General features: G+C 65.8%; 48 protein-coding genes and 1 tRNA gene (2 of these 49 only partly in view). 19 read left to right on the top strand and 30 right to left on the bottom strand.

Translation table 11 applies throughout. The annotated features are described in order from the left end of the window. Positions 1-1095 carry the 3' portion of a hemolysin family protein gene (locus DLM85_RS12620; protein WP_111478581.1) on the top strand. 240 nt of this gene lie to the left of the window's left edge, so the window shows 1095 of its 1335 coding nt (coding positions 241-1335); the start codon falls outside the window, past its left edge; the stop codon is at positions 1093-1095. A gap of 221 nt (positions 1096-1316) precedes the next feature. Here the strand turns inward: DLM85_RS12620 and DLM85_RS25770 are convergent, their stop codons facing one another. The 11 genes from DLM85_RS25770 to DLM85_RS12565 form a co-directional block, all read right to left on the bottom strand. After that, on the bottom strand, positions 1317-1961 hold the full coding sequence (locus DLM85_RS25770) for a TM2 domain-containing protein (protein WP_207891020.1): 645 nt from the start codon (positions 1959-1961) through the stop codon (positions 1317-1319). Positions 1962-2029: 68 nt separating this feature from the next. Beyond that, positions 2030-2554 (bottom strand): gamma carbonic anhydrase family protein, encoded by a 525-nt coding sequence (locus tag DLM85_RS12610; RefSeq protein WP_111478456.1) that lies wholly within the window; start codon positions 2552-2554, stop codon positions 2030-2032. Positions 2555-2592: 38 nt separating this feature from the next. Continuing rightward, positions 2593-3300 carry a tetratricopeptide repeat protein gene (locus DLM85_RS12605; protein ID WP_111478455.1) on the bottom strand — a complete coding sequence of 236 codons (708 nt, stop codon included), beginning with the start codon at positions 3298-3300 and terminating at the stop codon, positions 2593-2595. Further along, complete coding sequence (locus DLM85_RS12600; RefSeq protein ID WP_111478454.1) at positions 3297-3989, bottom strand: hypothetical protein; 693 nt, start codon at positions 3987-3989, stop codon at positions 3297-3299. Before DLM85_RS12600 ends, DLM85_RS12605 begins: the two co-directional genes overlap by 4 nt. Before the next feature lie 446 nt (positions 3990-4435). Beyond that, positions 4436-5419 carry a radical SAM protein gene (locus DLM85_RS12595; RefSeq protein ID WP_111478453.1) on the bottom strand — a complete coding sequence of 328 codons (984 nt, stop codon included), beginning with the start codon at positions 5417-5419 and terminating at the stop codon, positions 4436-4438. A 178-nt stretch (positions 5420-5597) separates the two neighbouring features. Then, entirely contained in the window at positions 5598-6362 is a 765-nt protein-coding gene (locus DLM85_RS12590) for an endonuclease III domain-containing protein (protein WP_111478452.1), read from the bottom strand. Positions 6363-6503: 141 nt separating this feature from the next. Next, positions 6504-7220, bottom strand: a complete 717-nt coding sequence (locus DLM85_RS12585) for a YiaD family glycine zipper/OmpA-like lipoprotein (protein ID WP_111478451.1) — start codon at positions 7218-7220, stop codon at positions 6504-6506. A 403-nt stretch (positions 7221-7623) separates the two neighbouring features. Beyond that, on the bottom strand, positions 7624-7908 hold the full coding sequence (locus DLM85_RS12580) for a YMGG-like glycine zipper-containing protein (protein ID WP_111478450.1): 285 nt from the start codon (positions 7906-7908) through the stop codon (positions 7624-7626). A gap of 188 nt (positions 7909-8096) precedes the next feature. Then, complete coding sequence (locus DLM85_RS12575) at positions 8097-8837, bottom strand: YiaD family glycine zipper/OmpA-like lipoprotein (RefSeq protein WP_111478449.1); 741 nt, start codon at positions 8835-8837, stop codon at positions 8097-8099. Between the two features lie 201 nt (positions 8838-9038). Beyond that, positions 9039-9914: an acetyl-CoA carboxylase, carboxyltransferase subunit beta gene (accD, locus tag DLM85_RS12570; RefSeq protein WP_111478448.1), complete on the bottom strand. Its 876-nt coding sequence runs from the start codon at positions 9912-9914 to the stop codon at positions 9039-9041. Positions 9915-10225: 311 nt separating this feature from the next. Beyond that, the gene (locus DLM85_RS12565) at positions 10226-11275 is read right to left on the bottom strand and encodes a class I fructose-bisphosphate aldolase (RefSeq protein WP_111478447.1); all 1050 of its coding nucleotides are present in this window, start codon (positions 11273-11275) and stop codon (positions 10226-10228) included. Positions 11276-11498: 223 nt separating this feature from the next. Between DLM85_RS12565 and DLM85_RS12560 the strand changes: the two genes are divergently transcribed. After that, complete coding sequence (locus DLM85_RS12560) at positions 11499-12509, top strand: OmpA/MotB family protein (RefSeq protein ID WP_243635944.1); 1011 nt, start codon at positions 11499-11501, stop codon at positions 12507-12509. Between the two features lie 72 nt (positions 12510-12581). Here the strand turns inward: DLM85_RS12560 and DLM85_RS12555 are convergent, their stop codons facing one another. The 4 genes from DLM85_RS12555 to DLM85_RS12540 all read right to left on the bottom strand — a co-directional run bounded on the left by DLM85_RS12555 (position 12582) and on the right by DLM85_RS12540 (position 17102). Next, a complete protein-coding gene (locus tag DLM85_RS12555) occupies positions 12582-13859 on the bottom strand; it encodes a hypothetical protein (protein ID WP_111478445.1) in 1278 nt (425 codons plus the stop codon). Positions 13860-13868: 9 nt separating this feature from the next. After that, positions 13869-15143 (bottom strand): glycosyltransferase 87 family protein, encoded by a 1275-nt coding sequence (locus tag DLM85_RS12550; protein ID WP_111478444.1) that lies wholly within the window; start codon positions 15141-15143, stop codon positions 13869-13871. Between the two features lie 6 nt (positions 15144-15149). Further along, positions 15150-15872, bottom strand: coding sequence for an SIMPL domain-containing protein (locus DLM85_RS12545; RefSeq protein WP_165822124.1), 723 nt, complete (start codon positions 15870-15872; stop codon positions 15150-15152). Between the two features lie 90 nt (positions 15873-15962). Continuing rightward, positions 15963-17102, bottom strand: a complete 1140-nt coding sequence (locus DLM85_RS12540) for a cystathionine gamma-synthase (protein WP_111478442.1) — start codon at positions 17100-17102, stop codon at positions 15963-15965. 226 nt (positions 17103-17328) lie between these two features. Here DLM85_RS12540 and DLM85_RS12535 point away from each other — a divergent pair, with 226 nt between their 5' ends. From DLM85_RS12535 to DLM85_RS12525, 3 genes are all read left to right on the top strand, one after another. Then, entirely contained in the window at positions 17329-18027 is a 699-nt protein-coding gene (locus DLM85_RS12535; RefSeq protein WP_111478441.1) for a TVP38/TMEM64 family protein, read from the top strand. Between the two features lie 125 nt (positions 18028-18152). Further along, positions 18153-18226: transfer RNA gene (locus DLM85_RS12530), tRNA-Arg, on the top strand. A gap of 252 nt (positions 18227-18478) precedes the next feature. Further along, the gene (locus DLM85_RS12525; protein WP_111478440.1) at positions 18479-18859 is read left to right on the top strand and encodes a cupin domain-containing protein; all 381 of its coding nucleotides are present in this window, start codon (positions 18479-18481) and stop codon (positions 18857-18859) included. A 33-nt stretch (positions 18860-18892) separates the two neighbouring features. On the opposite strand, the gene DLM85_RS12520 is transcribed toward DLM85_RS12525, so the two are convergent. Continuing rightward, positions 18893-19189, bottom strand: coding sequence for a hypothetical protein (locus DLM85_RS12520; protein ID WP_111478439.1), 297 nt, complete (start codon positions 19187-19189; stop codon positions 18893-18895). A gap of 275 nt (positions 19190-19464) precedes the next feature. Between DLM85_RS12520 and DLM85_RS12515 the strand changes: the two genes are divergently transcribed. Beyond that, a complete protein-coding gene (locus tag DLM85_RS12515) occupies positions 19465-22281 on the top strand; it encodes a substrate-binding domain-containing protein (protein ID WP_111478438.1) in 2817 nt (938 codons plus the stop codon). A 17-nt stretch (positions 22282-22298) separates the two neighbouring features. Here DLM85_RS12515 and DLM85_RS12510 read toward each other — a convergent pair whose 3' ends face one another. Beyond that, the gene (locus DLM85_RS12510; RefSeq protein WP_111478437.1) at positions 22299-22616 is read right to left on the bottom strand and encodes a hypothetical protein; all 318 of its coding nucleotides are present in this window, start codon (positions 22614-22616) and stop codon (positions 22299-22301) included. Positions 22617-23095: 479 nt separating this feature from the next. On the opposite strand from DLM85_RS12510, the gene DLM85_RS12505 reads away from it, so the two are divergent. The 6 genes from DLM85_RS12505 to DLM85_RS12480 all read left to right on the top strand — a co-directional run bounded on the left by DLM85_RS12505 (position 23096) and on the right by DLM85_RS12480 (position 34427). Then, the gene (locus tag DLM85_RS12505; RefSeq protein WP_111478436.1) at positions 23096-26266 is read left to right on the top strand and encodes a SusC/RagA family TonB-linked outer membrane protein; all 3171 of its coding nucleotides are present in this window, start codon (positions 23096-23098) and stop codon (positions 26264-26266) included. 167 nt (positions 26267-26433) lie between these two features. Further along, positions 26434-28161, top strand: a complete 1728-nt coding sequence (locus tag DLM85_RS12500; protein WP_111478435.1) for a RagB/SusD family nutrient uptake outer membrane protein — start codon at positions 26434-26436, stop codon at positions 28159-28161. A gap of 357 nt (positions 28162-28518) precedes the next feature. Next, positions 28519-29853 carry a sugar porter family MFS transporter gene (locus DLM85_RS12495; protein WP_111478434.1) on the top strand — a complete coding sequence of 445 codons (1335 nt, stop codon included), beginning with the start codon at positions 28519-28521 and terminating at the stop codon, positions 29851-29853. Positions 29854-29966: 113 nt separating this feature from the next. Continuing rightward, positions 29967-30866: a carbohydrate kinase family protein gene (locus DLM85_RS12490; protein ID WP_165822123.1), complete on the top strand. Its 900-nt coding sequence runs from the start codon at positions 29967-29969 to the stop codon at positions 30864-30866. 163 nt (positions 30867-31029) lie between these two features. Further along, a complete protein-coding gene (locus DLM85_RS12485) occupies positions 31030-32562 on the top strand; it encodes a glycoside hydrolase family 32 protein (protein WP_111478433.1) in 1533 nt (510 codons plus the stop codon). 224 nt (positions 32563-32786) lie between these two features. Continuing rightward, on the top strand, positions 32787-34427 hold the full coding sequence (locus DLM85_RS12480) for a glycoside hydrolase family 32 protein (protein WP_111478432.1): 1641 nt from the start codon (positions 32787-32789) through the stop codon (positions 34425-34427). 245 nt (positions 34428-34672) lie between these two features. Here the strand turns inward: DLM85_RS12480 and DLM85_RS12475 are convergent, their stop codons facing one another. Together DLM85_RS12475 and DLM85_RS12470 are read right to left on the bottom strand one after the other, a co-directional pair. Next, positions 34673-35383, bottom strand: a complete 711-nt coding sequence (locus DLM85_RS12475) for an HAD family hydrolase (RefSeq protein ID WP_111478431.1) — start codon at positions 35381-35383, stop codon at positions 34673-34675. A 56-nt stretch (positions 35384-35439) separates the two neighbouring features. After that, complete coding sequence (locus DLM85_RS12470; protein ID WP_111478430.1) at positions 35440-35799, bottom strand: SemiSWEET family sugar transporter; 360 nt, start codon at positions 35797-35799, stop codon at positions 35440-35442. Positions 35800-36016: 217 nt separating this feature from the next. Here DLM85_RS12470 and DLM85_RS12465 point away from each other — a divergent pair, with 217 nt between their 5' ends. Beyond that, positions 36017-36874, top strand: a complete 858-nt coding sequence (locus tag DLM85_RS12465; RefSeq protein ID WP_111478429.1) for an AraC family transcriptional regulator — start codon at positions 36017-36019, stop codon at positions 36872-36874. 250 nt (positions 36875-37124) lie between these two features. Here DLM85_RS12465 and DLM85_RS12460 read toward each other — a convergent pair whose 3' ends face one another. Then, positions 37125-37460: a thioredoxin gene (locus DLM85_RS12460; protein WP_133257033.1), complete on the bottom strand. Its 336-nt coding sequence runs from the start codon at positions 37458-37460 to the stop codon at positions 37125-37127. Positions 37461-37618: 158 nt separating this feature from the next. Between DLM85_RS12460 and DLM85_RS12455 the strand changes: the two genes are divergently transcribed. Together DLM85_RS12455 and DLM85_RS12450 are read left to right on the top strand one after the other, a co-directional pair. Next, positions 37619-39235: a sensor histidine kinase gene (locus DLM85_RS12455; protein ID WP_111478427.1), complete on the top strand. Its 1617-nt coding sequence runs from the start codon at positions 37619-37621 to the stop codon at positions 39233-39235. After that, complete coding sequence (locus DLM85_RS12450) at positions 39213-40262, top strand: response regulator (RefSeq protein ID WP_111478426.1); 1050 nt, start codon at positions 39213-39215, stop codon at positions 40260-40262. The genes DLM85_RS12455 and DLM85_RS12450 overlap by 23 nt, the downstream gene beginning before the upstream one ends. A gap of 620 nt (positions 40263-40882) precedes the next feature. Here the strand turns inward: DLM85_RS12450 and DLM85_RS12445 are convergent. The 10 genes from DLM85_RS12445 to DLM85_RS12400 all read right to left on the bottom strand — a co-directional run bounded on the left by DLM85_RS12445 (position 40883) and on the right by DLM85_RS12400 (position 52155). After that, a complete protein-coding gene (locus DLM85_RS12445) occupies positions 40883-41770 on the bottom strand; it encodes a universal stress protein (RefSeq protein ID WP_111478425.1) in 888 nt (295 codons plus the stop codon). A gap of 120 nt (positions 41771-41890) precedes the next feature. Then, positions 41891-42619 carry a sulfite exporter TauE/SafE family protein gene (locus DLM85_RS12440; protein ID WP_111478424.1) on the bottom strand — a complete coding sequence of 243 codons (729 nt, stop codon included), beginning with the start codon at positions 42617-42619 and terminating at the stop codon, positions 41891-41893. 122 nt (positions 42620-42741) lie between these two features. Continuing rightward, positions 42742-43230 carry a FixH family protein gene (locus DLM85_RS12435; protein WP_111478423.1) on the bottom strand — a complete coding sequence of 163 codons (489 nt, stop codon included), beginning with the start codon at positions 43228-43230 and terminating at the stop codon, positions 42742-42744. A gap of 221 nt (positions 43231-43451) precedes the next feature. Further along, on the bottom strand, positions 43452-44864 hold the full coding sequence (gene ccoG, locus DLM85_RS12430) for a cytochrome c oxidase accessory protein CcoG (RefSeq protein ID WP_111478422.1): 1413 nt from the start codon (positions 44862-44864) through the stop codon (positions 43452-43454). 271 nt (positions 44865-45135) lie between these two features. Then, entirely contained in the window at positions 45136-46044 is a 909-nt protein-coding gene (locus DLM85_RS12425; protein ID WP_111478421.1) for a cbb3-type cytochrome c oxidase N-terminal domain-containing protein, read from the bottom strand. After that, the gene (locus tag DLM85_RS12420; protein ID WP_111478420.1) at positions 46038-46241 is read right to left on the bottom strand and encodes a hypothetical protein; all 204 of its coding nucleotides are present in this window, start codon (positions 46239-46241) and stop codon (positions 46038-46040) included. Before DLM85_RS12420 ends, DLM85_RS12425 begins: the two co-directional genes overlap by 7 nt. A 144-nt stretch (positions 46242-46385) precedes the next feature. After that, the gene (ccoN, locus tag DLM85_RS12415) at positions 46386-48578 is read right to left on the bottom strand and encodes a cytochrome-c oxidase, cbb3-type subunit I (protein WP_111478419.1); all 2193 of its coding nucleotides are present in this window, start codon (positions 48576-48578) and stop codon (positions 46386-46388) included. A 324-nt stretch (positions 48579-48902) separates the two neighbouring features. After that, entirely contained in the window at positions 48903-49337 is a 435-nt protein-coding gene (locus DLM85_RS12410) for a DoxX family protein (RefSeq protein ID WP_111478418.1), read from the bottom strand. 120 nt (positions 49338-49457) lie between these two features. Further along, positions 49458-49619 carry a cbb3-type cytochrome oxidase assembly protein CcoS gene (gene ccoS, locus DLM85_RS12405; protein ID WP_111478417.1) on the bottom strand — a complete coding sequence of 54 codons (162 nt, stop codon included), beginning with the start codon at positions 49617-49619 and terminating at the stop codon, positions 49458-49460. Between the two features lie 13 nt (positions 49620-49632). Then, positions 49633-52155, bottom strand: a complete 2523-nt coding sequence (locus tag DLM85_RS12400; RefSeq protein ID WP_111478416.1) for a heavy metal translocating P-type ATPase — start codon at positions 52153-52155, stop codon at positions 49633-49635. 201 nt (positions 52156-52356) lie between these two features. Here DLM85_RS12400 and DLM85_RS12395 point away from each other — a divergent pair, with 201 nt between their 5' ends. The 4 genes from DLM85_RS12395 to DLM85_RS12380 all read left to right on the top strand — a co-directional run. After that, positions 52357-52848, top strand: a complete 492-nt coding sequence (locus DLM85_RS12395; protein ID WP_207891018.1) for a hypothetical protein — start codon at positions 52357-52359, stop codon at positions 52846-52848. Positions 52849-52883: 35 nt separating this feature from the next. Then, positions 52884-53282, top strand: coding sequence for a group III truncated hemoglobin (locus tag DLM85_RS12390; RefSeq protein ID WP_111478415.1), 399 nt, complete (start codon positions 52884-52886; stop codon positions 53280-53282). A 429-nt stretch (positions 53283-53711) separates the two neighbouring features. Continuing rightward, positions 53712-55361 (top strand): glycoside hydrolase family 43 protein, encoded by a 1650-nt coding sequence (locus DLM85_RS12385; RefSeq protein WP_424321694.1) that lies wholly within the window; start codon positions 53712-53714, stop codon positions 55359-55361. Positions 55362-55454: 93 nt separating this feature from the next. Continuing rightward, positions 55455-56707: the 5' portion of a xylulokinase gene (locus DLM85_RS12380; protein ID WP_111478413.1), read on the top strand. It continues 256 nt past the right edge of the window; the window shows 1253 of its 1509 coding nt (coding positions 1-1253); it begins with the start codon at positions 55455-55457; its stop codon lies off the right edge, out of view.

Genomic DNA, 56707 nt, shown 5'->3' with positions numbered 1-56707 from the left:
GCCGACGTGGTACTGGCCATCATCGACAGCTTCGACATCAAGCTCTCGGACGTAGCCGTGCACCAGATTGCGCTGGCCACGTCCTTCTCGCTTATCACCGTGCTCCACATCGTGCTCGGCGAACAGGCGCCCAAAGTGCTGGCCATTCGCAAGCCCGAAAACGTGAGCATTGCCATTGCCATTCCGCTGCGGGCCTTTGCCTTCATCACCTTTCCCTTCATCTGGCTGCTCGATAAGCTCTCCAACCTGGTGCTGCGCGTGTTCGGCGTGGGCTCGGTGCACGAGCACGAGGTGCACACGGCCGAGGAACTGCGCCTGCTCATCGACCAGAGCAAGCAAAGCGGCGAGATTCAGGAGTCACAGCACGAGCTGATTGAGAACGTGTTTCAGTTCAACGACCGGATGGTGAAGCAGATCATGGTGCCCCGCACCCGGATTTCGGCCATCGACGTGAGCAGCACGGAAGAGGAAATCGTGGAAGCGGCCTTCAACGAGGGCTTCTCGCGCATCCCGGTCTACGAGGACAACATCGACAACATCGTGGGCATCCTCTACGTGAAGGACATGTTTGCCCTGATCCGGCGCGGCGAGGACATCAACCTGGCCCAGATCATGCGCCCGGCCTTCTTCGTGCCCGAAACCAAGAAAATCAACCGCCTGCTGCGCCAGTTTCAGCGCAAGCACCTGCACATGGCCATCGTGTCGGACGAGTTCGGCGGCGTGTCGGGCATCGTCACCATCGAGGACATCATGGAGGAGCTGGTGGGCGAAATCCAGGACGAGTACGACAACGAGGTGCCGGTGGTGGAAAAAGTGTCGGAGCTGGAATACCGCGTGGCCGCCTCCACCGCCATCAACGACGCCAACGAGTTCCTCCCCTTCTCCTTGCCCGAGGGCGACGACTACGAAACCGTGGGCGGGCTGGTCAACGTCATCTACGGCTCCATCCCCGAAATCGGCGACGTGGCCGTGTTCGAGAACTACGAGTTCCGCATCCTGAACCGCTCCCGCCGCGCCGTGGAGCTGGTGCAGCTGCGGGTGCTGGAGCCGGCCGAGCGCGAAGCCGCCGGCGAACTGCCCGACCTGGAGGAATAACCGGCCCGCCCAGAAACGAAAACGGCGCCTTCATCTGCGGATGAAGGCGCCGTTTTGCTTAGGCGGTGTGGACAGCAAGCAGCAAGAACGTCATGCCGAGCGCAGCAGCTCGCGTGCTAACGTCTGCCAATGACCGCCCGCGAGATGCTGCTGGGCGCTGCATGACCGTTCCACGGGCTAACAGCTTGCCCACGCTGTCCACCCAACCTAGCAGGTAGGCTTTACTCCTTGTCCTTCTTGTTTTTGCCCATATCCTCGAAGGTCTTGGCGTACTCGCCGTTCTTGGGCTTCAGGTCGCCGGTGATAATCAGCACCAGGTCGATGGTCGTCAGCACGGCCAGCACGAAGAAGGGAATGATCAGCCAGCTGGTCAGCAGCAGGGCGATGTAGAGGATGCCGCGGCCGGTGTAGCCCAGGTAGAAGCGGTGCACGCCCAGAAAGCCCAGAAACAGCTCCAGCAGCAGGGCCGTGAGCTGGCTTTTGCCCTCGGCGGCCGGCGCGGCCGTGTGGCGCTGCGCCTGCTTCACGGCCTGCCGCACGTCGCGGCGCAAGGCCTTGCGAGCGGCGGGCGTTATGGCCTTGGCAGCGGCCGGAGCGGCGGCTACCGGGCCCACCGGCTGGCTCACCGGGGCCGGGGCGGCGCGCCGCGGCGCGGCAGGCACGGCGGGCGCCGTCGAGGCCGTCAGGTCCGCAGCCGGGGTCGCGGGCGTGGCGGCAGCATCGGCTTCCGCGGCGGGCACGGGGGTGGTTGTCACGGCGTGGTAGGCCGATGCCGCGGGCGTAAAGGCGTACTGCGAACGGCTGCACGAGGCGAGGGCGGCTGCGGTCAGGAGCGCCGCGGCCGTACGGGCGAAGAAGTAGTTCATGTCAACAGGAGCAGCCGGGCCGCCAAAAGGTTGGTTGGCTGCGGGCAGCTCCGGCGGGGCAGCCGCGCCTACGCCGGGTTTTCGCGCAGCCAGCCGGCGTACATCAGGTAGTTGTCGGCGGTGCGGCCGATGGTCTGGCGCTGGGCTTCGGTCACGGGCTTGATCTTGCGGGCGGGTACGCCGGCGTAGAGGTAGCCCGGCTCGCAGACGGTGTTTTCGAGCACGATAGCCCCGGCCGCGATGATGCAGCCGCTGCCCACCACGGCGTGGTCCATCACGATGGCGCCCATGCCGATAAGCACGTCGTCGGCCACCGTGCAGCCGTGCACGATGGCCCGGTGCCCAATGCTCACCCGCGCCCCGATGCGGGTGGCGGCCCGCTCGTAGGTGCAGTGAATCACGGCCCCGTCCTGGATGTTGGTCTTCTCCCCGATCCGGACGCTGTTCACGTCGCCGCGCACCACGGCCGTAAACCACACGGTGCAGCCCGGGCCCAGCACCACGTCGCCGATGATGGTGGCGTTGTCGGCCAGGTAGCAGGTGGGGTCGATGTCCGGCGTTTTGCCCCGGACGGGCAGGGTGAGCGGTGGCATGGCGGGTAAGGGGAATGGGAAACGAAAGGCGACTCTGCTTATCTGATCGGGCGGGGCATGGCCTGCTGCAGCGCCGAGAGCAAACCCGGCGGCAGCGTGCGCGCGTCGATGGCTTCTGCCTTCTCGGCATATTCCCAGGCGCGGGCATACTCCTGCCGGCGGTAATAGGCCAAAGTCAGGTTGGTATAGGCCGCCGCTGCCTGCGGCGACTGAGGGCCGGCCGCCGCGGCGGCTTCCTCCAGGTAGCCAATGCTGCGCCTTAGATCGGCGGGAATGTGCAGCTGGTCGTAGCGGCGCAGCAGGGTGTTGCCCAGGTCGCCGAGCAGGGCGGCGTCCTGCACCCCACCCTGGCGGCTGCGCTCCAGAAAGTAGACCGACGCATCGTAGCGCTGCTGCACGCCGCACAACACCCCGAAGCCCCGGTACACGTTGGCATTCGTGCTGTCGAGCAGCCAGGCCTGGTTGAAGCGCTTCATGGCGGTGGCGTAGTCCTGCTGGTGCAGGTACCGCCAGCCAAACGCCAGCATGGCGCGGGCGGCGCTGTCGCGGCTGGGGTAGCGCTGGTCACAATCGGCCAGAAAGGCCTGGTCCAGCTTCAGCAGGGCTTTGGTTTTGCGCCCCCCGCCGTAGCGGGGCAGCTCGTTGATGAGCACGCCCGGGCCGCGCGTCTGCGCCAGGCCCGTGGTGGCAAGGGCCCACAGGCCGGCCAGCGCCAGCCGGCGCTTCCAGTGCCGGGCTCTGTTCATGGCTTTCGGGCGGTTTTATCGGCGCTTTGTTCCTCGCTCCCACCCCGGCGCACCACCTTCGCGGCGGCCTGAAAGCGCCCCCACAGGTCGGGGTCGTCGGCCCGGTAGAGGTCGAAGTACACCTTCAGCTCCTCCAGCAGCCGGGCCGATTCCTTGATGAGCCGTTCGAGGGCCTGGCGGCCGGTGCTGCCGCTGGCGTCGTTGAGGCGGCCCTCGGCGGTGGCGGCGTCGAACTCGGCGAGCAGCCGGCGGGCTTCCTGGTAGTGCCCGGCCGCGAAGCGGCGCTTCGCGAGACCCAGTTCGCGGCCGGGCACCAGGGCCAGCAGGCGGGTAGCTTCCTCGCGGAAGGTGCTTTCGTTGAGGTTCGGCAGCTCGCCCGGGCTGCCCAAGGCCGCCCGCAAGGGAGCATCCTTGCGACTGAGGGCCTCGGCGCGGGCCGCCAGCACGAGGCGCCGCAGCAGGGCCGTGAGCTGGTTGCGCACTCCTTTCTTGCGCTTGGCGTTGCCGTCGGCATCGGCGCTGAGCACCTGCTGGGCCAGGGCAGCGGCGCGCTCCAGCCCGGCCGCGAGCTGGGCCCGGAGCGGCGCTACGTCGTCCTCGATGTCGGCGTACTCGGCTTTGGCCTGGGCCAGAAAAGCAGCAGCGGTGGCGTCACGGCGCAGCCGCGCCTCAATCAAATCGTTTTTCAAGGGATGAGCGGGAAACAATGGGTCGAACGGATGCGGGCAAGGTAAAAATTTGCCGTAACTCAACAAAAGGGCATCAAGGGCCCCGCAGCCGGCGCCAAGCCCCGGGCGCGCGTGGCCAAGCGCCGCCACCACCGCATCAGGGCAGGTGGCCGTAGCATCCAGGCTGGGGCGCCGCGCCTTGAGGGCCCTGCGGCCGGCGTCACGTAGCCTGCGTGCCGCCTCAAGCCCCCCGCCCATCGTGCCAAGCACCCTGCGCGTTGCACCAAGCGCGCCGCCCGGCGCATCAAGCGCCTTGGGCGCCGCCTCAAGGGGTAGTACCGTCGGCCCGGGCCCCGCAACCGCGCGTCAAGCAGGTCAACCGACCACCAAGTGCCCTAACCGCCCCGGGCCGGGGCGGCTGCCTGGCCGCGCCCCGCCCTCCCCCACCGACTGCCTCCGGCGCGGCTTTACCGCGTCAGCATCCGCTTCCAGGTGCCCTTGTACCAGTTGTACTTGAGGGTGCTGGGCAGGGCCTGCCAGAAGTACTTGCTGGTTTCGACGGCGAAGCTGGGCTGCATGTAGCAGTTGATAGTGCAGCCCTCGCACTGGGGCAGGCGGCCTTCCAGCGCGGCCAGCTGCTGCACCGGCTCCGAGCGGTACAGCTCGTGCAAGCGGCCCTCGATGGGGAAGCTCTTGGTGCCGAGGTGGTAGCAGGGCAGCACCAGCTCGTTGTGGGGCGAAATGACCAGCGTGGTGCTGGCGGCCCGGCACACGGGCGCGGCCACGTGGTTACCCCCGTCGCGGCGCAGCTCGATGAAGGCCTCGTTCAGGTACACGCCCGGCCGCTTGCCGAAGGCCGAGAGGGCGTCCAGCTCGGCCTCGGTCAGCTGCTCGCCGGTGTCCACGCCGTTGTACTCGAAGGCGGGGTTGAGAATGAGCATCAGCCCGTTGGGCCGGGTGATGTCGCGGTACACGGCTTCCAGCTGGTCGAGGTTCTGGCGGAAGACGGTGAAGAGGATGTCCGGCCGCTCGCCCAGTTCCTTGGCCACCCGGATGCTTTCGAGCACGAAGTCGTAGCAGGCCACGCCCCGGCCCCGGTCGTGCTGCTCCCGCTCGGAGGAATCGAGCGAGAAGTGCAGCATGTCGACTTTGCCCCGCAGCCGCTCGGCGAACTTGGGGTAGAGCAGCCCGTTGGTGGTGACGGTGGTGATAAAGCCCAGCTCGCGGGCCAGGGCCAGAAACTCGGGCAACTGCCGGTGCAGCAGCGGCTCGCCCCCCGTAAAGTCAATGACCGACACGCCCAGCTTCTTCAGGTCGCGCAGGTTCTGCTCCACGTCGGCCAGCTGAATGTAGGGCGAGGGTTTCTCCCAGATGTCGCAAAACGAGCACTTCGCATTGCACCGGTAGGTAACGTAGTAGTTGCACAAGACCGGATGGTGAACGAGGCGCATGGGTTCGTTTTTCGTTGTTGGTTGTTCGTTGTTCGGCGACCTGACCCGCTCCTTCGGTAACGAAGTTACGGCCTTCGTCCGGCCCAACGACCCGCAAGAGCTAACCGCAGACTCTGCCGCAAGTTTCCGGCGCGTCGTCCCGCGACGAAAAACGAACCACAAAAACGAATAGCGAAACCTAATGCAGCTTCTCCCCCGTCCACTCGGGGGCCACGGCGGCCAGGTCGGCGGCGCTGGCAGGGCCGTAGTGCTCCAGGTAATAGTTGCAGAGACCCTTGAGCGGGCAGGCCGGGCAGTTGGGCTTGCTGAAGAAGCAGATGTGCTGCCCGAGCCAGTAGTTGTGCTTGTGAAAGTTCAGCAGCACGTCGGCCTCGGGCGGCAGCTGGGCCAGCAGCACCTGGTGCGCCTTTTCCACCGACACCTTCGGCCCGATCAGGCCCACGCGCTGGGCCACGCGGTGCACGTGCGTATCGACGGGCAGCACCGGCTTCTGAAAGTTAAAGAGCAGCACCAGCGACGCCGTTTTCAGCCCGATACCGGGCATGTCGGTCAGCCAGGCCAGGCCGCGCTCCACCGGCCACTGGGCCAGCGCGTCGAGGGAATACTCGCCGAACTCGGCCTTGATCCGCCGCAGGATTTCCTGGATGCGCGGCGCCTGCGTATCGGGCCAGCGCGTGGTGCGGATGGCGTGGGCTAGCTCGGCGGTGGGCGCGTCCACCACGCCCTGCCAGTCGCCGAAAGTTTCCAGCATCCGCTCGTAGGCCAGCTCCTCGTCGCGGTGGGTGGTGCGGTGCGAGAGGACGGTGCTGATCAGCTCGCGCATGGGCGTGCGGCGTTGCCCGGCGGGCACCGGCCCGTAGAACGCGTGCAGAATGCGGTGGTCTTCGAGGGTTTTGGTTGCGGGCGGGAGGTCGTAGGCGGCGGTGAGGGCGGAAACAGGCATACGCCGGTGTACCGCGGCAGCGGTGGCGGGGTTGCGCCGGGCGGGGCGGCGCCCGGCCCGGGGCCCAAAAAAAATCCGGCGGCTCCACCAGTTGGGGAGCCGCCGGATGAGCGACGGGACAGCGGCGTTGGCCGGCCCGGCTTAGATCGTGCCTTTCTCGGCTGCTTTCTTCAGCTTTTCGTTGGCGTAGATGGCCACTTCCACGCGGCGGTTGGCGGTGCGGCCAGCCTCGGTTGCGTTGTCGGCCACGGGCTCACGCGAGCCGTACCCTTTCACTTCGAAGCGCGACGATTCCACGCCCTGGTTCATGGCGTAGTTGGCCACGGCCTGGGCCCGACGCTGCGACAGCGGGTCGTTGATTTTGTCGTTGCCAGTGTTGTCGGTGTGGCCTTCGATCAGCACATTGGTGTCGCCGTACTTTTTGAGGGTAGTGGCCAGCACGCCGATGTTTTCCTGGGCCGCGCCGGTCAGCTCCGAGGAGTTCTTGGCGAACAGGATGCCCGAGGCAAAGGTGATTTTGATGCCTTCGCCCACGCGCTCTACTTTGGCACCGGCCATGTCGCGGCGCAGCTCTTCGGCCTGCTTATCCATGCGGCGGCCGATGAGGGCCCCGGCGCCACCGCCCACGGCAGCCCCGATAACGGCACCCACGGCCGTGCCTTTCTTGCCCCCGATTACGCGGCCCAGCACGGCGCCGCCGGCGGCGCCACCCAGGCCCCCGATGATACCGCCCTTGGCGGTTTTGCTCATGCCCTTCTTCTGGGTGGTCGTGGTGGTCGTCTGGGCCTGCGAGGCGGCCGAGGTCAGCAGCAGCACGAGGGCCAGCAGGAAGGCGAGGGAGGAACGAAGCTTGTTCATTGTACTGTGGTTTTCTGGTTGGTGAGTTGAGAGGAGCAAGTGGAAGATGGAGTGTGGAGCGTCTCTCTCTGACCGGGATTTTGCAACCACCTTGCCAAAGCGCCCCACACCGCGCCAGAAAGCATACATCATGCTGATTATCTGGCCGATAATTTTCTGTTTTTGGTAGCCCAGGTGCGTTTCACCCAAGCTTAGCCGGCCAAATATAACAACGGATGGGACTCCGTGGTCGGGCGGCCGGGCGTGCCCTTCAACGCGAGTAAGTACTAAATGTTATACCATTTTGATAAAAGTAAAAAGGCCGTTCTGGTGGCAGAACGGCCTTTTTTCAAGTAACTAACTGAAATGCATCCTATTGCTGGGCATTCAGCGCCGGTTTAGGCCGTCGAAGGCTGCCGGCAGGTTATTTTTTGTACGCCTGGTAGCGTACCGGGTCTTTTTTCTTGTCGCGCTTGCGGCCGATGACGGCCCCGCCAACGGTACCGGCTGCGGCCCCGATCAGGGCGCCTTTGCCGCCGCCCACCACGGCCCCGGTGGCCGCGCCGGCGCCGGCGCCGATGGCGGCCCCTTTGGCCTTACCGCTCCAGGTGCGGGGCTTGGTGACTTTCGATTGGGCCTGGGCCGACGAGGCGCCGCCCAGCAGGGCTACCGACAGCACGGCAGCAATGATTCCTTTATGTAAGTTCATGGCGTTTCGAGTGTTAGAGAGCCCGCCGCAAAATGGGGAAATAGCGGGCAGTTAGGATTTAAAACGCAAAGCACCGGGGGCAGGGTTACACCCGGCTGGCTATTTTGACTTTCCTTGCCCAACGCCACAACAAAAGAGCCGCCCCACCGGGGCGGCTCTTTTGCAAACCAGACGGCCAGGCGGCCGACTTACAGCTGGCCCTTTTCAGCGGCCTTCTTCATTTTCTCGTTGGCGTAGATGGCAATTTCCACGCGGCGGTTGGCCTGCTTGCCCTCCGCCGTGGCGTTGTCGGCCACCGGCTGCGACGAACCGTAGCCCTGCGTGGTCACGCGCGACGACTCCACGCCCTGCTGAATGGTGTAATTGGCCACGGCCTGGGCCCGGCGCTCCGACAGCGGCTGGTTGATGGCGTCCGAGCCGGTGTTGTCGGTGTGGCCTTCCACCAGCACGTTGGTGTCGGGGTACTTCTTGAGTACGGCGGCCATGTTCTGGATGTCCGACATGGAAGCCGCGCGCAGGTCCGATTTGTTGGTGTCGAACAGGATGCCCGAGTCGAAGGTGATTTTGATACCCTCGCCTACGCGCTCCACGCGGGCATTTTTCATGTCACGCTGCAGCTCTTCGGCCTCTTTGTCCATCTTGCGGCCAATGACGGCTCCGGTGGCGCCGCCCACGGCCGCGCCCGTAATGGCCCCGATGGCCGTGCCCGATTTGCCGCCGATAACGCGGCCCAGTACGGCACCCGCGGCCGCCCCGGCCCCGGCCCCGATGACGCCGCCCTTGGCCGTGCGGCTCATGCCGTCTTTCCGCTCACCCGTGCCGTTGGCGCCGGGCAGGGTGCTGCTGCCCGCCGTCTGCGACGATTTGCAGGAGCTGAAGGCCAGCGTAAACAACAGGAGAAAGGCTAGCAACGAATTGAATGATTTCATGGTGTCAGTGAAAAGTGGGAGGTTGGAGAGAGAATTCAGTTGCGCTTTACCCGGTTTGGGCCGAAAAGGTTGAGCAAACATAGAAAGGAGCTAATACTCAACCAGCTTTTTTCGCCGGGGTGCGGGCCCGAAACGACGAACCCCGCCCGGCTGCCAGATGAGCAGCCAAGCGGGGCTAGCCAACAAGCGTGCCGAACGGCCCTAACGGCCCGCCGGCTCGGCCGGCACGGTAGCCGGGCGCAGCATGTGCAGCAGGTCGGTGAGCTGCTGCTTGAGCTGCTTACGGTCGACGATGAAGTCGAGGAAGCCGTGCTCCAGCACGAACTCGGCGCTCTGGAAGCCCTTGGGCAGGTCCTTGCCGATGGTTTCCTTGATAACGCGCGGGCCGGCAAAGCCGATGAGGGCGCCCGGTTCGGAGATGTTGAAGTCGCCGAGCATGGCGTAAGAGGCCGTCACCCCGCCGGTGGTGGGGTCGGTGAGCAGCGAAATGTACGGGATGCCGGCTTCGGCCAGCAGGGCCAGCTTGGCCGAGGTCTTGGCCATCTGCATCAGCGAGTAGCCGGCCTCCATCATGCGCGCGCCGCCCGATTTGCTGATCATCAGGAAGGGCACCCGGTGCTGGCGGGCGTAGTCGATGGCGCGGGCAATCTTCTCGCCCACCACCGAGCCCATGGAGCCGCCGATAAAGCGGAAGTCCATGCAGGCTACCACCAGCTCCTGCCCGTTCATGGGGCCGTGGGCGGTGCGCACCGCGTCCTTGAGGCCGGTGTTGCGCTGGGTGGAGGCAATGCGCTGCGGGTACGCCTTGGTATCGACGAAGTGCAGCGGGTCGCCGGAGCTCAGGTCGGCGTCCAGCTCCGCGAACTGGTTGTGGTCGAAGAGGATTTCAAAGTACTCGGCCGAGTCGATGCGGTCGTGGTAGTTGCACTTGGCGCAGGTAAAGAGCATGCGCCGGTGCTCCCCCATATCGGCTACGGTGCCGCACTCGGGACACTTGTACCACAGCCCGTCGGGGGTTTCTTTTTTCTCCTCCGTGGGGGTGATGATGCCTTTTTCCTGCCGTTTAAACCAAGCCATTATGTTCGGGAACTGAGTCAGATGATGGGAGAGCCGCCGGAGCCGCCGCAGACAAGGTACGCAGCCGCAGTTGGGTGGGGCACCGGTTGGCGCTGCAAAAGTAAAGTAGCCGGGGGCTACTTACAGCATGTGGCGGCGGCAAAGCTGGAGCGGCGGCGGAAAGATTGAATCAGAACGTCCTGTCGAGCACGCTGCGCGTCAAGCAAGGACCGCGAGACATCCCGCTCGATAGTATTCTGCTCGTCGAACGGGAAGGTCACTACCGGCCATCAGCACGCGAGATGTCCCGACTGCGCTCGACAGTGACTGCCCTACGCAAGCGTGATTTTCTCGTCGAGGTACACGTCCTGAATGGCGTGCAGCAGGTCGACGCCCTCGGCGAAGGGGCGCTGGAAGGCTTTGCGGCCCGAAATCAGGCCCTGCCCGCCGGCGCGCTTGTTGACGATGGCCGTGCGAATGGCCTCGTCGCGGTCGGTGGCGCCTTTGCTCTCGCCGCCGGAGTTGATGAGCCCGATGCGGCCCATGTAGCAGTTGGCCACCTGGTAGCGCGTCAGGTCGATGGGGTGGTCGGACGCGAGGGTTTCGTACATGGCCGGGTGGGTTTTGCCGAACTTGAGGGCCGCGAAGCCGCCGTTGTTTTCGGGCAGCTTCTGCTTGATGATGTCGGCCCCGATGGTGACGCCCAGGTGGTTGGCCTGGCCCGTGAGGTCGGCCGACACGTGGTAGTCCTTGTCGGCGGTCTTGAAGGCGTTGTTGCGGGTGTAGCACCAGAGCACCGTGGCCAAGCCCAGCTCGTGGGCCCGCTCGAAGGCCGCCGACACTTCCTGAATCTGCCGCCCCGATTCCTCGGAGCCGAAGTAAATGGTGGCGCCCACGGCGGCCGCGCCCAGGTTCCAGGCCTCCTCCACCGAGCCAAACATGATCTGGTCGAACTTATTGGGGTACGTCAGCAGCTCGTTGTGGTTGATTTTGACCAGGAACGGAATCCGGTGGGCGTAGCGGCGGGCCACCGTGCCGAAGGTGCCGAACGTGGTGGCCACAGCGTTGCAGCCGCCCTCCACGGCCAGCTTGATGATGTTTTCGGGGTCGAAGTACAGCGGGTTCGGGCCGAAGGAGGCGCCGGCCGTGTGCTCAATGCCCTGGTCGACGGGCAGGATGCTCAGGTACCCGGTGCCGCCGAGGCGGCCGTGGTTGTAGAGCTGCCCGAGGCTGCGAATCACCTGCGCCGAGCGGGAACTGGGCACGAACGAGCGGTCCAGAAAGTCGGCGCCGGGCTGGTGCAGCTGCTCCTTCGGGATGGTTTTGCACTCGTGCTGTAGCAGCGCTTCGTGCTCGGCGGTGAGCTGGAGGGACGTGGCCATGTGGGGCTGGGCTAAGGAGGTGAGAATGAGGAAAAGAGGCGGGCAAATATACTCCTCCCCTCGGCGGGCGCAACCCCTTGCGTGCGGCCTGCCGGGCCGGGCTCTGCGCCGTCGGGGCCGGCCCGGCGTGCGGGCGCGGTTGGAAAGTGTGGCCCGGCGGGGCTACCTTGCCAGGGTCGTACGCCCGCGCGCCGGGCCGGGCGCCCGACCTTTTCGTTTGCCTGTGAAGAAGTACACCTCCTCCCTCCTGCTGGCCGCCGTGGCCGCCGGCAGCTTTAGCCTGCCGGGCTGCGTCACGGCCAAAAAGCACGAAGACCTGCGGGCCCGCCAGGCCGCTACCGAGCAGGCCAAAACCACCGCCGAGCGGCAGGCCCGCGAAGCCGTGGCCGAGCTGCAGAAAGCCACCAGCCAGCTCGGCGAGCTGCGCCTGGAAAACCGCCGCCTCGTGAGCGACTCGGCCCAGACCGGCAACGTGCTGCGCCGCACCCAGACGCTGTACCGCGAGCTGAGCGACACCTACGAGAAGCTCATCAAGAACAACGAGAAGGTGCTGGCCAACAAATCGGCCGACTACCAGAAAGTGGCCCAGGACCTGGCCCGCCGCGAGGCCGAGCTGGGCGAGCTGTCGGCCAACCTGAACAAGAGCCGATCGGAAATCGACAAGCTCTCGGCCGACGTGAAGACGCGGGAGCAGCGCCTGGCCGAGCTGGAAAAGGCCCTGGCCGAGAAGGATGCGGCCGTGAATGCGCTGCGCTCCAAAGTCAGCAACGCGCTGCTGGCCTTTAAGTCCAACGAGCTGCAGGTAAAGGTGAAGGACGGCAAGGTGTACGTATCCCTGTCGGAGCAGCTGCTGTTCAAGTCGGGCTCGACCAAAGTGGACCCCAAGGGCCAGGAGGCGCTGACCAAGCTGGCCCTCGTGCTCAAGGAACAGCCCGACGTGAACGTGGTGGTGGAAGGCCACACCGACAACGTGCCCATTCTGCGCGGCACGGCCGGCATGCAGGACAACTGGGACCTGTCGGCCCTGCGCGCCACCGAAATTGCCCGCCTGCTCACCACCGGCGGGGTGCAGCCCGAGCGCGTGACGGCCTCGGGCCGCTCGCAGTACGTGCCGGTGGCCCAGAACGACTCGGCCCCGAACAAGGCCCTGAACCGCCGCACCGAAATCATCCTCACGCCCAAGCTCGACGAGTTGTTTCAGATCCTGGGCACGAACTCGGAGGCCGGCAAATAAGCCCCGGCTCCGCGGAGCCATTCGGGCCGCCCCCGTTGCTTTCCTCCGGGAAGCCGCGGGGGCGGCCTGCGTTCAGGCGCGGCCCGCCGGCGCGGCCGCGGGCCGGCGGTATTCCAGCCACAGGCAGTAGAAGCCCGCCAGCAGCGCCCCGGTGAACAGCAGCGCCACCAGCTGCGGGTGCTGCACCAGCCAGATCGGCCGGTTGTGGTAGTTGCGAAACATGGTGTGCAGGTTCAGGTAGTAGCCCAGCGACACCAGGGCGTAGGGCAGCCAGCGGCGGCTGACCAGGGCGTAGGCCCCCAGAAACAGCACGGCCGGGTGCCAGTACCGCTCGTGCATTTCGGTGTTGAAGTAGCAGAACACCAGCGGAATCAGGCCGCCGACGAGGAGCACCAGCGGCGCCTGCAGCGGGGTGAAAGCGGCCCCGGTCCGCAGCCGCTGCCAGCTGGCCCGCAGCAGCGGCGCCAGCGCCAGCGCCGAGGCCCCGCCGAAAGCCAGCAGCCCCCAGTGCCGGTAGATCAGGCCCAGCTTCGGCAGCGTATCGGAGGTCCACCGCAGGGCATCGGGCATCAGCAGCACCCAGATATTGAACGCATTGACGGTAACGTAGGGGTACACGCTGACGGCCGTGAAGTTGATCTGCAGGATGCGGTCCAGGTAGCTGCGCGGCCCGCCCCAGACGAAGGGCGCCACGAGCAGCAGCTGCACTGCGGCGGCCAGCGCGAGGCCCGCCAGCAGCTGCCGCGGCCGGCGGCGCAGCAGCGGCAGCCACAGCAGCCCGAGCAGCGGCAGAAACACAATGGCCTGCAGCTTGGCGTTCAGCGCCAGCACGTACAGCGCCAGGCTCGGGCCGGGCCGCTGCCAGAGGGCCAGCAGCACCGCCGCCAACACCAGGCTGGTGTAGATGGCGTCGACCTGCTGCCAGATCAGCGTGTTGTAGAGGTAGCCCGCGTTCAGCAGCAGCCACAACGAGCCCACGAAGCGCCGCCGCGCCCCCCGCAGCAGCGAGGCCGCCAGCAGCGCCCCGCCGAAGTCGAACAGCAGCGTGGCCACCTTCAGGCCGTGCGAGTACTGCTGAATGGCCGCCGCGCTGCCCGCCAGCCGCCCAAACAGCCACAGCACGTACAGGTACAGCGGGTTGTAATCGAGCGAAGGCAGCGCGTAGGCCTCGCCCAGGCCGTGGCGCAGCAGGTGCGTGGCCCAGGTGCGCCAGGCTTCCCGGTCGCCCTCGTGGGCGGTGCTGCCGGCCAGCAGCAGCAGCAATACGAACAGCAGCGCGTGCAGCCCGGCGTACGGCAGCCAGCGGCGGCGGCGCGGCGCGGCGGCGCGGGCGGGAGCGGTCCGATTCATGCCCTAAAGCTACGATACCGGCCCCGCCGCGCCCCCGGCCGCTCGTTCAAGCCCCGCCGCCCGTCGGTACAGCAGCCCGACGCCCAGTGCGATGCTCAGCGCAAACAGCCCGGCAATCGGGGCGGGGCCCAGCAGCGCGGCCGGCAGCCCCAGGTAGCCCATCACGGCTTCCAGGTTCAGCAGGTAGGCCACCGAAACGAGCCCGAAAAGCGCGTAGCAGTTGGTGGTGAAGGCGTAGGCGGCCGCAAACAGCAGGGCGCTGTGCCAGTACCGCTCGTGCATCTGGGTGTTGAAAAAGCAGAATATCAGCGGCACCAGCGCCAGGCTGAGCAAAACCAGCGGCGCATCGGGTGGCTGGGGGCGGCGCAGCCGGGCCAGGGCGTGGCCCAGCAGCGGCAGCAGCACCACCGTGGCCGCCGCCCCAAACAGCAGCATGCCCCAGTGCCGGTAGGTCAGCCCGTGCCAGAGGGCCGTGTCGAGGCGGGTGAGCGGCTGGCCCGCAGCCGTGAGGTGCCACCAGTTGAAGGCGTTCATCGAGAGGAACGGGTAGTAGCCCACGGCCTGCCGGTTGATGCGCCAGATGTCGGCCAGGTAGCTCCGCTCGCCGCCCACCGCGAAGGGCAGCAGCACCAGCGCCAGCGTGCCCAGCCCGGCCAGCCCGGCGGCAGGCAGCCGCCGCGGGCGCTGCCACCACTGCGGCGCCCAGAGCAGCAGCAGGCCCGGCAGAAAAATCAGCGCCTGCAGCTTGGCCGCCAGCGCCAGCGCAAAGCACCCCGCGCTCCAGGTGCCGCGGCCCCGCAGCGCCAGCAGCACCGCCCCGAAGCTCAGGCCGGAATAAATGGCGTCGACCTGCCCCCAGATCAGCGTGTTGTAGAGGTAGCCCGCGTTCAGCAGCAGCCACAACGAGCCCACGAAGCGCCGCCGCGCCCCCCGCAGCAGCGAGGCCGCCAGCAGCGCCCCGCCGAAGTCGAAGGGCAGGGTGAGCAGCTTCAGGGAGTAGCGCTGCGCCTCGATGGCCGCCGCGCTGCCCGCCAGCCGCCCGAACAGCCACAGCACGTAGTGATACAGCGGGTTGTAGTTGTTGCCGGGCACCGCGTACACGTTGGCCAGGCCGTGCGCCCGGCTGTACTCGGCCCAGCGCACCCACAGCCAGAAGTCGTTTTTGAAGCCCACGGCGGGCAGCAGCGTCACCAGCAGACTCAGCAGCAGCAGGTAGAGCCCCGCGTACGGCCCCAGCGGCCAGCGCTGCCACCACTGGGCGGTTCGGAGGGGCGGCTTGCTCACGCGGGGCTATTTCAGCTCAAATTCGGCGTCGACGGTGCTCGTCACGCGGATGGTACGCAGGTTCGGGACGGGCGCGTCGGCCGCGTCAATTTCGCGCTGGTAGCCTTCCTTGCGCTTGTAGCCGGCTTCCTCCAGGCGGTAGCCGGCAAAGGGCGTTACCTCCGTCACGGCCAGCGGAGCACCGAGCTGCTGCCCGAGCTGCCGGGCCAGCAGGGCGGCTTTCTGGCGGGCGTTGTCGAGGGCTTTGCCGAGCACCTCCTGCCGCCGGGCTTCGAGCTGGGCGTTTTCCAGCCGGGCCACCTGCACGTTGTCGGCGCCGGTTTGCACCAGCCGCGGAATCAGCTCGTTGAGCACGGCCGGCTTGTCGAGCCGGAGGCGGTACACCCGCGTCAGCGCCACGGTGGAGTTGCCCATTTTGGAGAAGCCGCCGTAACCGTAGGCCGTCAGGTTATCGAGCACCAGCTTCTCGGGGGAGATGTTGAAGCTCGGCAACACGTTCCGCAGCGCTTTTTCCTGCTCTTTGGCCTTGTCGGAATCCTTCACGTTGTCCGACACGCGGTAGGTCACCAGCAGCTCCACCCACTCGGGCTCCACCTCCTGAAACGCCGTGCCGCGCACCGCCAAGGTGTGGGGTCGGGGCGGCGCGCCCGGCGCGGTCTGGGCCGAAACAGTAACGCAAGCGGCGCTCAGCGGCGCAGCCAATAGCAGCAGGCGGAAGCAGGAGAACATACGCGTGGTCATTAGGCGGTAAGTTGATACAGAAAAGCCGTCATTCCGCGGCGGAACGCGGAATGACGGCTTTTTCGTGCACCGCCGGGCTTAGCCCAGGGCCTGGGCCAGGTCCTCGATGAGGTCCTCGGCGTCCTCGATGCCCACCGACAGGCGGATCAGCGAGTCCGACAGGCCGGCTTTGCGGCGCTCCTCGGCCGGAATGCTGGCGTGCGTCATGGTGGCGGGGTGGCCCGAGAGGCTTTCCACGCCCCCGAGGCTTTCGGCCAGGGTGAACAGCTGAAATTTCTCCAGCACGGCCACCGCGTCCTCCACCTTGTCGCCCTTCAGCACGAAGGAGAGCATGCCGCCGAAGTCGCGCATCTGCTGGCGGGCCACCTGGTGGTTGGGGTGGGTTTCCAGGCCGGGCCAGTACACCTTGTCCACGCGCGGGTGCTGGCGCAGGTACTCGGCCACGGCGCGGCCGTTTTCGCAGTGGCGCTGCATGCGGATGTGCAGCGTCTTGATGCCGCGCAGCACCAGGAAGCAGTCCTGGGGCCCGGGCGTGCCGCCGCAGGCGTTCTGGATAAAGGCCAGACGCTGCTGCAGCTCGTCGTCCTGCACGATGAGGGCGCCCATCACCGTGTCGGAGTGGCCGGCCATGTACTTCGTGAGGGAGTGCATCACCACGTCGGCGCCGAGGTCGAGCGGGCTTTGCAGGTAGGGCGTGGCGAAGGTGTTGTCGACCACCAGCAGGGCGCCGCCGGCGTGGGCCACCTCGGCCACGGCCTTGATGTCGATGATGTGCAGCAGCGGGTTGGTGGGCGTTTCGGCCCACACCAGCTTGGTGCGCTCGGTCATGGCCGCGCGCACGGCCTCCACGTCGTGCATGGGCACGAAGCTGAACTTGATGCCGTACTTGGCGAAGACCTTGGTGAAGATGCGGTAGGAGCCGCCGTACAGGTCGTTGGTGGCCACCACTTCGTCGCCGGGCTCCAGCAGCTTCACTACGCAGTCGATGGCGGCCATGCCCGAAGCGAAGCACAGGCCGTGCTTGCCGTTTTCGAGGGCGGCCAGCGCGTCCTGCAGCTGGGTGCGGGTGGGGTTGTGGGTGCGCGAGTACTCGTAGCCTTTATGGTCGCCCGGGGAGCGTTGCACGTAGGTCGAGGTCTGGTAAATGGGCGTCATGATGGCCCCGGTGGCGGGGTCCGGGTGCACGCCGGCATGGATGGCTTTGGTGCCGAATTTCATAGCGGGAGTCTGGGGAACGAGGGCAAGGTTGAGCCCGGGAAAGATAAAGGCCCCAAAGGTAGCAGCCCGATTTTCTTCCGCTGCCCGGCCCGGCGACCTGCCCGGGCGCCACGCCGGTCGCCTCACTCCTGGGCCGCCGGCGTAGCTTCGCCCCCCGATTCTACGTTTGAGTCGGACGAGCCGCCCGGTCGTCCGGGGCCGGCTCGCTCCCCTTCTGCCGCCCGCCATGCACTTCCTCCGCGAATTATTCCGCCAAAACGCGTCCACTTTCTTTTCGCTCTTGCTGCTGGCAGGCCTCCCGCTCGTCGGCGACAGCGTGCTGACCTGGGTGCTACACACCAACAGCCACTGGCTGCAGCAGCCCGGGGCGGTGCACATGCTCATTTACTTTGCCGTGGTGGCGGTGGCCATGGCGTTTTCGCTGACTCACACCACCCTTGTCACGCTTATCACCGGCTTTTACTTCGGGTGGCCGGGCTTCGGCGGCCTGGTACTCAGCTACATTCTGGCCGCCATGGTCGGCTACCTCATTGCCACTTCTCTTGACCACGGCAAGATGCTCAGCTTCCTGCAGCGCTTTCCCAAGGCCGAGGCCGTGATGGCGGAGCTGCGCAAGCAGAGCTGGCAGCTGGTGCTGCTCACCCGCATTTCCCCGGTGCTGCCCTTTGCCATGATTACCTTCATTTTGGCCGTGGTGAAGGTACCACGGCAGCAATTCCTGGCGGCTTCGGTACTAGGCATGCTGCCGCGCACGCTGTTCTTTTACTGGCTGGGCACCAAAGCCAACGACGTCTTTGCCCTGCTGAGCAACCCCGACACCGGCACTGCCGGCAAGCTGCTGGTGCTTGGCCTGCTGGCCGGCTCGGCCCTGGGGTTATACTGGCTTTTCAACCGGGCCCTGCAGCGCGCCCTGAAAAAAGGCTGAAAAAAAATCAACTGGATTTCAGCCGGTTGACCACAGATGCGTGGTTTTTCTGCGGAAATTCTAAGCCACGGCTTGCAAACCACGAAAACCGACGCCTATCTTTGCACCACCAAAACGGAAAAGACGGTCACGTAGCTCAACTGGATAGAGCACCTGGCTACGAACCAGGAGGTTTGGGGTTCGACTCCCTACGTGACCACGAAAAAGGGCCCTCAGCACCGCGCTGAGGGCCCTTTTTTTTATTGTTCCGGTGGCAGCTTAGCCCCATTTGGTATTCCTTTACTCGCTGCCGGCCGATTGTTCAAGCCATACGCCGGCTGCAAAAGCATTGGCTTCCACGGCCGAAAACCGCCCGGTCCGGGAGGCGGGGCGGCTCAGTACGTTGTTTCACACCAGTGCAGGTAATTTGCACCCGACACTTTGCGGTGCGGCCTGACGAACACGGCTTCCAATGAATGATCTTCCCGCTGATTTCCCGGCGCAGCTGCGGTCCTTGGCCTCGGCCGCGCACTACCTCTGGGGCGAACGGTGCGACGGGTGGCACCTGGTTGACACGCCCGCGCTGAGCGTGATTCAGGAGCGCATGCCGCCGGGCACAGCCGAGCAATACCACTACCACGAGCGGGCGCAGCAGTTTTTCTACGTGCTCCGCGGCGAGGCCACGTTCGACGTGGCGGGCCAGCGGCTGACGGTGGAAGCCGGCTCCGGTCTGCACCTGCCGCCCGGCACGCCGCACCGCATCCTTAACTTAACTGCCAGCGACCTGCATTTCACCGTCACCTCCCAGCCCAAGGCCCACGGCGACCGGGTGCTGGTGACCGGCAACGAATAGCTCAGCCGCGAATGGGGCGTAGTGGGCGGACGGCTACAGACTGGCCAGCCACGCCACGCGGAAAAAGCGGTGATGGACTTCGAGGGCGCGGCGCAGGGCCTGGCACACGGCCTCCGCCCCTACCAGGCGCGACAGTTCGCCGTCGTGCTTGTGAAACTGATCGGTCAGCCAGCGGGCGGTGCGCTCAGTACCCCAGGCGGCCCACAGCAGATAGGGCAGGTCCCAGCGCCAGGGCACGACGAGGTCGGGCGCGAGCTGCACCAGTACGCGGATTTCCGCTACGGATTTGCTGGTTTCGACCAGGGCTCGAACGCGGGGAGCTGCCATCATACCTAGCGGGAGTCAGTGAAAAAGCATTGAAAACCAGGCTATAGCTTGCGTCGCAAAAGCGGTGCAGCCGGCCGGGTAGCGAAGCTTCTTACGCAGGCCAGCACCTCAGGGCTGCGCCTTTTTTCGCTACGCCGCCCAAAACCGGCGCTGTAGCGGAGGCTACAAGGCTGCGGCTGCAAGCGAGTTGGCGAGAAAACGCGGACGCGGTGGACCACGCAAACGGCAAAGCTGGCCGGGCTTTTTTAGCTTTGGAGAATTCCCCTCACCGCCCGCCCATGGCTGCCCCGCTTTTTGCCCGTCTTCACCCGTCGCGGCGGCTTTGGCCGGGCCGCTGGCTGGCCGTGGCGTGGCTGCTGACGCTGCTGGCAGGCGCGCTGCCCGGCTGCACGCCCTCGGCCCCGCCGCCCCGCTACCGCATCGGGTTTTCGCAGTGCACCAACGGCGACGCCTGGCGGCAGGCCATGCTGGCGGGCATGAAAAAGGAGCTGAGCTTCTACCCCGAGGTCAGCTTCCGCATTAAGGATGCGAAGTATAACAGCGCCCTGCAGGAGCAGCAGATCAAGGAGTTTCTGCGCGAGGGCATCGATTTGCTGATTGTGTCGGCCAACGAGGCCGAGCCGGTGACGCCCATCGTGGAGGAAGTGTATAACCGCGGTATTCCGGTGGTCATCCTCGATAGGCGCACCACTTCCAAGCTCTACACGGCCTACGTGGGCGGCAACAACGTGGAGGTGGGCCAGCAGGCCGGGTACTACGCCGCCGGGCTGCTGCGGCAGCGCGGGCGGGTGCTGGAGGTACGCGGCGCCCCCGGCTCCTCCCCCGCCGTCGACCGGCACCGGGGTTTTGCGCAGGCGCTGGCGGCCTACCCGGGCCTGCGGCTGGTGGCGGAGGTCAACAGCAACTGGGAGCGGCCCTCGGTGCTGGAGCGCCTGCCGCAGGTGCTGCGCCAGCACCCGGATGTGGACCTGATTTTCGCCCACAACGACCGGTTGGCCCTCGGCGCCTACCAGGTGTGCAAGCAGCTGGGCCTGGAGCGGCGCGTCAAGATTATCGGGGTGGACGGGCTGCCGGGCGTGCGCGGGGGCATTCAGCTGGTGCAGGACGGCGTCATCACGGCTACGCTGCTCTACTCGCCGGGCGGCGAGGAGGCGGTGCGCACGGCCATGAAGATTTTGCGCAAGCAGCCCTTTGCCAAGGAGAACATCTTGAGCACCATGGTCATCGACTCAACCAATGCGCTGACGATGAAGCTGCAGACCGAGCAGCTCGGCGCCCAGCAGCAGGACATCCAGCGCCAGCAGGAGCTGCTGCGGGCGCAGCGGGCCACGTATTCCAGCCAGCAGAACGTGCTCTACGTGCTGGCCGCGGCCCTGCTGGGGGCGGCGGTGCTCGGGTCCCTGGCCTGGCGGGCGTTTCGCGTGAACCGGCGCATCAACCGGCAGCTGGAGGGGCAGAATCAGGAAATCCTGGCCCAGCGCAACCAGATCATGGACCTGGCCGAGCAGGCCCGCGTGGCCACCGAGGCCAAGCTGCGCTTCTTCACCAACTTCTCGCACGAGCTGCGCACCCCGCTCACCCTCATTCTGGGGCCGGTAGAGGAGCTGCTCACCAACGGCCAGGACCTGAGTGCCGCCCAGCGCCACGACCTGACCCTGGTGCGCCGCAACACCCACCGCCTGCTGCAGCTGGTGAACCAGCTCATGGATTTCCGCAAAATCGACGTGGGCAAGATGCCGGTGCGGGCCGCGCAGGGCAACCTGGTAGCCTTTGTGCGCGACATCATGGACGTGTTTGAGCGCCCGGCCCGGCAGCGCGGCATCACCCTGCGCTTTTTGCCCGCCGAGCCCGTCATCAGTGTGTGGTTCGACGTGAACATCGTCGACAAGGTGTTCTTCAACCTGCTCAGCAACGCTTTCAAGTTCACGCCCGACCGCGGGCAGATTACCGTGAGCATTCAACGCGTGCCGACCGATAAAACCGTGCGCGTGAGCGTGGAAGACACCGGCCCGGGCATTGCCGAGCAGGACCAGGCGCACATTTTCGAGTGGTTTTACCAGGGGCACCAGTCGGCCAAGGGCTCAGGCATGGGCTTGGCGCTGGCCCAGGGCCTGACGCGCCTGCACCAGGGCCAGCTCACGTTCAGCAGCCAGCCGGGCCAGGGCAGCACCTTCGTGGTGACTTTGCCCGAAGAGCTGCCCGCCGCCCTTACCACCACCGCCCCCGCCGCCCCGACGCCCACGGCCTTCGCGCTGGACGAGGACCTGGGCGCGCCGCGGCCGGCGCTGCTGGTGGAGGAAGCCGCGCCCGCGCCGGCCGTGACCAGCAGCGAGTCGCTGGTGCTGGTGATTGAGGACAACCCGGACGTCAGCGCCTTTCTGCAGCAGAAGCTGCGGCCGCACTTCCAGGTCAGCGCCGCGCTCGACGGCGAAAACGGCCTGCGCCTGGCCGCCGAGGCCATTCCCGACCTGATCGTGTGCGACGTGATGCTGCCCGGCATCAGCGGGCTGGAAGTGGTGCGGCAGCTCAAGCAGGACTGGCGCACCTCGCACATTCCGGTGGTGATGCTCACGGCCCGCAACGCGCCCGAGCAGCAGGTGGAGGGCGTGCAGCAGGGCGCCGACCTCTACCTGACCAAGCCCTTCAACCCCACCTTCCTGCTCGAAAGCCTGCGCACCCTGCTGGCCAACCGGGACCGGCAGCGCGAGCATTTCCGCCGCGAGCTGTCGGTAGACACGGCCACGGTGGCTCCGCAGCGGGTGGATCAGAAGTTTCTGGCCGATCTGACGGCCATCGTGGAGGCCAACCTGTCGCGCGCCGAGCTGTCGGTGGAGGACGTGGCGCGCAGCCTGGGCATCTCGCGGGTGCAGCTCTACCGCAAGGTGAAGGCCGTGCTCGGCACCGGCGTGACGGACTTCATCCAGGGCATCCGCCTGACCAAGGCCCGGCAGCTGCTGCTCGACGAGGAGCTGACCATTGCCGAGGTGGCCTACCAGCTGGGCTTTTCCTCGCCCTCCTATTTCTCCACCAGCTTCAAGGCCCGCTACCAGGTGTCGCCCTCGGAGTTCCGGGCCCTGCACACCACGGCGGGCTGAGGCGGTAAGCGCGGGCCTTAGCCGGCCGTGCCGGCGGCGTAGGCGAAGACCAGGCAGCCCAACAGGGCCCAAACCAGTTGTAGCACCAGCGCCAGCCGAAACACCTGTTTCGGCCGGGCCCAGCCGTGACCTAGCCCCAAAGCGCGCCCGGCCCAGCTGAGCAGCCCGAGGCCGGGCGCGCACAGTCCGCCAAAGGCCGCAAAGCCGAGCCACCGCAGCGCGAAGATTTTCAGAAGGCCGTCGGCCTGCACCATCCGGGCCATCGTCTCTTCGGAGCCCAGGAAAAACACGGCCGCCCAGAAGCCGGTGCAGCTGCCGCTGAGCAGCAGGAGCAACAGCAGAAACGGATGAGGCCACGGGGTTGGGCGCGGGTTCACATGCGGAGAGTCGGGTACTGCCCTTGAATGCGGGCTGCCGGCTTCAGGTCACCCGGCTTCTTACCATCCGCCCACAAGGCGCGGCAGCTTTAGTATGCTCGCTAAGGCAGGTATCATTTCTGAAAATCGGGTAACAAAATCGAAAACGGCGCTTCAATAACTGTATCAGTATTCATATTAATCACCTGAATATCTGTTACTTGAAATAAGTTTGTGCCTTGTATCAAAACTGCAAGACTTTGAACGAATAGAGGAACAGCCCGCAAACGTTTGCAGCGCAATTTTGAATCGAAGCCCGGCGGCGAAACCCACTGCGCCGGCCGGGCCCGCCGCGCTCCGACAAGGACGCGGCGGGCGGGCTTCCGCCGGAGCCGGCAGCCGGTAACTGCCCCTTCGGTTGATCCAACATCCTCTGTTCTCTCACCTCAGCCATTCCCATGAAACACACCGTACCCCACCTGCGCCGGGCCGTGGCCGCGACGCTGCTTACCGCCCTGCCGCTGGCCGCCGCGCCGGTGCTGGCGGGCCCTGCTACCCCGCCCGGCTCCGCCGCCGACCTGCTGGCCGACATCCAAGTGAAAGGCCGCGTGACCGACGACAAAGGCAACGGCCTGCCGGGCGTGACCGTGGTGGTGAAGGGCACCACCAACGGCACCCAGACCGACGCCGACGGCCGCTTCACGCTCACCGCCGCCGACAACGCCACGCTGCTGCTCTCCTTCGTGGGCTACGCTACCCAGGAGCTGCCGGTGAGCGGCCGCACCGAGTTCAACGTGCAGCTCGCGCCCGACACCAAGGCCCTGGACGAGGTGGTGGTGACCGGCTACCAGGTGCAGCGCAAGGCCGACCTGACGGGGGCCGTGGCCGTGGTGAAAGTGGACGAGGTGAAAGACCTGCCCTCGGGCAACGTGATGCGCAACCTGCAGGGCCGCGTGCCGGGCGTGAGCATCAACACCGACGGGGCGCCCGACGGCGCGGTATCGGTGCGTATCCGCGGGCTGGGCACGCTGGGCAACAACGACCCGCTCTACGTCATCGACGGCATTCCGACCAAGGACGGCATCAACCAGCTCAACCAGAACGACATCGAGTCGATTCAGGTGCTCAAGGACGCTTCAGCGGCCAGCATCTACGGCTCGCGGGCCGGCAACGGGGTGATTATCATCACCACCAAAAAGGCCAAAAAAGGCTACAACCGCGTCGAGTTCAGCACCTTCGCCACGGTGCAGAAGCCGCGGCGCATCACCTCCATGCTGAACACCCAGGAGTACGGGCGGGTGTATTGGCAGGCGGCCGTCAACTCGGGCAACCTCACGCCCACCTCGCCGCTGTACACCTACCGCCAGCACACCGAAAACGGCCAGCCGGTGCTCGACGAGGTCATCGTGCCGGAGTTTATCGACGCTGACAAAACCCAGCGGGCGGCCGATACGGACTGGTTCGACGAGATTCAGCAGACCTCGCTGATTCAGAGCTACAACCTGAGTCTGGCCAACGGCGGGGAGCGGGGCAACGCGCTGTTCTCGCTGAATTACTACGACAACGACGGGGTCGTCCGGTACTCGAACTACAAGCGCATGACGGCGCGCATGAACTCGGACTACTCCTTTTTCGACGGCAAGCTGAAAATCGGGGAAAACCTGCTGCTCTCGCGCAACCGCACCCGCTTCGGGGCCGACCGCGACGCCATCAACTACGCCACGGTGCTCCCGACCATCGTGCCGGTGCGCACGGCAGACGGTGCGGGCTGGGGCGGGCCGGTAAACGGCATTTCGGACCGGCAGAACCCGGTGCGCCTGCTGGAAGACAACAAGCAGAACTTCGGCGTCACTTCGCGGGCCTTCGGCAACGTGTTTGCCGACCTGGAAGTCATCAAGGGCCTGCACCTGCGCAGCTCCTTCGGCATCGACTACAGCCTGTTCGATCAGAAAAGCCTGCAGAAGAAGTACAAGTCGGGCTACCTCTCCGACAACGTGAACCGGCTGCTGGTGGTGAACCGCAACTTCGGCAACTGGGTGTGGCAGAACACCCTGAACTACCACCTCGGGGCGGGCAAAAACCAGGTAGACTTCCTGCTCGGCGCCGAGCGCATCAGCTACAACTTCAACGAGGTGACGGCCAACCGCTCGGGCTTCGCCAGCGAGGACATCAACTACGCGGTCCTCGACGCGGGCTCGGGGGCGCAGCTGAACACCGGCTTCTCCTCGGCCTACCGCCTGGCCTCGTACTTCGGCAAGGTCAACTACTCGTTCGACGAGCGGTACCTGGCCTCGGTGACGGTGCGCCGCGACGGGTCGTCGCGCTTCGGCAAGGAAAACCAGTTCGGCTGGTTTCCGGCCGCCTCGGTGGGCTGGCGCCTGAGCGAGGAAGGCTTCATCAAGAACCACGCGGCGCTGATTTCGGACCTGAAGCTGCGCGCCGGCTGGGGCCAGACCGGCAACCAGGACATTGCCAACGACGCGGCCTACTCGCTCTACCGCCCGCTCTACGGCTCCGACCCGACCTGGGACCCGGACCCGGGCACGGCCTACGACATTGCCGGCATCAAGACCGGGGCGCTGCCCTCGGGCTACCGCCGCTTTCAGCAGGGCAACGACCAGCTGAAGTGGGAAACCACCACCCAGAGCAACTTCGGCGTGGACTTCGGGCTGCTGCAAAACAAGCTGACCGGCTCGGTGGACTACTTCGTGAAGAACACCCGCGACATCCTGGTGCTGCCGCCCTACATCGCGGCGGTGGGCGAAGGCGGCTCGCGCTGGGTCAACGGCGCTTCCATCGAAAACAAGGGCTGGGAAGTACTGCTCAGCTACCAGGACGAGCTGCCGAGCACCGGCTTCGCCTACAACGTGACGGCCAACCTGAGCCGCTACCGCAACGAGGTGACCAAGCTGCCGCGCGAGGTCATCAACGCCTACGGTGGCAACGGGCAGGACGTGACCATCATCGGGCAGGCCTTCGGCTCGCGCTACGGCTACGTGGCCGACGGGCTGTTTCAGAGCCAGAGCGAGGTGGATACCCACGCCACGCAGGTGGGCGCCGCGCCCGGCCGCATCCGCTACCAGGACCTGAACGGGGACGGTAAAATCGACAACTTCGACCAGACCTGGATTACCAACAACACGCCTGATTTCATCTACGGCCTGACCGTGGGCGGCTCGTGGAAGGGGCTGGACCTGCAGCTGTTCTGGCAGGGCGTGCAGGGCCTGAAGGTGTTCAACGACACCAAGTTCCGCACCGACTTCACCTTCGCCAACCAGGAAAACTGGGGCACCCGCGTGCTCGACGCCTGGTCGCCCACGAACACCGGCTCGACCATTCCGGCGGTGTCCTTGCTGAACCAGAACAACGAGTGGCGGCCCTCCACCTACTTCGTGGAAAACGGCTCCTACCTGAAGCTGCGCAACGTGCAGCTGGGCTACAGCTTCCCCAAGGCCTTGACCAGCACCCTGCGCCTGCAGCAGCTGCGCCTCTACGTGCAGGGCACCAACCTCGTCACCTTCAAGGACCGCAAGGGCCCGAACGCCTACACCAGCCCCGACCCGGAAGTGCAGCTGCTGGGCTTCCCCATCGCGCCGGCTTTTTCGACTGGTTTGAACGTGACGTTCTAGAACGGCTAGCAAAGAACGACCGGAAAAGAACGAGCACACCAGCACGTCATGCTGAGCGCAGTCGAAGCATCTCTACCGCTTCGCACCCTCACTAGCCCAGGGTTTAAACCCTGGGCAATCGATAGGGCTGCTGCCCACTTCCCACCTCCCCAATCCTGCTTCCCACGATGAAATCCATACACGTACTCACCCTGGCCGCGGCCCTGCTGACCTTCGGCACCACCGGCTGCAACGACAAGGACTTTCTGGACGTGCCGCCGCGCGGCGCGCTCAGCGACGAGCAGCTGAACACCCCCGAAAACGCCGACAAGCAGGTCATTGCCGCGTACTCGGCCCTGGCCAACGACGGCTTCACGGTGCCCTACACCTCGCTGTGGCCCTACGGCAACCTGCGCTCCGGCGACGCCTACAAGGGCGGCGGCGGCATTGGCGACATCGAAGGCTTCCACTTCTACGAAACCTTCACCTACAACCGCACCGACGTGGGCAACACCGATGAGGTGTGGTTCCGCCTGTTCGTGGGCATCGGCCGGGCCAACGACGCGCTGCGCCGCCTGGGGGCCGTGACCGACGCGCAGATGCCCAACCGCAACGTGCGCATCGCCGAGGCGCGCTTTCTGCGCGGGCATTTCTACTTCATCCTCAAGGAGCTGTTCGACCGCGTGCCCTACCTCGACGAAAACGTGCCGGTGGACCAGTACGACCAGGTGTCGAACGTGGCGCTGACCAGCCAGGCGCTGTGGGATAAGATTGCCGACGACTTCCAGTTCGGGGCCGCGAACCTGCCCGTGACGCCGGGCGAGGTGGGCCGGGCCAGCCAGGTGGCGGCCAAGGCGTATCTGGCCAAGGTGCGGCTGTTTCAGGCCTACGTGCAGAACGAGACCAACCACCAGGTAACGAGCGTCGACCAGGCCAAGCTGCAGGAGGTGTTGCGCCTGACCAACGAAATCATCGGCGCGGGCAAGCATTCCTTGTACACCGACTTCGGCAACAACTTCATGTCGGCCTTCGACAACGGCTCGGAGTCGGTGTTTGCCATCCAGTTTTCCAAGGACGACGGCACGCCGCGCGGGCGCATCAACCAGGGCAACAAGCTGAACTACCCGATGAACTCGGAATTCGGCTGCTGCAGCTTCCACCAGCCCAGCCAGAACCTGGTCAACGCCTTCAAAACCGATGCACAGGGTCTGCCGCTGTTCACCACTTTCAACACCAGCAGCCTGACGGCCCCGGCCGACTTCCAGACCAACACCGTGGACCCGCGCCTCGACCACACCGTGGCCATTCCGACCCACCCCTGGAAATACGACCCCTCGTTCGTGTTCCAGCGCGCCTGGGTGCGCGTGCCCGACGTGTACGGGCAGTTTATGTCGCAGAAAGAGCTGGTGGGGCCCAACGACCCGGCCTTTCAGAAGCTGCCGCCCTTCATGAGCAGCACCAAGAACTGGGCCGTCATCCGCTACGCCGACGTGCTGCTGTGGAAGGCCGAGGCCCTCATCGAGCTGGGCCGGCAAGCCGAGGCCCTCCCCATCATCAACCAGATCCGGCAGCGCGCCCAAAGCAGCACCAGCCTGCTCAAGCAGAGCAACGGGCAGGCCACCTCGAACTACCGCATCGGCCAGTACCCGGCCGGCGTGTGGACGCAGCAGTACGCCCGCGAGGCCCTGCGCTGGGAGCGGCGCCTGGAGTTTGCGATGGAAGGCTCGCGCTTCTTCGACCTGGTGCGCTGGGGCATTGCCGCCGACTACCTGAACGAGTACTTCCGGGTGGAGAAAACCCGCCGCTCGTACCTGCAGAACGCCAATTTCACCCGTGGCCGCGACGAGTACCTGCCCATCCCGCTCAACCAGATCAACTTCAGCCAGGGCCGCTACCAGCAGAACCCGGGTTGGTAAGCGGTGAGATGGTGAAATAGTGAGATGGTGAGTTGATGTGCGCGTGGTGCGAAATGCGCAGACCTGCGTGGCTAGAACATCAAAACTCACCAGTTCACCACCTCACCATCTCACCGTCCGAAGGAAAAGCCGTGTCGGGGGCGCCGGGTTGTGGGAATGGCGCGAGCCAGCATCCGCCGCCGCTCCTGGGGATAGGGAGCCTGATGAGTGAACGGGCTTGACGGCGGCGGCACATGGATGCCCCGGCGCGCCTGGCACGGCCATTTTCTTTTCGATAACGCCCTCGTATATAACCCATAACCACCCATCCGGAAGCCGCTGCTTTTCCCCGCGGGCGCTTCTACAACCCTTTCCGCCGTGAACAACAGCAACGTATTTTTCTGGTCCCTGGTCGTGGCGCTCGGGGGCTTCCTGTTCGGCTTCGATACGGCCGTCATTTCCGGGGCCGAAAAGGCCATTCAGCAGCTCTGGGGGCTTAGCTCGGTGGAGCACGGCTTCACCATTGCCGTGGCGCTGATCGGCACGGTGTTCGGGGCCATTTTCGGCGGCATCCCGTCGGACCGGCTGGGGCGGCGCCAGACGCTGGTCTGGATTGCGGTGCTCTACCTCGTGTCGGCCCTGGGCGCGGCGCTGACCTCGAACTGGTACGCCTTCATGCTGTTCCGCTTCCTGGGCGGGCTGGGCGTGGGCGCCTCGTCGGTGACGGCCCCGCTCTACATTTCGGAAGTGGCCCCGGCCGCCAAGCGCGGGCAGATGGTGGCCATGTTCCAGTTCAACATCGTGTTCGGCATCCTGGCCGCCTACCTCTCGAACTACCTGCTCACCGGCCTCGGCGAAAACGACTGGCGCTGGATGCTGGGCGTGCAGGCCGCGCCGGCGCTGGCGTTTTTCCTCTTGCTGTTCCGCGTGCCCGAAAGCCCGCGCTGGCTGATCGGGCAGGGCCGGGTGGAGGAAGGCCGCGCCGTGCTGCGCCGGGTGGATGCCCGCACCGCCGACCAGCTCACCACCGACATCCTGACCACCAACGCCGCCGACGCCGCGGCCGGCGGCGCCTCCTTGCTGGCCGCGCAGTATCGCACGCCGGTAATGCTGGCGGTGCTCTTCGCCCTGTTCAACCAGGTATCGGGCATCAACGCCATCATTTACTACGCCCCGCGCATCTTCGAAATGACCGGCCTGGGCAAAAGCTCGGCCCTGCTCTCCTCGGCCGGGCTGGGGCTGGTCAACTTCGTCTTCACCCTGCTGGCCCGCCAGGTTATCGACCAGTTTGGCCGCCGCAAGCTCATGCTCATCGGCTCGTTCGGACTCATTGCCACGCTAGCCCTGGTGGCCTGGGCGTTTTACTCCGAAAACTTCACGGCCTTCGGCGGCATGCTGGTGCCGGGGCTGTTGTTCGTCTACATTGCGTTCTTCGCCTTCTCGCAGGGCGCCGTCATCTGGGTGTTCATTTCCGAAATCTTCCCCAACGTGGTGCGCGCCAAAGGCCAGGCTTTGGGCTCCAGCACGCACTGGGTGATGGCCGCCGTTATTGCCTTTGCCTTCCCGCCTCTGGCCGAGCGGCTCGGCGGCGGCAATACCTTCGCCTTTTTCTGCGCCATGATGGTGCTGCAGCTGCTCTTCGTGTGGCGCCTGATGCCCGAAACCAAGGGCACCTCGCTGGAACAGCTGGAAAAGACGCTGGTCCTTCATTAGAGGTGAGATGATGAGGTGGTGAACTGGTGAGTTTTGATGTTCAGCTTAACATTGAACCTGTGCCGACGCCGCTTTCCCAAACTCACCCATTCACCATTTCACTATCTCACCATATGTCAGTTGTCTGCTTCGGCGAAATTCTCTGGGACGTGCTGCCCTCGGGCAAGCAGCCCGGCGGCGCGCCCTTCAACGTGGCCGTGCACCTGCACCAGCTCGGCGTGCCCACCCAGCTCATCAGCCGCGTCGGCGACGACGATTTGGGCACCGAGCTGCTCGATTTTGTGGCCTCGAAAGGGCTGAGCACCGACTACGTGCAGCTCGGCCGCACCCACCTCACCGGCGTGGTGAAGGCCAACGTGGACGACGCCCAGGAAGTGACCTACAAAATCGTGCAGCCCGTGGCCTGGGACTACATTCAGCACGAGGCCCGGCTCGACGCGCTGGTGGAGCAGGCCGATATGTTCGTGTTCGGCAGCTTGTCGGCCCGCAGCGCCGCCACCCGCGAAACGCTGTACCGGCTCATCGAACACGCGCGCTTCAACGTGTTCGACGTGAACATGCGCCCGCCACACTACACCAAGGAAGTGGTGAAGTACCTGCTGCAGAAGGCCGATCTGGTGAAGATGAACCACCACGAGCTGGCCGAAATCATGGGCTGGTTCGGGCAGGAATCCGGCGCCGCGGCCGACCGCCCCGCCGCCATGCAGTGGCTGGCCACGCGCTTCGATCTGCAGGCCGTGTGCGTCACCTGCGGCGCCGACGGGGCCCTGCTCTGGACCCGGGGCCACCTCTACCGCGCCCCCGGCGTGCGCGTGGAGGTGAAGGACACCATCGGCAGCGGCGACTCGTTTCTGGCCGCGCTGCTGAAGGGCTGGCTGGCCGGGCAGGAGCCGGGCGAGTGTCTGCACTTTGCCTGCGCCACCGGGGCGCTGGTGGCCACGCACTACGGCGCCACGCCCGCTTTCAGCGAGGCGCAGGTGCACGCGCTGCTGGCCGAGCAGGCTATTTCGTAACCCTTCTGGTACGTCATGTCGAGCGAAGTCGAGACATCTCGCTCGTGTAGTAATTTCCTCGTTGAACAAAGATTACTATCCGGCATCAGCAGGCGAGATGTCTCGACTTCGCTCGACATGACGGCCTCTTCCGCTCCTGTTTCCTTCGATTCTTTCCCACCCCATGAAACGACTTCTGCTGGCCCTTTCTCTGCTGACGGCCGCCGCTACCAGCCAGGCCCAGACCCCGGCCGCGCCCATTCCGCCCGCCACGCCGCAGTACCGGCCGAGCTACCACTTCTCGCCGGCCAGGATGTGGATGAACGACCCCAACGGCATGGTGTACGTGAATGGCACCTACCACCTGTTTTTCCAGCACTACCCCGACGCCATGGTGTGGGGCCCGATGCACTGGGGCCACGCCACCAGCCAGGACCTCGTGCACTGGCAGGAGCAGCCCATTGCGCTGTACCCGGATAAGCTGGGCTGGATTTTCTCCGGCTCGGCGGTGGTGGACAAGGACAACACCGCCGGCTTCGGCAAAAACGCCCTGGTGGCCATCTTCACCCACCACAACGACCCGGAGGAAAAGAAAAAAACCAACAAGCACCAGTACCAGAGCCTGGCCTACAGCCTCGACGGCGGCCAGACCTGGACCAAGTACGCCGGCAACCCGGTGCTGCCCAACCCCGGCATCCAGGACTTCCGCGACCCGAAGGTGAGCTGGAACGCCGCGGCCAAGAAGTGGATCATGACCCTGGCCACCAAGGACCGCATCACGTTCTTTTCTTCGCCGAACCTGAAGCAGTGGACCAAGGAAAGCGAGTTCGGGGCCAAGCTGGGCGCCCACGGCGGCGTGTGGGAGTGCCCCGACCTGTTTCCGCTGACCGTGGACGGCAAAACCAAGTGGGTGCTGCTGGTGAGCATCAACCCCGGCGGGCCCAACGGCGGCTCGGCCACGCAGTACTTCCTCGGGCAGTTCGACGGCAAGAAATTCACGCCCGACCAGGCCGCGCCGCCCACCAAATGGGTGGACTACGGCACCGACAACTACGCCGGCGTGACCTGGAACAACGCCCCTAACGGCCGCCGCCTCTTCCTGGGCTGGATGAGCAACTGGGAGTACGCCAACCAGGTGCCCACCTCGCCCTGGCGCAATGCCATGACGGTGCCCCGCGAGCTGGCGCTGCAGCGCGTCGGCAAGGAAGTATACCTGACCTCGCGGCCGGCGCAGGAAGTGGCCCAGCTGATGCAGCCCGGCGCCGTGCACCTCACCGGCCTGCCGGTGAAAACCGAGCTGGACCTGACCACGCGCCTGCCCCAGCCCCTCAGCGACAAGATGCGCCTGGAGCTGAGCACCGCCCAGCTCACCGATTTCAGCCTGGTGCTCGGCAACAAGCGCGGCGAGGAGCTGCTCATCGGCTACGACAAAAAGGCCAATCAGTACTTCGTAGACCGCACGAAAGCCGGCCCCAGCGGCTTCAGCGCCAAATTCGCCGGCCGCCACCCCGCCCCGCGCCGCGCCACCACCGCCGGCGCCGACCTCACCCTGCTCTTCGACGCCACCTCCGTGGAGCTGTTTGCCGACGGCGGGCTGACCACCATGACCGAGCTGTTTTTCCCCTCGGAGCCCTACACCACGCTCAAGCTCCGCTCCTCGGCCGGCCTCGTCATCAGCGAGTTCGACTACGCCAAGCTGGCCCCCGACGCGAACTAGCGCGCCATCGTAGCCGACGATGTAGAGACACAACCTTGCGTCTCGTCGTTGAACGACTGACATTCAGACGACGCCCACATGGCGCGGACGACGAGACGCAAGTAGGCGTCTCCCCATCCGGCTGGCCCTTCCCCTGCTTACTCCCAAAGCCCCACGGCTGCTGATTTCCGCTTCCCGAGCCGGAAGCGCGGCGGTGGGGCTTTGCCATTCCCAACCCACTTCCTATGAACCGTTTGTACTCCGTGCTGCCGCTCCTCGGCGGCGTAGCGGCGGCCCTGTGCCTGGGCAGCTGCCAGAAAGAAGCCGTGCTAACCACCGCGCGCCCCGGCACCACCAGCGGCAGCAACGCGCTGACCTGCACGCCCCGCCCCGAAAGCCCCGACTACCGCTTCTACCCGCTGGGCAACGGCCTGGCCCCGGTGGGCGACGTGATGCCCTACTACGACGCCACGGCCCCGACCGGCAAATTCAAAATCTTCTACCTCAAGGACGTGTGGAACGACGCGACCAACCAGCGCCACCCCTGGTACGGCCTGCAGACCGACGACTTCGCCGCCTTCGCCGACCTCTCGGGCGGGCAGCAGCTGGCCTGCAGCGCCGACGGCTGCAAGCAGGATTTTGCCCTCGGCACTGGCCACATCGTGCAGAAGGGCAGCACCTATTACGCCTTCTACACCGGCCACAACCCCAACTACCCCTCCGGCTGCGTGACGCGCAAGGAGGGCATCATGCTGGCCACGGCTCCGGCACTGAATCAGAGCTTTACCAAGAACACCAGCTTCGCCACCATCTACGCCCCGGCCGGGCAGGGCTTCGACGACAACGACAACTTCCGGGACCCGTTCGTGTACTTCGATTCGGCCACCGGCACCTACCATATGATTGTGGCGGCACGCAAAAACGTCAGCGGCGTGTGGCGCGGCGTCGTTGCCCGGTACACCTCCCCGAACCTGCTCAACTGGACCTACCAGGGCGTGCTCTACGACGGCGGGCCCGATAACTTCTTTATGCTGGAGACGCCGGAGCTGTTCAGGCAGGGCTCGACCTACTACCTGCTTTTCTCCGACATCAACTCTAAAAACCTCTACTACCGCAAAAGCACCTCCCTGACCGGCCCGTGGAGCGCCCCCAGCGGCCCCAGCCGCTTCGAGGGCCAGGGCCTGTACGCGGCCAAGACCGTGCTCGACCAATACGGCGACCGGTACATCTTCGGCTGGACCAACCGCCTGGCCGGCAACACCGACACCGGCGCCTGGCTCTGGGGCGGCAACCTGGTGACGCACAAGCTCTACCAGCTGCCCAACCAGGATCTGGCCGTAACCATTCCGCACACGCTCCAGACCCGGGCCGAAACCAGCGCGGTGCCGCTGAGCAAGGACAGCCAGTGGGGCAACGTCACCAACGTGCAGGCCGGCACCGAGTCGTACCGGCTCAGCAGCCCGGCCGATAAGGACGTGGCCAACGTGCTCTACGCGCCCATCGGCCCCGCGCGCTACAAGCTGCACTGCACCGTGTCGTACAGCAGCGCGGCCAAGGACTTCGGCTTCCTGCTCGGCGCCTGCGACGGGTACGACGACGTGTACAGCCTGCGCTTCGTGCCCGGCCAGCAGCGCTTTAGCTTCGACCGCACCCGGCGCAGCCAGCTCAGCAGCACCACCGTGGCCACCAACGACGTGCCCTTCGCCCTCAGCCCCGGCGTGGAGTACGACCTGACCATCGTGTTCGAAAACTCGGTGGTGGTGGTGTACCTCAACCACGTGGCGGCCCTGACCTCGCGCATCTACCGCGCCCCCGGCACCAGCTGGGGCATCTTCGTCGACAACAGCACGGCCACGTTCAAGAATATCACCGTGACCCAGCCCTGACGCGGCCCAGCGGCTAAAGGGGAAGTAAAAAGAACGTCATGTCGAGCTTGTCGAGACATCTCGCGTGCTGACGTCCAGGCGAAAACCGTCATGCTGAGCCCCGCGAAGCATCTCTACCGAACAACTCAACGAAGCGGTAGAGATGCTTCGCGGGGCTCAGCATGACGGTCTGTTAGCTCGTTCAAGGAAGCACGTGCGGTTATTCGCTTCGCTCAGAATGACGTTCGGGTTTGCGGCTGGAGCAGCTACTGCGGCTGCAGCCAACGCAGCACCTCGGCGCGGCGCTCGGGCAGGTGCAGGTGGGTGTAATCGGCGGCAATCTGCGCCAGGCCCAGTCCTTGCAGCTCTTCGGCCGGGTGCGTAGTGGCCAGGCCCACGGCGGCCATGCGGGCGCGGCGGGCGGCTTCGATACCGGTCATGGAATCCTCGAACACCAGGCACTCCTGCGGGGCCACGCCCAGCGCGGTGGCGGCCAGCAGAAACACTTCCGGGTCGGGCTTGCCGCGCTGCACCTGCTCGGCCCCGATGATGGCGTCGAAGTAGGGGCGCAGCCGCAGGCCGTCGAGCACGAAATCGATGTTGGGCGCGTCGCCGGCAGTGGCCAGGGCCAGGCGCAGGCCCCGGGCGCGGGCCACCGTCAGGAACTCGCGCAGGCCGGGCAGGGCGCGCAGGTGCGGACCGTATTGCTGGCGGTACAGCGCTTCCTTCTCCTGCACCAGGCGCTGCACGTCGGCGGCGGGCAGCTCGGCCCCGAACAGGCGGCGGATGATTTCCGCGCCCGTGCCGTGGTTGTGGTGCTCGAATTCTTCCTCGGTCAGCCGGATGCCGTGCCGGCCCAGAAAATCAACCCAGGCGCGGCGGTGGAAGGCCATGTTGTGAATTAGGGTGCCGTCCATGTCGAAAATCAGCGCCTTGAGCGGCAGGTTTTCCAGCGGATTGGGCAGGTCGTGTGGCATAGTGGTGTCGGGTTGGTGTCGGATGAATAACGAGAGGGCGCGAAGCGGCCGCGGGCTTAGGCCTCGTACCAGAAGGGTGCCCCCAGCGGGGCCGTGCGCACGGCTACCAGCGTCCGGCGCGACATCACCTGCCCGCGAACCGGCGCGGCGGGCCCGGGCGCGGCAAACCGAATCTTAAAGACGACGAGCGTGAGCGTGCAGGCCAGGTTGACGGCGTTGCCGATGATGAGCGGCACGTCCTGCACGCAGGCGCCGTACACCAGCCACAAGGTCACGCAGGTGGTGGACGTAATGAGCGTGCCCGCGGCCAGGCCGGTGGCCGAGCGGCTGCGCCAGGTTTTGAGGACTTGCGGCAGGAACATGATGGCCGACAGCGTGGCGGCCACCAGGCCCAGGGCTTCGATGGACGTAATCATGCAGTGGGGTTTCGTGAACGGATAGCCGGGCGGGCTCTGAAGCCCGGACCCGGGTTGCCACGACGGCGCGAGGCCTTGCGCGGCAACGATTGGTCAGCGCAAAGGTACCGGCGCCCCCGGCGGCCCACTACCACCGCATTAGCCGATACTGGTGCGGTATTAACCCCAACAGCCGTTCTATTGCGTATAAGCAGCCAACCCAGCGTCAGCCCCGCCCATGAAACTGCAGTTCGAGCCCATCCAGCCGTCGTCCGACAGCTCCTTCACCCTGCTGCACCATACCGACCCGGCCGCCATCGACGTGCGCTGGCACTACCACCCCGAGTACGAGCTGGTGTACTTGCCGCGCGGCCGGGGGCGGCGCCACATCGGGCGGCACCTCTCGCGCTACGCGGGCGGCGAGCTGGTGTTCATCGGTCCTGATCTGCCGCACCTGAGCTTCAGCTACGGCCGCCAGACCGACTTCGAGCAGATTGTGGTGCAGCTGCGGCCCGATTTTCTGGGGCCCGACTTCCTGCAGCGCCCCGAGTTGCGCGCGGTGCAGCAGCTGTTTGCCCGCGCCCGGCAGGGGCTCACCTTCGGGGTGGCGGTGCGCCGGCAGGTGGGCCCGCAGCTGGCGCAGATGCTCACCCAGCCGCCCTTTGAGCGGCTGCTCACCTTGCTGCAGGTGCTGCACACGCTGGCCGCCACGCCCGACGCCACCAGCCTGAACGCCGATGCGGGCCGCGGCCACGCCCCGCGCCAGGAGTCGGAGCGGCTGAGCCGGGTGTACGGCTACCTGCAGGAGCACTTTCGGCAGCCGGTGGAGGTGGCCACGCTAGCCGAACTGACGCACCTGACGGTACCTGCCTTTTGCCGCTACTTCAAGCGCATGACCGGCCTCACGCTGACCGACTTCGTGCAGGAATACCGCGTCAACCACGCCTGCCTGCTGCTGCTGGAAGACCGGCCCATCACCGAGGTCAGCTTCGCCAGCGGCTTCAACAACCTCTCGCACTTCAACAAAACCTTCCGCAAGCTCACGGGCCTGAGCCCCTCCGAATACCGCCAGCAGCAGGCCGCGCTGGCCGAGTGAGGCCTGGTGGTTTCAAGCTGATTCTATCAGGGTACCGGGGAAACCCAGAGCGTCATGCTGAGCTTGTCGAAGCATCTCTACTGCTTCGTTAACCTGCTCACTAGCCCAGGGTTTAAACCCTGGGTAATCGAGAGGAAAGTTTAGGGCCTGCCCCCAAAGGGAGCGGTAGAGCTGCTTCAACTCGGCTCAGCGTGACCGTTCAATGTAAGCTCCAATAGCCTTTTAGACTGCGGATTCTTAGTCGCGCTACCTAGCTCACGCCGGTCGGGGCGGCCAGGCGGCCCAGCAGCTCGGTGGCCCCGGCTTCGTCGTCGGGCAGGCCGGGCTGGCGCCACAGCTCCACGCCCTGGCGCACCAGCACGCAGGCCGGCAGCTGCTGGGCGTGGAAGCTGCGCACCACCGTGGGGTGGCTGGCCTCGTCGATGCGCAGCACCCGGATGGCCGGGCCCAGGCGGCGCTGCAGCCGCTCCAGGGCCGCGGATGAAAAGGGCGGCCCGGCTCCGTCGGGGCGGCTCACCGGCAGCAGCACCAGCAGCACGGCGGCGGCGTCGGCGGGCCGCAAGGAAGTGGAGGACAAGGCGCTCATACGGAGTTCAGTTGAATTGCCGGGTAAAATTGCCTCCTGGCGCCGCCGCATTCCATGATATTCGTCAGCTTCGGGGCTTAACATCTATCATCCTCGCCCGATTATGCCCAAATTTGGCCGTCGGGCCCGCTTCACCCCGCCCCGGCGCCCCTCTACTCATGCCTTCCACTTACGCCCACGCCCTCGCTTCGCTGCTGTTCACGCAGGCCCAGGAATTCATCGGCGTGTACGACGAGGCCGCCCACCGCTTTATCCGCGTCAATCCCATGGGCGCGCAGCTGCTGGGCTACCCCTCCGAGGCCGCTTTCCTGCAGGCCCAGGTGGCCGACGACGCCCTGCCCCTGCAGCCCGCGGCCGGCCACAGCTGGGAAGCCGCCCTGCACTCGGCCCGGCAGAGCGGCCACGCCCTGGTGGAAGCCGACGTGACCCGCGCCAGCGGCGACGCCACCCACGCCCGCATTGAGCTGACGCCCTTCGAGCATGAGGGCCGCACCCTGTACCTGGTGCGCCTGAGCGGGCCCGACCGCCTGCTGCTGGCCGAGCGGGAGCTGGCCCAGAGCGTGAGCCGTTTCGAGGCGGTGGTGGCCAATGCCACCATCGGCATCATCATGTGCGACCGGCACGGGCAGATCGTGTCGGCCAACCACCTTTCCGAGCAGCTGTTCGGCTATCGGCCGGCCGAGCTGCTGGGCCAGCGCATCGAGGTGCTGGTGCCGCGGGCGGTGGGCCGCCACCACGAGCAGCTGCGCGAGTCGTTCAACGCCGCGCCCTCGGTGCGGGCCATGGGCGCCCACCGCGGCGACCTGCTGGGTCAGCGCCAGGACGGCTCGGTGTTTCCGGTGGAAGTCAGCCTGAGCTACTTCCACCTCGACGAGGAGCTGTACGTGGTGTCCTACATCCTCGACATCACCTACAAGAAGGAAGCCGAGCGGGAGCTGATTGCCCAGCGCCAGCGCGTGGAGAAGCTCAACGCCGAGCTGGAGCAGAAGGTGGCCGACCGCACCCACGCCCTGCTCAGCACCCTGGCGCAGCTGGAGCAGCGCACCGAGGAGCTGGCCAAGGCCCTGGCCGCCGAGCAGGAGCTGGGTGAGCTGAAGTCGCGCTTCGTGAGCATGGCCTCGCACGAGTTCCGTACCCCGCTCACGGCCGTGATGAACTCGGCCACGCTCATCGAGAAGTACCCCGAGAGCGAGCAGCAGGACAAGCGCGTGAAGCACCTGCAGCGCATCCGCAGCTCGGTAAAGCACCTGAACGACATCCTGGAGGAGTTCCTCTCCGTCGGCCGCATCGAGGAAGGCAAGGTGCAGGCCCGGCCGGTGGAGCTGGCCCTGCCCGAGCTGCTCAGCGAGGTGGTGGCCGACGTGCAGGGCCTGCTCAAAGCCGGGCAGCGCATCAGCCAGCACGTGGGCTGCCCCGCCCCGGTGGTGCTCGACCCCTCGCTGCTGCGCAAGATTCTCGTCAACCTGCTCAGCAACGCCATCAAGTACTCGGCCGAAGGTTCTGAGGTGACGCTGCGCGCCGCCTGCGCCGCGGGCCAGCTCACGCTGACGGTGCAGGACCAGGGCGTGGGCATTTCCAAGGAAGACCAGGAGCACCTGTTCGAGCGGTTTTTCCGCGCCCGCAACGTCACCAATATTCCCGGCACCGGGCTGGGGCTCTACATCGTGGGGCGCTACCTGGAGCTGATGGGCGGGCGCATCAGCCTGCACAGCGAACTGAACCGCGGCACCACCGTCACCGTCACCATTCCCTATGAAAACCATCCTGCTGATTGAGGACAACGAGCTGATCCGCGAGTCGACGGCCGAAATTCTGGAGCTGGCCGGCTACCGCGTGCTCACCGCCGAAAACGGCAAAGTGGGCGTGGAGCAGGCCCGCAGCATCCGCCCCGACCTGGTCATCTGCGACATCATGATGCCGGTGCTCGACGGCTACGGCGTGCTGCAGATTTTCAGCCAGGACGCCGACCTGGCGGGCATTCCGTTCATCTTCCTCACCGCCAAAACCGAGCGCGTGGACATGCGCCGGGGCATGGAGCTGGGCGCCGACGACTACCTGACCAAGCCCTTCGAGGAAAGCGAGCTGCTGAGCGCCATCAGCGGGCGCCTGAACCGCTTCCGCCAGCTGCGCGCCGACTACGACCTGCAGCGCGGCGGCCTGCAGGAGTTCTTGGCCGACGCCCGCGTCGTGGGCAACCTGGAAGGCCTCACGGTGGACCGCAAGCTGCACCCAGTGGCTAAAAAGCAGAACATCTACCGCGAAGGCGACGAGCCCACCCGCCTCTACTTCGTGCAGGCGGGCCGGGTGAAAACCATCAAGACCACCGCCGCCGGCAAGGAGCTGATAACGGGCCTCTACGGCCCGGGCGAGTTTTTCGGCTACATGGCCCTGCTGGAGCATACCCGGCACGGCGACTCGGCCGTGGCCGTCGACGACGCGGAGCTGGTCTACATTCCGAAGGACGACTTCACCCAGCTGGTGCTGCGCAACCCCGAGGTCAGCCAGCAGTTTATCCGCCTGCTGGCGGGCCGGGTGAGCGAGCGGGAACAGCAGCTGGTGGGCATGGCCTACAACTCCATCCGCCGCCGCGTGGCCGATGCGCTGCTGCGCCTGCACGAGCAGCACGCCGCCGACGCCTCGGCCTTCCAGCTCTCCCGCGACGACATGGCCGCCCTCGTCGGCACCGCCCCCGAGTCGCTGATTCGCACCCTGAGCGAGTTCAAGCAGGATGGCCTGATCGAGCTGGCCGGCAAGGATATCCGCGTCTTGCAGCCCGAGAAGCTGCGCCGGGCGCACTGGTAAACGGCACCCGGTTGGAAGGGTTAGAACGTCCTGCTTGATCTGACGTCCGCGCAGCCGAAGCACCTCTACCGCTTCGGCTGCGCGGACGTCAGGTCAAGCAGGACGGCCTTTTTTGCGGAGCGGCCTATGGGTACCGGAGCCCTCTACTGCTCAGCGCGCCAGCCGTCAGACAATAGCAAAGGCCTTCGTGAGTACTCGCGAAGGCCTTTGCTATTGTGCTGAAGTTCCTCACGAGTACTCATGGGGCATTTATATTAATTGTTGCAATGGCTCGCGCTTACTCATGAAGGGCTTCGGCACTTGCCAACAGGCTTCGCGAGCAGCCGGGACAGGCATCCGGTATCCGGCGCAATGCCTCGTGAGTACTCACGATGGCTTTCGGCAGATGCGAAAGTATCCCGTGAGTGCTCGTGAGGGTGTTTGGCAGGTTGATCAGCTCTGGCGGCGGGCTCGGGGCTCAGCCGAAGGCTTGGAGTGACGGGCTCAACTGATCTGGCACGCCTGGCCGATGTAGAGACGCATACTCTTGCGTCTCGTCGTTGAACGATTCATGCGCGGGACGATGCCCATGCGGCGCGAATGACGAGACGCACGGTTGCGCCTCTACATTGTTCTGCTTCCTACATCACCGCTTGGGTGGGTGCGGCCGATAGCTGCTGGGCGCAGTGCTCACAGCATACGTCCTCCGTGGGTTGGGGGTGCCGGGCGCGGGGCAGCACCAGCAGCGGAATGCGGGTGTGGTAGGCCTGCGTCTTGGTGTAGCACACGTCGAAAAATCGGTCGAGCAGCACCGCGTCGGTGGGCGCGAGGAGGAGCAGCTGCGCGTGCGTGGCCTCGCAGAACTCGCCGATGCCTTCCAGCGGGTCGTCGTCGAGCACCAGGCGGCTGCGCAGCGGAATAGCCGGCAGCGCGCGCTGCATCAGCTGCATCCCGCGCTTGACGCGAATAAGCGCGGGCAGATCGAGCTGCTGGTAGAAGTGCACCAGCTGCAGCTGGGGCTTCAGCTCCTGCAGCAGCGGAACGAGCGGGGCCAGGGTGGCGGCGTCGAGGTGGCCGAAATCAGCCAGGAAGACGGCGCGCTGCGGCAGGGCGCGGGCGCCGGGCGGCACCACCAGCACCGGGCAGCGGGCCAGCCCGGCCATGCGGGCCGCGTGGTTGCCGCCGATGGCCGCCTCCCCGCAGTCGACGTGCTCCAGGCCCATCACCAGCAGTTCGGCCCCGTATGCGTCGATGACGTTCTGCACGTGGTCGTGCAGGCAGCCGGCGCGCACGGCCACGCGGTAGCGGATGCGGCGGCCGTCCTGGCGCACGAGCTGCACGTAGCGCAGGCGCTCGGCCAGCACCAGCAGGCGCTGCTGGTAGGCGGCCGAGTCGGCTTCGCTGAGGGCGCCGTGGTGGCAGTACAGCAGCACGACTTCGGCCCCAAGGCGCACGGCCAGCTTGTTGGCGTAGACCACGGTGGGCTCGGCGGCGGCCGTCAGGTCGAGGGGAACGAGGATGGTCTTCATGGGGAGCCTCACCCCCCGGCCCCCTCTCCAAGGGGAGAGGGGGAGCCTGACGAGGGTATGTGGTTAGGAGTGAGAGATGCAAGCAACAACAGCGCCCGCCACGCGGCCGGCGCGGAAACGTCAGTGGCACATGGTAATGGCGGCGGGGCGGTGGCGGCCGGTATTGGCCGGGGCAGCCTTGCTGAGCTGCGGGCTCAAGTAGGGAATGCCCAGGCCCAGGCCGCGCACGATGAAGAGCACCGCCAGCACCGTGGCCGCCACCGGCACGGCCTGCCGCAGCCGGGCGCGCCAGTGCAGCGGCACCAGCTGCCCCGTGAGTGAGAGGGCCAGCATCAGCGGCAGGGTTCCCAGGCCGAACAGGGCCATGTACGCCGCGGCGCCACCCAGACCGCCCGGCGCACTCAACGCCCCCGCCAATGCCAGGTACACCAGCCCACAGGGCAGCAGGCCGTTCAGCACCCCGCTCAGGTACAGCGCCCGGAAGGAAGACTGCTGAAACCAATACGCCAGCGCCTGCTTCAGCCGGGCCAGCAGCCGGTCGAGGCCCAGCCCGGCGGCGGCGCGGCCGGTGTGGCGCTCGGGCACGGCCACCAGCAGCAGAATCAGCACGCCCGAGGCCACCGACAGGCCCTGCTGCACCCCGGCCAGCCGCAACGACTGGCCCAGCAGTCCGGCGCCGGCGCCGAGGGCGGTGTAAGTCGTCACGCGGCCCAGGTTGTAGAGCGCGCGGCCCACCACAAACGACCAGCGGCGCGGCCCCGCGTCCGGCAAGGCCAGCGCAATGGCCCCGCACATGCCCACGCAGTGGAAGCTACCCAGCAGTCCGAACAGAAACCCGGCCCAGAGCATTGGTGAAGTGGTCAGGTGGTGAAATGGTGAGTTGGGCAGGCTATTGATACCGACTGAAACGCCGCGGCGGCGCTGACGAAGGGCAAGTTCGTCGGCACCGCCGCCGGATGCCATGACGAAAATCAGTTGCCGACCACGATGCTCTGCTCCACGAAATACGGCTGCCCGCCGGCCTCGAAATCGAGGCGCACGCGCCAGTAGCCGGGCCGCAACCGGGCCGTGCTCAGCTGCTGGCGGCCGGCGGCATCGGGTTGCAGGGGCACGGTGAAGTCCAGGGTCTGATCGGCGGGGCGGAAGAAGTGCACCTGGCCGGTGGCACCCTGCCGGGCCAGGGCGGCGGGCAGCTGCAGCACCAGGGTGCGGGCGGCGGGCTGGTAGCGCACCGTCACCTGCTCGGCCAGGGCGGCGGTGCGGGCCACGGCGTTTATGCGCTGCTGGTGGCGCAGCTCCTGCTCGTAGTAGTCCTTGCTGACGAGGTCGACGCTGCTGCGCATGGCCTGGCGCACCATGTAGCCGATAAAGCCGGCAAAGAGCACGAAGGCCGCAATGATGGCGTAAGGCCACAGGCTGCGGCGGGGTTGGGCGGGGGTATTCACGGCGAGGGTAGTCATGGGAAATGTTATCTGTGCGCGCTATTAAAAACGTCATCCTGAGCCTTAGCGAAGGACCTTCCTCGAGCCCTGTACCAGCGGTTAAGTCCTGGCGACTGACGTTCTGGTAAAGGCGCCGGTGGCTGCGCTTATCGGTTGGTGCAGGGTTCGAGGAAGGTCCTTCGCTTTGCTCAGGATGACGTTCTTGTATGCTGTTCGGCGCTTGCCCAGCGGCTCCTCTCCTACTGCGGCGGGGCCAGAAACTTGGTATTGGCTTCCGTTATCAGCCGGCCGCCGCTGTACACGCCCACGCGAATCTTGTTGCTGGTGCGGAGCAGAGTCGTGCGCGGCAGCTCGGCGAAGAATACGCCCTCCACCATGCCCTGGGCGGGAAGCCGCAGGCCCGACTGGCCCACCAGCTGCACCGTGCCGCCGGCCGGCTCCAGCACCCGCAGCTCCAGGGGCATGGCCCGGTTGGTTTTGTTGATGACGGACACGTTGTAGAGGTTGGTGACGGTGCCGCGGGCGGTTTTCTGGTACAGTTGCCCGGGCGTGCGCAGCACCGTGGCCTCCACGTTGGCCCGCGTCACGAGCAAGGCCACCATGGCCGCCACCAGCACCAGCAGCACGCCCGAGTAAGCCTTTATGCGACCGGTGACGCGGAACCGGGTGCCCTCGGCAATGTGCGTTTCCGAGTCGTAGCGAATCAGGCCGGGCGGCTTCTCGATCAGGGCCATGATGTTGTTGCAGGCGTCGATGCAGGCGGTGCAGTTCACGCACTCCAGCTGGGTGCCGTTGCGGATGTCGATGCCGGTGGGGCACACCTGCACGCACTGCTTGCAGTCGATACAGTCGCCGGCGGTGCGCAGCTGGTTTTTGCGCTGCTTTGCGCGCGGCTCGCCCCGCTGGTAGTCGTAGGCCACCACCACGGTGTCCTTATCCATCATCACGCCCTGCAGGCGGCCGTAGGGGCAGGCAATGGTGCACACCTGCTCGCGGAAGCGGGCAAACACGGCGTAGAACACGCCCGTGAAGAGCACCATGGCCGTGAGGCCGCCCAGGTGCTGCCGGGGCGGGTCCGTCACGATGCGCGTCAGCGCGTCGGAGCCGATGATGTAGGCCAGGAAGGTATTGGCAATCAGAAACGAGATGAGCACGAACACCGCGTGCTTGCCCGTCTTGCGGCCGATTTTGTTCCAGGTCCAGTCGGCTTTGTCGAGGGCTTTCTGCTGCGGGGCGTCGCCTTCGAACAGGTACTCGACGCGGCGGAACACCATTTCCAGGAAGATGGTCTGCGGGCACACCCAGCCGCAGAAAATCCGGCCGTAGACCACCGTGAAGAGGATAACGAACAGCACGAAGGCCAGCGTCCCCAGCAGCAGAATAAAGAAATCCTGGGGCCAGAAGATCTGCCCAAAGATGATAAACTTCCGCTCTACCACGTTGAGCATCAGCACCGGCAGCTCATTGACACGCAGCCAGGGACCGGCAAAGAGCAGCGTCAGCAGGGCGTAGCTCACCCACTTGCGGGCGTCATACAGCGGGCCCTTGGGCTGCTTGGGGTACAGCCACACGCGCTTGCCCCGGCTGTCTATCGTGGCAATGGAGTCGCGGAAGGACTCGGCGGTGGCGGGTTGGTTGGCGACGCTGTTCATGAGGATTCCCCAGGCTTGCTCTCCGAAAAAGGGCGCCGACTGTCGGGGATGTTAGGAGTTGTCTGCTGCACTGTGCTGGTGGGCGGCGCGGCGGCCATCCAGGAAGCCCCAAGAGCCCGCCGCCGGCAGGTGGGCCGGCGGCTCGCCCGAACGTGGGCTGTGCTGAGAGCAGCGTTCGGGCGCACGGCGAGGGGAAGGAGGTGCCGCCGCGGGCTGTTGTTTATTTCGTCATGCTTCGGCGGGGCTCAGCATGACGTTCAACATTTCCAGTTCACAGCTTGGCCACGGGTTTGCCGACGGCTTCCTTCTCGCCCTGCGGCGCCTTGGCGCCTGCCGGCTTCGAGCCCTGCAGGGTGAGGATATAGGAGGCCACCTGCAGCATCTGTTTCGAAGACAGCTTGCCCTTCCAGGCCACCATGCCCTTGCCCTGCACGCCGTACTTCACGGTGTGGTACACTTTGTTCACGTCGCCGCCGTGCAGCCAGTATTCATCGGTCAGGTTCGGGCCGACTTTGCCTTCGGCGCTCTGCCCGTGGCAGGCGGCGCAGTTCTGGGCGAAGATGGTTTTGCCCGCATCGATGTCGGCCGCGGCGGTCAGGCGCTGGTAGTCGGTGGGCTTGTTGGGGTCGTCGTTGGCGCCGAGCTGGGCCGAGAGCAGGGCCGCTTCGGCCATTTCGTGCTGGTACTCGGCCTGGCTCAGCTGGCCGTCCTGCGTCACGTGGAAGTGCACGAAATACACGACACCAAACACGATGGTGAGGTAGAAGCCGTACTTCCACCAGGGCGGCAGGTCGTTGTCGTACTCGGTAATGCCGTCGTAGTCGTGCCCGGCCATGACGTCCTCCTGGTACTTGCCGGTCAGCCCCACCGGGTCGCCCAAAAACAGGCCCAGGGCCCGGCCGTACCACGCTTCGCGGATGCTGGGCAGGGCGTAGACCTGGCGCAGCAGCGGGCGCATCTGCCAGAGCAGCGCAAAGAGCATCAGCAGCACGAAGATGATGAGGCCGGTCAGCCCGCCCATCAGCCAGAGCATGGCCGTGAGGTCGGCGCCGGTATCGGCGGCTGGTTTAGCGGCGTCGGCAGCCGGGGCGGCGGGGGCCGCGTCCTGGGCCCGGGCGGCGGTGCTCAGCAGGGCGCTCAGGGCCAGCAGCGCGCCGAGGGGTAGCTTACGCGTTAGCACAGCGCACCTCCTTTCGTTTGGGCCGGCGCGGCGGGCTCGTCGCCCTGCAGCGGCAGCTGCTTCATGGCCTGGATGTGCTGGCGGCTGACGATGCACACGTACACCAGCAGAGCCAGGAAGAAGAGAAAGAAAATGGCGAAGGAGATGAGCGGGTAGATTTCGATGCCCGCAATGCCCTCCAGAACGTTCTTGTACATGGTCGGTGACGTTGATTGCTGTAGCGCGGGCCTGAGCCCGCGTCCGGCCGGGCGGTTGTCGCAGCACGACCAGAGCCCGAACGATTAGGATTACTATCTGCCGGACGCGGGCTAAAGCCCGCGCTACCCCGTGCGTTGTCGGCTTTATTCAGTGGCGGCCACGGCGGCCTGTTCGTCCTTCACTTTGATGTCGGTGCCGAGGCGCTGCAGGTAGGCAATCAGGGCCACGATTTCCTTGTCCGATTTCACCTGGATATCCTCTTTGGCGAGGTCGGCCACGATGCCGGCGGCCTGCTTCCGGGCTTCCTGCACGGCCACTTGCTCGAAGCCCGCGGGGTAGGGCGTGCCGAGCTTGCGCAGGGCGCTGATTTTGGCGGGCGTGTCGGCGTAGTCGAGGTCGTTTTCCAGCAGCCAGGGATAGGGCGGCATGATGGAGCCGGGCGACATGCTGGTGGGGTCCAGCATGTGGTTGTAGTGCCAGGAGTGCGGGTATTTCTGGCCCACGCGGTGCAAATCGGGCCCGGTGCGCTTGGAGCCCCAGAGGAAGGGCCGGTCGTACACAAACTCGCCGGCTTTGCTGTACTCGCCGTAGCGCTCGGTTTCGGAGCGGAAGGGGCGCACCATCTGGGTGTGGCAGTTCACGCAGCCCTCGCGGATGTACAGGTCGCGGCCTTCCAGCTCCAGCGAGGTATAGGGCTTCACCGCGGCAATGGTGGGCACGTTCGACTTGATCATGAAGGTCGGCACCATTTCCACCGCGCCACCGATGAGGATGGCCACGGTGGCGCCGATGCTCAGCTGCACGGGGCGGCGCTCAATCCAGCGGTGCCAGTGCCCGCCCGCGTGGCTGTGCGCGTGGTCGATAACCACGGGGGCGTGGAATTTCTCGTTGGCCAGCAGGGTACCGGTTTTGGCGGTCTGCCAGAGGTTGTAGACCATCAGGAACACCCCGCTCAGGTAGAGCACCCCGCCGATGCCGCGCAGGTAGTACATCGGCACAATCTGCATCACCGTTTCCAGGAAGTTGGCGTACTGCAGCAGGCCTTCCTCGTTGAACTGCTTCCACATCAGGCCCTGCGTAAAGCCGGCCCAGTACATGGGCAGGGCGTAGAACAGGATGCCCAGGGTGCCCAGCCAGAAGTGCACGTTCTGCAGCTTGCGCGAGTGAATCGGGGTCTGGTAGAGGCGCGGCCACAGCCAGTAGAGCACGGCGAAGGTCAAAAAGCCGTTCCAGCCCAGGGCCCCCACGTGCACGTGGGCCACAATCCAGTCGGTGAAGTGCGCAATGGCGTTGACGTTCTTCAGGCTCAGCATCGGGCCCTCGAAAGTGGCCATGCCGTAGGCCGTAATGGCCACCACCATAAACTTCAGGATGGGCTCCTGCCGCACCTTGTCCCAGGCGCCGCGCAGGGTGAGCAGGCCGTTGATCATGCCGCCCCAGCTGGGCGCGATGAGCATGATGGAGAAAACCACGCCCAGGCTCTGGGCCCAGTCGGGCAGGGCGGTGTAGAGCAGGTGGTGCGGGCCGGCCCAGATGTAGATGAAAATCAGGGACCAGAAGTGAATGATGCTCAGCCGGTACGAGTACACCGGGCGCTCCGCCGCCTTGGGCAGGAAGTAGTACATCAGCCCCAGGTAGGGCGTGGTCAGGAAGAAGGCCACCGCGTTGTGGCCGTACCACCACTGCACCAGCGCGTCCTGCACCCCGGCGTAGAGCGAGTAGCTTTTCAGGAAACTCACCGGAATGGCCATCGAGTTGACGATGTGCAGCACAGCCACCGTCAGGAAGGTGGCAATGTAAAACCAGATGCCCACGTACAGGTGCTTTTCCTTGCGGCGGGCAATGGTGCCGAACATGTTCCAGCCGAACACCACCCAGACGAGCGTAATGGCAATGTCGATGGGCCACTCCAGCTCGGCGTACTCCTTGGAGGTAGTGAAGCCCAGCGGCAGGGTGGCCACGGCCGACACGATGATGAGCTGCCAGCCCCAGAAGTGGATTTTGCTGAGCACGTCCGAGAACATGCGCGTCTTGCACAGGCGCTGCAGCGAGTAGTACACCCCGGTGAAGATGCCGTTGCCGACGAAGGCGAAGATGACGGCGTTGGTGTGCAGCGGGCGGATGCGGCCGAAGGTGGTATAGGGCATGCCCATGTTCAGCTCGGGCCGGGCCAGCTGAAACGCGGCAATGACGCCGATAAGCATGCCGGCAATGCCCCAGAACACGGTAGCAACGCCGAAGTCCCGGACGATTTTGTTGTCGTAAAATGATGCGAGAACGGCCTTGGCAAGAGGTTTTTCCTCCCCCGGCAGTTTCGCTGGAGCCAGCACAGCCATAGCGCGAAACGGGTTGTTTTGAAGTAGGACAAAACTCCGAATCGGGCCGGCGGCAAAAGATGACGAACGTCAGGCCAACGGGCTGATTGATGTCAGGCGCCGGGCTGGTGGAACAGTTAGCTAGCGTCGGAAAACAACGTCATCCTGAGCAACGCGAAGGACCTTCCTCCCACCCCGCACTGCCGCGGCCTACGAAGTGCCGACGCTTTTTCGATAATGCAGAAGCGCAGCCACCATGCCCGGACGAAAGGGCGTTGGTGGCTGCGCTTATCAGTTGGTGCGGGATGCGAGGAAGGTCCTTCGGCTACGCCTCAGGATGACGTTCTAATGTTTCTTCTGCTGGCGGCTCTGCCACAGCGCCTTCAGCGCGCCGGTGCTCCACAGGGCCCAGGCCACCAGCACCGGTTGGAAGAACAGCCGCGCCAGGCGCTTCTCGTCGGTATCAAGGCCAAAGGCGTCAATGTGGTGAGTGTACTGGTGCACATTGCCAGGGAATACCGCCACGTAGAACGCGCCCAGTCCCAGGCCCAGCAGGGCCCGCTCCCGCTTCCAGAGCAGCAGCGCGAGCCCCATCCCGATTTCGGCCACGCCCGAGAGCAGCACGGTGGTATCCTTGTCGAGCGGCACGAAATCGGGTACCTGGGCCTGGAACTCGCGCCGGGCGAAGGTGAGGTGACCGGTGCCGGCCGTGAGCATGAAAGTGCCTAGGATATTGCGAGCGGCGTCCTGCAGAGTGGTGGTTTTGGTCTGGTGTTGCATAAAGGTCGGGCGCGGGCATTGGCCCCGCTGCCTCTTGCGTACGACCAGCCCGGCAAAAGGGTAACACCGGGTCCTGACTAGCCCAGAGTTTAAACCCTGGGCTATCGATAACGACGCCCGCTACGGTGCCGGTTTTTCCTCCTGGGGGTCGTCGAACAGCATCCGCACGGCGGGCGTGTAGGTGTCGTCGTACTGATTGCTGCGCACGGCCCACACGAAGGCCAGCAGGAAAAGTACCGCCACGCATAGCGAGATGGTGATGAGGGCGAAGATGATTTCCATGATTCAGCGAAGGTTAGAGCCGGCGGCGGCGGGCGGCCAGCCGCACCAGCAAGGTGGCAAATACCATCACGCTCAGGGAGCTGATGGGCATCAGAATGGCCGACACGATGGGCGTGAACCGGCCCTGCACCGCGAGGCCCAGGCCCAGGCCGTTGTAGATGAACGACAGCACGAAGGTGGCCAGCACCACCTGCAGGCAATCCTGGGTGAAGCGCAGGAAGCTGCCGAACCGCCCGAAGCTGCCGGCGTCGAGAATGGCGTCGCAGGCGGGCGAGAAGTTGGTGAGCGTGTCGGTGAGGGCAATGCCGGCGTCGGCCTGCTGCAGGGCGCCCGCGTCGTTGAGCCCGTCGCCCACCATCACCACGGTTTCGCCCCGGGCCTTGAGGGCGGCCACGTAGTCGAGCTTCTGCTGGGGCGTCTGGCGGAAGCGCAGCTCGGCCTCGGGCCCGAACAGCTCGCGCAGGCGGTCCTGCTCGGAGTCGTTGTCGCCGCTGAGTACGGCCAGGCGGTAGCGGCGGCCGAGGTCGGCCAGCACCGGGCCCAGCTCCCGGCGGTACACGTTGCGGAACCGGTAGCAGCCGTGCAGGTCGCCCGCGAGGCTCACGTACACCCGGGACTGCAGATTGTCGGTGGTATCGGCGGCAGGATCATTGATTTCCGGTTCGCCAGCTGATTGCTCTATCGATTGCCCAAGGTTTGACCCCTGGGCTGGCGAGGCGGCATTGGCTGGAGCCGTCGGTACTGCACCCGCCCCCACGAAAGCGGCCGAGCCGACCTTCACCATCATGCCCTCGACCACGCCGCGCAAACCCTGGCCGGGCACTTCCACAAAATCAGTGACGGATAGCACGCTGGCGGGCAGCTCCTGCAGCAGCCGCTGACTGAGCGGGTGCGTGCTCTGGGCCGCTACGGCCGCCACGGCCTGCTGCTCCTGCGCGCTCAGCACCGGGCCGCGGTATTCCACGGCCGAGCGCTGCACGTCGGTAAGCGTGCCGGTTTTGTCGAACACGATGGTGGTGGCGCGGCCCAGGGTTTCGGCTACGGCGGCGTTTTTCAGGAAGAAGCGGTGCCGGCCGAACACCGTGAGGGCGCTGCCCAGGGCAAAGGGCGTGGCCAGGGACAGGGCGCAGGGACAGGCAATGACCAGCACCGACGTAAAGGCCCGCCACATCATCTGCTCATCCCGCGGGTACCAGTACAGGATGGCGCCGGCCGCAATCAGCAGGGTGGCGGCCACGAAGTAGCGGCCCACCCGGTTGGCGTAGGTTTCCAGGGTCGGCTGGTCGGCTTTCCGGAAGGCGGGGTTGTTCCAGAGCTGGGTGAGGTAGCCTTGCGACACCTCGCGCACCACTTCCAGCTCCACGGCCTCCCCCACCTGCCGGCCGCCGGCGTACACCACCTCGCCCGCCACCTTGGCCACCGGCACCGATTCCCCGGTCACGAAGGCGTAGTCGATCTGCCCGCGGCCGCGCATGAGCATGGCGTCGGCCGGAATGACTTCCTGGTTGCGCACCCGGATGCGCTGGCCCACCCGCAGCTCCTTCACCGACACCGACTTTTCGCCTTCCGCGGTCAGCAGCGTCACGGCCACCGGGAAGTAGGAGGTGAAGTCGCGGTCGAAGCGCAGCGCGTCGTAGCTGCGCTGCTGCACCCACTGGCCGATGAGCATGAAAAACACCAGCCCGGTAAACGAGTCGAAGTAGCCGGGGCCGTGCTGGGTGAGCACCTCGTAGCTGCTCACGGCAAAGAGCGAAGTCAGGCCGAGGCAGATGGGAAAATCGAGGTTGATGTAGCGCTGGCGCAGGCCGGCCCAGGCCGAGCGGTAAAAGCCCTGGGCGGCGTAGAGCAGCACCGGCAGGGCCAGCACCAAACTCAGGTAGCCGAAAAAGCGGCCGAACGCGTGGGCCAGCTCGTCGGTGAACGAGAGGTAGTCGGGGAAGGCCAGCAGCATCACGTTGCCGAAGCAGAAGCCCGCCAGCCCGAGCTGGTAGTAGAGGCGGCGGCTGCCGTGGTGGGGCTGAGCACCCAGCTCGGCCAGGCTGATCTGCGGCTCGTAGCCCAGGCTGGCCAGCAGCGTCACCACGGCCTTGAGCGAGGTATCGGCGGGCCGGTAGCTCAGGCTGATTTCCTTGCGCAGAAAGTTCACCCGCGCCTCCGTCACGCCCGCGTCGAGCTGGTAAAGGTGCTCCAGCAGGTAGATGCAGGAGGCGCAGTGCATCTGCGGCAGGTGCAGGGTGAGGCGGGCCAGCTCGGCGGAGCGGAAGCTCAGCAGCTGGGCCTGCACCGAGTCGGCGTCGAGGTAGTCGAAGCGGCCGGGCAGCTCCACGGGCTTGATTTTCTGGCCGGGGCGCTCCTCCCCGAGGGCGTAGTACTGGCAGAGGTTGTTGGCGTCGAGCAGCTCGTACACGGCCTTGCAGCCCGCGCAGCAGAACGCCAGCTCGGGCTGGGCCGGCAGCCGCAGGGGCTCGTCGGGGCAGTCGTCGCCGCAGTGGGCGCAGCCGGTGGCGGTACGGATGGGTGCGGCGGTGGTGTTCACGCGAAGGAGTTGACTGCCAGGGCAGATGCTGGTAGTCCGGCAAAGTTCCCCGCCCGGCCGCGCCGAAAAGCTGACGAACGTCAGCCGCCCGGGCTGATCCTCGTCAGCGCCGGGGCCCCGAACCCGGCCGCACCTTTGGGCCGTTGTTCCGGGGCCCGGCCGGCGCTGCTCCCGGCCGGGTCCGTTAGTTTCGCCGCCGTTATGCGCTTTTCCACCCTTTCCCTGCTGCTGGTGCTGGTCCTGTTCCTCTGGGCGGGCCTGATGGCCGGCATTTCCTTTCTCGAAGCCCCGTTGAAGTTCACCGCCCCGCGCATCACCGTGCCGCTGGGCGTGGGCATCGGGCGCATCGTGTTCCACGCCCTGAACAAGGTGGAGCTGGCCCTGAGCGTGGCCGCCCTGCTCTGCGCCGGGTTGCTGGGCGTGCCGGCGCGCATCTGGCAGGTGCTGCTGGTGGCCGTGCTCGTGCTGCTGGCCCAGACGCTCTGGCTGCTGCCCGCCCTCGACGTGCGCGCCGCAGCCCTGCTGGCTGGTCAGCCGCAGCCGCCCAATTCCCAGCACGTAACCTACATCGTGCTGGAAATCACGAAATTTACCACGCTGCTCACCGCCGGGGTGCTGGCCTTCCGCTGGAGCCTGCGCATGGCCCGGCGCCGGGAGTCGCACCGCTACGGGCAGCGGCACCAAAGCGCCTGAGCCGCTGTTCGTCCATTTGATTTCCCCCGCTTTCCATGCCTACTCCCGCCTCCACCCTGCCCGACATCAGCACCGAAGCCGACATTCAGGCCCTGGTCGACCGGTTCTACGACAAGGTCAACCAGGACGCGCTGCTCGGGCCCGTGTTCAACGACGTAGCCGCCGTGCACTGGCCCGCCCACCTGCCCACCATGTACGATTTCTGGAGCAGCATCCTGCTGGGCACTGCCCGCTACAAGGGCCGGCCCTTCCCCAAGCACCTGGTGCTGCCGATTGAGAAACCGCATTTCCAGCGCTGGCTGGAGCTGTTTTACCAGACCGTGCAGGAAAATTTCGCCGGGCCCAAGGCGGAAGAAGCCAAGGTGAAGGCGCTGAACATTGCCACCATGTTTGAGTACCGCATGCGGCCCAAATCCTCGCTGTCGATTCTTTAGAGTATACCGCCCGCCGGCCTGAGCCGCCGGGTCCGGACCAGCACTGCACTGGCCCGGACCCGGCGGTTTTGTTTTGCAGCGCTAGTCGGGCCCGGCCCCTACCTTGCAGCCGTCCATTTACCTGGAACCACCGATGACCTACGGTAGAAGCATAGCATAATCACGACCGATTTCGCTTTTTATTTATTGGTTTACGGAAACGATACCGGTATTATTTCTCAACCGTCTCAACGCCATAAAAACCGTTAAATGAGCATAAAACCGCCCAAACCATCCGACACAGCCAGCAACGCTTCTAGTTTTCGGTATCGTTTCCGAATAGCACTAATTCAGAATTTCCTCTTACCTTTCCGGGGCTTCGCTGCTACGTTTCTGCCCGCCCGTTCCCACCCCATGCGCTTCGCTTTCCGGCTTCGTGCTTTCTGCCCGGTGCCAGCTTTGCCTCCCTCTCTCTACTGGCTGGCGCTGCTGACCATCGTCGGCTTTGCGCGTCCCCACGCCGTGCCGGCGCAAAGCCCGGTGTCGAAGGTGTGGGTGCCCGATTTGGGCGACGGGCGCTACAAGAACCCGGTGCTCTACGCCGACTACTCCGACCCCGACGCCATTCGCGTGGGCGACGATTTTTACCTGACGTCGTCGAGCTTCAACGCGGTGCCGGGCCTGCAGATTCTGCACTCCAAAGACCTGGTCAACTGGTCGTTGATCGGGGCAGTGTTCAACGAGCAGCCGCCGCTGGCGCGCTACGCCGTGCCGCAGCACGGCAACGGCGTGTGGGCTCCGGCCCTGCGCTACCACAACAAGGAGTTCTACATCTACTACCCCGACCCCGACCTGGGCATTTTCGTCACCAAGGCGAAGAACCCAGCCGGGCCGTGGTCGGCGCCGGTGTGCATCAAGGAAGCCAAGGGCTGGATTGACCCCTGCCCGCTCTGGGACGCGGACGGCCGGGCCTACCTCGTGCACGGCTTCGCCGGCTCGCGGGCGGGCATCAAAACCATCCTGGCCGTGTCGCCGATGGCGCCCGACGGGCTCCGCCTGATTGGTCCCGACGCGCTGGTGTTCGACGGGCACCAGGGCCACCCCACGCTGGAAGGGCCGAAGTTCTACAAGCGCAACGGCTACTACTACATCTTCGCCCCGGCCGGCGGCGTGCCCACCGGCTGGCAGCTGGTGCTGCGCGCCAAAAACGTGTACGGCCCCTACGAGGAGCGCATCGTGATGGACCAGGGCAAGACTACCGTCAACGGCCCGCACCAGGGCGCCTGGGTGGATACCGACGCGGGCGAAGACTGGTTTCTGCACTTCCAGGACCAGTACGCCTACGGCCGCGTGGTGCACCTGCAGCCGATGCAGTGGAAAAACGACTGGCCCGTCATCGGCGAAGACCCCGACGGGGACGGCAAAGGCCAGCCGGTGCTGGCTTACCGCAAGCCCAAGATTAAGGGCAAGTCGCAGCCGCTGGCCACGCCCCCGACTTCCGACGAGTTCAGCGCCAACCAGCTGGGCCTGCAGTGGCAGTGGCACGCTAACCCGCAGGACTACTGGGCGTTTCTGAACGGGCCGCAGGGCTACCTGCGCCTCTACGCCATGCCCCTGGCCGAAGGCTACAAAAACCTCTGGCAGCAGCCCAACCTGCTCTTGCAGAAGCTGCCCGCCGAGACGTTCACCGTCACCACCAAGCTGCGCTTCGACTCCCGCCTGGAAGGCGAAAAAGTGGGGCTGGTGATGATGGGACTGGATTACGCTTACCTCAGCCTGACCAACCAAGGGGGCAAGCTGCAGCTCAGCCAGAGCACGTGCAAGGACGCCGACAAGGGCTCGGCCGAAACCACCATGCCCGCCGTGCCGCTATCCGTCGCTCAGGCCCAACAGCCCATCTACCTGCGCGTGGCGGTGAAGGCGGGCGCGCTGTGCCAGTTCAGCTACAGCTTCGACGGGCAGACTTTTCAGCCGCTCGGGCAGGAGTTCAAGGCCCGGGAAGGCAAGTGGATCGGCGCCAAAGTCGGCCTGTTCTGCACCCGCCCCGGCAAGTTCAACGACAGCGGCAACGCCGACATCGACTGGTTTAGAATCGAGTAAGAAAGTTGGTAGGTGTCAGTTGCGAGTTGTCAGTACAGGCAACCTGAACAACCTGACAACTGCCAACCAGCACCTGACAACTCCCTCATTCCCATGCTTCTCCTAGGAATTGACATTGGCACCTCGTCGGTGAAAGTGGCGGTGGTGGACGCGGCCACCCAGCAGTGCCTGGCCGCGGTGAGCTACCCCGATACGGAGCGCGAAATCCTCGCGCGGCAGCCGGGCTGGGCCGAGCAGCAGCCCCTGCAGTGGTGGCAGGACGCCAAGCAGGCCATCTTGCTGGCCCACGCCACCCAGCGCTACAATCCGCAGGACATCGGCGCCATCGGCATTGCCTACCAGATGCACGGCCTGGTGCTGGTGGACGAGCACCACCACGTGCTGCGCGACGCCATCATCTGGTGCGACTCGCGGGCCGTGCCCTACGGCGAAGCGGCCTTCGAGGCCATCGGGCCGGAGCGCTGCCGCACCCACCTGCTGAACTCGCCCGGCAACTTCACCGCCGCCAAGCTGGCCTGGGTGAAGGAGCACGAGCCCGAAGCGTACCAGCGCATCGATAAGGTGCTGCTGCCCGGCGACTTTCTGGCCCTGCAGCTCACCGGCGAAGCCACCACCAGCATTTCGGCCCTGTCGGAAGGCATTTTCTGGGACTTCGCCGCGCACCAGCTTTCCGAGGACGTGTTCCGCTTCTTCGGCTTCGACGAGGCGCTGATTCCGCCGGTGCAGCCGGTGTTTGCCGAGCACGGCCGCCTGCGCGCCTCGGTGGCTGAGGAGTTGGACCTCGCGGTGGGCATCCCCGTCACCTACAAAGCCGGCGACCAGCCCAACAACGCCCTCTCGCTGAACGTGCTGCGCCCCGGCGAAGTGGCGGCCACGGCGGGTACTTCGGGCGTGATTTACGCCGTGACGGACCAGCTGTTCGTGGATCAACTCTCGCGCGTCAACCCCTTTGCCCACGTCAACCACTCGGCCGAGGAAGTGCGGCTGGGCGTGCTGCTGTGCATCAACGGGGCGGGCAGCATGAACCGCTGGGTGAAGCAGGCCGTGGGCCGGGAGCTGAGCTACCCCGAAGTCAACCAGCGCGCGGCCCAGGTGCCGGCCGGCTCGGAGGGGCTGCTGTGTTTGCCCTTCGGCAACGGCGTGGAGCGCATGCTGGCCAACGAGCCGGTGGGCGCCCACTTCCTGCACCTCGACCTGAACGTGCACACCGCCAGCCACCTGCTGCGCGCCGCCCAGGAAGGCGTGGCCTTTGCCTTCCGCTACGGCCTGGATCTGATGCGCGAAAACGGCCTGCACCCCACCGTCGTCAAGGCCGGCAAGACCAACATGTTCCTCAGCGAGGTCTT

The organism is Hymenobacter edaphi (assembly GCF_003258365.1).
Taxonomy (GTDB): Bacteria; Bacteroidota; Bacteroidia; order Cytophagales; family Hymenobacteraceae; genus Solirubrum; species Solirubrum edaphi.
This window is presented reverse-complemented; position numbering and strand designations above follow the sequence as displayed.

What these genes read in the sequence shown, in the direction of transcription:
- DLM85_RS25770 (WP_207891020.1), bottom strand. Translation starts at nt 1,961, where the DNA reads ATGAACTACTTCTTCGCCCGTACGGCCGCGGCGCTCCTGACCGCAGCC.
- DLM85_RS12610 (WP_111478456.1), bottom strand. Translation starts at nt 2,554, where the DNA reads ATGCCACCGCTCACCCTGCCCGTCCGGGGCAAAACGCCGGACATCGAC.
- DLM85_RS12605 (WP_111478455.1), bottom strand. Translation starts at nt 3,300, where the DNA reads ATGAACAGAGCCCGGCACTGGAAGCGCCGGCTGGCGCTGGCCGGCCTG.
- DLM85_RS12595 (WP_111478453.1), bottom strand. Translation starts at nt 5,419, where the DNA reads ATGCGCCTCGTTCACCATCCGGTCTTGTGCAACTACTACGTTACCTAC.
- DLM85_RS12590 (WP_111478452.1), bottom strand. Translation starts at nt 6,362, where the DNA reads ATGCCTGTTTCCGCCCTCACCGCCGCCTACGACCTCCCGCCCGCAACC.
- DLM85_RS12585 (WP_111478451.1), bottom strand. Translation starts at nt 7,220, where the DNA reads ATGAACAAGCTTCGTTCCTCCCTCGCCTTCCTGCTGGCCCTCGTGCTG.
- DLM85_RS12580 (WP_111478450.1), bottom strand. Translation starts at nt 7,908, where the DNA reads ATGAACTTACATAAAGGAATCATTGCTGCCGTGCTGTCGGTAGCCCTG.
- DLM85_RS12575 (WP_111478449.1), bottom strand. Translation starts at nt 8,837, where the DNA reads ATGAAATCATTCAATTCGTTGCTAGCCTTTCTCCTGTTGTTTACGCTG.
- accD (WP_111478448.1), bottom strand. Translation starts at nt 9,914, where the DNA reads ATGGCTTGGTTTAAACGGCAGGAAAAAGGCATCATCACCCCCACGGAG.
- DLM85_RS12565 (WP_111478447.1), bottom strand. Translation starts at nt 11,275, where the DNA reads ATGGCCACGTCCCTCCAGCTCACCGCCGAGCACGAAGCGCTGCTACAG.
- DLM85_RS12555 (WP_111478445.1), bottom strand. Translation starts at nt 13,859, where the DNA reads ATGAATCGGACCGCTCCCGCCCGCGCCGCCGCGCCGCGCCGCCGCCGC.
- DLM85_RS12545 (WP_165822124.1), bottom strand. Translation starts at nt 15,872, where the DNA reads ATGTTCTCCTGCTTCCGCCTGCTGCTATTGGCTGCGCCGCTGAGCGCC.
- DLM85_RS12540 (WP_111478442.1), bottom strand. Translation starts at nt 17,102, where the DNA reads ATGAAATTCGGCACCAAAGCCATCCATGCCGGCGTGCACCCGGACCCC.
- DLM85_RS12535 (WP_111478441.1), top strand. Translation starts at nt 17,329, where the DNA reads ATGCACTTCCTCCGCGAATTATTCCGCCAAAACGCGTCCACTTTCTTT.
- DLM85_RS12525 (WP_111478440.1), top strand. Translation starts at nt 18,479, where the DNA reads ATGAATGATCTTCCCGCTGATTTCCCGGCGCAGCTGCGGTCCTTGGCC.
- DLM85_RS12520 (WP_111478439.1), bottom strand. Translation starts at nt 19,189, where the DNA reads ATGATGGCAGCTCCCCGCGTTCGAGCCCTGGTCGAAACCAGCAAATCC.
- DLM85_RS12515 (WP_111478438.1), top strand. Translation starts at nt 19,465, where the DNA reads ATGGCTGCCCCGCTTTTTGCCCGTCTTCACCCGTCGCGGCGGCTTTGG.
- DLM85_RS12505 (WP_111478436.1), top strand. Translation starts at nt 23,096, where the DNA reads ATGAAACACACCGTACCCCACCTGCGCCGGGCCGTGGCCGCGACGCTG.
- DLM85_RS12500 (WP_111478435.1), top strand. Translation starts at nt 26,434, where the DNA reads ATGAAATCCATACACGTACTCACCCTGGCCGCGGCCCTGCTGACCTTC.
- DLM85_RS12490 (WP_165822123.1), top strand. Translation starts at nt 29,967, where the DNA reads ATGTCAGTTGTCTGCTTCGGCGAAATTCTCTGGGACGTGCTGCCCTCG.
- DLM85_RS12485 (WP_111478433.1), top strand. Translation starts at nt 31,030, where the DNA reads ATGAAACGACTTCTGCTGGCCCTTTCTCTGCTGACGGCCGCCGCTACC.
- DLM85_RS12480 (WP_111478432.1), top strand. Translation starts at nt 32,787, where the DNA reads ATGAACCGTTTGTACTCCGTGCTGCCGCTCCTCGGCGGCGTAGCGGCG.
- DLM85_RS12475 (WP_111478431.1), bottom strand. Translation starts at nt 35,383, where the DNA reads ATGCCACACGACCTGCCCAATCCGCTGGAAAACCTGCCGCTCAAGGCG.
- DLM85_RS12470 (WP_111478430.1), bottom strand. Translation starts at nt 35,799, where the DNA reads ATGATTACGTCCATCGAAGCCCTGGGCCTGGTGGCCGCCACGCTGTCG.
- DLM85_RS12465 (WP_111478429.1), top strand. Translation starts at nt 36,017, where the DNA reads ATGAAACTGCAGTTCGAGCCCATCCAGCCGTCGTCCGACAGCTCCTTC.
- DLM85_RS12460 (WP_133257033.1), bottom strand. Translation starts at nt 37,460, where the DNA reads ATGAGCGCCTTGTCCTCCACTTCCTTGCGGCCCGCCGACGCCGCCGCC.
- DLM85_RS12455 (WP_111478427.1), top strand. Translation starts at nt 37,619, where the DNA reads ATGCCTTCCACTTACGCCCACGCCCTCGCTTCGCTGCTGTTCACGCAG.
- DLM85_RS12450 (WP_111478426.1), top strand. Translation starts at nt 39,213, where the DNA reads ATGAAAACCATCCTGCTGATTGAGGACAACGAGCTGATCCGCGAGTCG.
- DLM85_RS12445 (WP_111478425.1), bottom strand. Translation starts at nt 41,770, where the DNA reads ATGAAGACCATCCTCGTTCCCCTCGACCTGACGGCCGCCGCCGAGCCC.
- DLM85_RS12440 (WP_111478424.1), bottom strand. Translation starts at nt 42,619, where the DNA reads ATGCTCTGGGCCGGGTTTCTGTTCGGACTGCTGGGTAGCTTCCACTGC.
- DLM85_RS12435 (WP_111478423.1), bottom strand. Translation starts at nt 43,230, where the DNA reads ATGACTACCCTCGCCGTGAATACCCCCGCCCAACCCCGCCGCAGCCTG.
- ccoG (WP_111478422.1), bottom strand. Translation starts at nt 44,864, where the DNA reads ATGAACAGCGTCGCCAACCAACCCGCCACCGCCGAGTCCTTCCGCGAC.
- DLM85_RS12420 (WP_111478420.1), bottom strand. Translation starts at nt 46,241, where the DNA reads ATGTACAAGAACGTTCTGGAGGGCATTGCGGGCATCGAAATCTACCCG.
- ccoN (WP_111478419.1), bottom strand. Translation starts at nt 48,578, where the DNA reads ATGGCTGTGCTGGCTCCAGCGAAACTGCCGGGGGAGGAAAAACCTCTT.
- DLM85_RS12410 (WP_111478418.1), bottom strand. Translation starts at nt 49,337, where the DNA reads ATGCAACACCAGACCAAAACCACCACTCTGCAGGACGCCGCTCGCAAT.
- ccoS (WP_111478417.1), bottom strand. Translation starts at nt 49,619, where the DNA reads ATGGAAATCATCTTCGCCCTCATCACCATCTCGCTATGCGTGGCGGTA.
- DLM85_RS12395 (WP_207891018.1), top strand. Translation starts at nt 52,357, where the DNA reads ATGCGCTTTTCCACCCTTTCCCTGCTGCTGGTGCTGGTCCTGTTCCTC.
- DLM85_RS12390 (WP_111478415.1), top strand. Translation starts at nt 52,884, where the DNA reads ATGCCTACTCCCGCCTCCACCCTGCCCGACATCAGCACCGAAGCCGAC.